Annotated in this window: 36 protein-coding genes; 24 read left to right on the top strand and 12 right to left on the bottom strand. The window is 58.3% G+C overall.

Going from position 1 to position 41,840, the window contains the following annotated elements:
- Window positions 1–366, top strand: a 366-nt coding sequence (locus Q675_RS30185) for a hypothetical protein (protein ID WP_023011410.1), incomplete at its 5' end; no start/stop codon positions are given.
- Window positions 367–448: 82 nt separating this feature from the next.
- The gene (locus Q675_RS30180) at window positions 449–823 is read left to right on the top strand and encodes a nuclear transport factor 2 family protein (RefSeq protein WP_022991387.1); all 375 of its coding nucleotides are present in this window, start codon (window positions 449–451) and stop codon (window positions 821–823) included.
- Window positions 824–863: 40 nt separating this feature from the next.
- On the opposite strand, the gene Q675_RS30175 is transcribed toward Q675_RS30180, so the two are convergent.
- Window positions 864–2,192 (bottom strand): GGDEF domain-containing protein, encoded by a 1,329-nt coding sequence (locus tag Q675_RS30175; RefSeq protein ID WP_227499558.1) that lies wholly within the window; start codon window positions 2,190–2,192, stop codon window positions 864–866.
- A gap of 48 nt (window positions 2,193–2,240) precedes the next feature.
- Here Q675_RS30175 and Q675_RS30170 point away from each other — a divergent pair, with 48 nt between their 5' ends.
- On the top strand, window positions 2,241–2,648 hold the full coding sequence (locus Q675_RS30170) for a GFA family protein (RefSeq protein WP_022991385.1): 408 nt from the start codon (window positions 2,241–2,243) through the stop codon (window positions 2,646–2,648).
- 211 nt (window positions 2,649–2,859) lie between these two features.
- Here the strand turns inward: Q675_RS30170 and Q675_RS30165 are convergent, their stop codons facing one another.
- Both Q675_RS30165 and Q675_RS30160 read right to left on the bottom strand, forming a co-directional pair.
- On the bottom strand, window positions 2,860–5,463 hold the full coding sequence (locus Q675_RS30165) for an EAL domain-containing protein (protein WP_036193383.1): 2,604 nt from the start codon (window positions 5,461–5,463) through the stop codon (window positions 2,860–2,862).
- A 154-nt stretch (window positions 5,464–5,617) separates the two neighbouring features.
- Window positions 5,618–6,424, bottom strand: a complete 807-nt coding sequence (locus Q675_RS30160; RefSeq protein ID WP_011787245.1) for an enoyl-CoA hydratase-related protein — start codon at window positions 6,422–6,424, stop codon at window positions 5,618–5,620.
- 196 nt (window positions 6,425–6,620) lie between these two features.
- Between Q675_RS30160 and betI the strand changes: the two genes are divergently transcribed.
- The 6 genes from betI to ahpF all read left to right on the top strand — a co-directional run bounded on the left by betI (window position 6,621) and on the right by ahpF (window position 14,435).
- Window positions 6,621–7,214 carry a transcriptional regulator BetI gene (gene betI / locus Q675_RS30155; RefSeq protein WP_011787244.1) on the top strand — a complete coding sequence of 198 codons (594 nt, stop codon included), beginning with the start codon at window positions 6,621–6,623 and terminating at the stop codon, window positions 7,212–7,214.
- Window positions 7,215–7,276: 62 nt separating this feature from the next.
- Complete coding sequence (gene betB / locus Q675_RS30150) at window positions 7,277–8,746, top strand: betaine-aldehyde dehydrogenase (protein WP_011787243.1); 1,470 nt, start codon at window positions 7,277–7,279, stop codon at window positions 8,744–8,746.
- A 27-nt stretch (window positions 8,747–8,773) separates the two neighbouring features.
- Window positions 8,774–10,459 (top strand): choline dehydrogenase, encoded by a 1,686-nt coding sequence (gene betA, locus Q675_RS30145; RefSeq protein ID WP_011787242.1) that lies wholly within the window; start codon window positions 8,774–8,776, stop codon window positions 10,457–10,459.
- A gap of 171 nt (window positions 10,460–10,630) precedes the next feature.
- Window positions 10,631–11,887 carry a BCCT family transporter gene (locus Q675_RS30140; RefSeq protein ID WP_227499557.1) on the top strand — a complete coding sequence of 419 codons (1,257 nt, stop codon included), beginning with the start codon at window positions 10,631–10,633 and terminating at the stop codon, window positions 11,885–11,887.
- 196 nt (window positions 11,888–12,083) lie between these two features.
- Window positions 12,084–12,647, top strand: a complete 564-nt coding sequence (gene ahpC / locus Q675_RS30135) for an alkyl hydroperoxide reductase subunit C (RefSeq protein WP_011787240.1) — start codon at window positions 12,084–12,086, stop codon at window positions 12,645–12,647.
- Between the two features lie 222 nt (window positions 12,648–12,869).
- Complete coding sequence (gene ahpF / locus Q675_RS30130; RefSeq protein ID WP_023008744.1) at window positions 12,870–14,435, top strand: alkyl hydroperoxide reductase subunit F; 1,566 nt, start codon at window positions 12,870–12,872, stop codon at window positions 14,433–14,435.
- An 80-nt stretch (window positions 14,436–14,515) separates the two neighbouring features.
- Here ahpF and Q675_RS30125 read toward each other — a convergent pair whose 3' ends face one another.
- Entirely contained in the window at window positions 14,516–15,187 is a 672-nt protein-coding gene (locus tag Q675_RS30125) for a transglutaminase-like domain-containing protein (RefSeq protein WP_023011407.1), read from the bottom strand.
- A gap of 189 nt (window positions 15,188–15,376) precedes the next feature.
- Between Q675_RS30125 and Q675_RS30120 the strand changes: the two genes are divergently transcribed.
- Window positions 15,377–16,516 (top strand): ABC transporter substrate-binding protein, encoded by a 1,140-nt coding sequence (locus tag Q675_RS30120; RefSeq protein ID WP_023011406.1) that lies wholly within the window; start codon window positions 15,377–15,379, stop codon window positions 16,514–16,516.
- A 40-nt stretch (window positions 16,517–16,556) separates the two neighbouring features.
- On the opposite strand, the gene Q675_RS30115 is transcribed toward Q675_RS30120, so the two are convergent.
- A complete protein-coding gene (locus tag Q675_RS30115; protein WP_023011405.1) occupies window positions 16,557–17,588 on the bottom strand; it encodes a histone deacetylase family protein in 1,032 nt (343 codons plus the stop codon).
- A gap of 114 nt (window positions 17,589–17,702) precedes the next feature.
- On the opposite strand from Q675_RS30115, the gene Q675_RS30110 reads away from it, so the two are divergent.
- Window positions 17,703–18,275, top strand: a complete 573-nt coding sequence (locus tag Q675_RS30110; RefSeq protein WP_022991375.1) for a YgjV family protein — start codon at window positions 17,703–17,705, stop codon at window positions 18,273–18,275.
- Window positions 18,276–18,353: 78 nt separating this feature from the next.
- Window positions 18,354–18,644 carry an encapsulin-associated ferritin-like protein gene (locus tag Q675_RS30105; protein ID WP_023011404.1) on the top strand — a complete coding sequence of 97 codons (291 nt, stop codon included), beginning with the start codon at window positions 18,354–18,356 and terminating at the stop codon, window positions 18,642–18,644.
- A gap of 76 nt (window positions 18,645–18,720) precedes the next feature.
- Here the strand turns inward: Q675_RS30105 and Q675_RS30100 are convergent, their stop codons facing one another.
- Window positions 18,721–21,474, bottom strand: coding sequence for a peroxidase family protein (locus Q675_RS30100; protein ID WP_023011403.1), 2,754 nt, complete (start codon window positions 21,472–21,474; stop codon window positions 18,721–18,723).
- A 155-nt stretch (window positions 21,475–21,629) separates the two neighbouring features.
- Entirely contained in the window at window positions 21,630–24,209 is a 2,580-nt protein-coding gene (locus Q675_RS30095; RefSeq protein ID WP_023011402.1) for a LuxR C-terminal-related transcriptional regulator, read from the bottom strand.
- A gap of 280 nt (window positions 24,210–24,489) precedes the next feature.
- Between Q675_RS30095 and Q675_RS30090 the strand changes: the two genes are divergently transcribed.
- A complete protein-coding gene (locus Q675_RS30090) occupies window positions 24,490–26,016 on the top strand; it encodes a flavin-containing monooxygenase (protein ID WP_023011401.1) in 1,527 nt (508 codons plus the stop codon).
- Between the two features lies 1 nt (window position 26,017).
- Here the strand turns inward: Q675_RS30090 and Q675_RS30085 are convergent, their stop codons facing one another.
- Window positions 26,018–27,088: an SDR family oxidoreductase gene (locus Q675_RS30085; RefSeq protein WP_023011400.1), complete on the bottom strand. Its 1,071-nt coding sequence runs from the start codon at window positions 27,086–27,088 to the stop codon at window positions 26,018–26,020.
- Window positions 27,089–27,167: 79 nt separating this feature from the next.
- On the opposite strand from Q675_RS30085, the gene Q675_RS30080 reads away from it, so the two are divergent.
- Window positions 27,168–27,536 carry a MerR family transcriptional regulator gene (locus tag Q675_RS30080; RefSeq protein ID WP_014423070.1) on the top strand — a complete coding sequence of 123 codons (369 nt, stop codon included), beginning with the start codon at window positions 27,168–27,170 and terminating at the stop codon, window positions 27,534–27,536.
- Window positions 27,537–27,630: 94 nt separating this feature from the next.
- A complete protein-coding gene (locus Q675_RS30075) occupies window positions 27,631–28,935 on the top strand; it encodes a hypothetical protein (RefSeq protein WP_023011399.1) in 1,305 nt (434 codons plus the stop codon).
- Here the strand turns inward: Q675_RS30075 and Q675_RS30070 are convergent.
- Entirely contained in the window at window positions 28,910–29,749 is an 840-nt protein-coding gene (locus Q675_RS30070; RefSeq protein ID WP_023011398.1) for a TlpA disulfide reductase family protein, read from the bottom strand. The two genes, Q675_RS30075 and Q675_RS30070, sit on opposite strands and share 26 nt — an antisense overlap.
- 345 nt (window positions 29,750–30,094) lie before the next feature.
- Between Q675_RS30070 and Q675_RS30065 the strand changes: the two genes are divergently transcribed.
- A complete protein-coding gene (locus tag Q675_RS30065) occupies window positions 30,095–31,432 on the top strand; it encodes a DEAD/DEAH box helicase (RefSeq protein WP_023011397.1) in 1,338 nt (445 codons plus the stop codon).
- Between the two features lie 101 nt (window positions 31,433–31,533).
- Here Q675_RS30065 and Q675_RS30060 read toward each other — a convergent pair whose 3' ends face one another.
- Window positions 31,534–32,298 (bottom strand): OmpW/AlkL family protein, encoded by a 765-nt coding sequence (locus tag Q675_RS30060; RefSeq protein ID WP_022991369.1) that lies wholly within the window; start codon window positions 32,296–32,298, stop codon window positions 31,534–31,536.
- A gap of 157 nt (window positions 32,299–32,455) precedes the next feature.
- Complete coding sequence (locus Q675_RS30055; RefSeq protein ID WP_023011396.1) at window positions 32,456–32,926, bottom strand: winged helix-turn-helix transcriptional regulator; 471 nt, start codon at window positions 32,924–32,926, stop codon at window positions 32,456–32,458.
- Between the two features lie 89 nt (window positions 32,927–33,015).
- Between Q675_RS30055 and Q675_RS30050 the strand changes: the two genes are divergently transcribed.
- Window positions 33,016–34,128, top strand: a complete 1,113-nt coding sequence (locus Q675_RS30050; protein WP_011787225.1) for an NADH:flavin oxidoreductase — start codon at window positions 33,016–33,018, stop codon at window positions 34,126–34,128.
- A gap of 150 nt (window positions 34,129–34,278) precedes the next feature.
- Complete coding sequence (gene bamE, locus Q675_RS30045; protein ID WP_011787224.1) at window positions 34,279–34,590, top strand: outer membrane protein assembly factor BamE; 312 nt, start codon at window positions 34,279–34,281, stop codon at window positions 34,588–34,590.
- A gap of 24 nt (window positions 34,591–34,614) precedes the next feature.
- On the opposite strand, the gene Q675_RS30040 is transcribed toward bamE, so the two are convergent.
- Window positions 34,615–35,253: a TetR family transcriptional regulator gene (locus tag Q675_RS30040; RefSeq protein ID WP_011787223.1), complete on the bottom strand. Its 639-nt coding sequence runs from the start codon at window positions 35,251–35,253 to the stop codon at window positions 34,615–34,617.
- Between the two features lie 169 nt (window positions 35,254–35,422).
- Here Q675_RS30040 and Q675_RS30035 point away from each other — a divergent pair, with 169 nt between their 5' ends.
- The 6 genes from Q675_RS30035 (at window position 35,423) to Q675_RS30010 (ending at window position 41,693) form a co-directional block, all read left to right on the top strand.
- Entirely contained in the window at window positions 35,423–37,006 is a 1,584-nt protein-coding gene (locus Q675_RS30035) for a flavin-containing monooxygenase (protein WP_011787222.1), read from the top strand.
- 204 nt (window positions 37,007–37,210) lie between these two features.
- Window positions 37,211–38,353, top strand: a complete 1,143-nt coding sequence (locus tag Q675_RS30030) for a sterol desaturase family protein (RefSeq protein ID WP_023011394.1) — start codon at window positions 37,211–37,213, stop codon at window positions 38,351–38,353.
- Between the two features lie 95 nt (window positions 38,354–38,448).
- Complete coding sequence (rluF, locus tag Q675_RS30025) at window positions 38,449–39,447, top strand: 23S rRNA pseudouridine(2604) synthase RluF (RefSeq protein WP_023011393.1); 999 nt, start codon at window positions 38,449–38,451, stop codon at window positions 39,445–39,447.
- 85 nt (window positions 39,448–39,532) lie between these two features.
- Complete coding sequence (locus Q675_RS30020; RefSeq protein WP_023011392.1) at window positions 39,533–40,165, top strand: MarC family protein; 633 nt, start codon at window positions 39,533–39,535, stop codon at window positions 40,163–40,165.
- A 35-nt stretch (window positions 40,166–40,200) separates the two neighbouring features.
- Window positions 40,201–40,776, top strand: coding sequence for a gamma-glutamylcyclotransferase (locus Q675_RS30015; protein ID WP_023011391.1), 576 nt, complete (start codon window positions 40,201–40,203; stop codon window positions 40,774–40,776).
- Between the two features lie 521 nt (window positions 40,777–41,297).
- Entirely contained in the window at window positions 41,298–41,693 is a 396-nt protein-coding gene (locus tag Q675_RS30010) for a DUF4357 domain-containing protein (protein WP_023011389.1), read from the top strand.
- The last annotated feature ends 147 nt before the right edge of the window (window positions 41,694–41,840 follow it).

Raw genomic sequence — 41,840 nt, 5'->3', positions numbered from 1 at the left:
CATGATGGGCCGGAATATGCAAGGGAAACTCGCATGATCAATAAGGCAGTTCTAATTCTTTTATTTCTACTATCAGGATCAGCTCTCGCTGAAGGAAAACCACCTGAGCTTTGGTCATGGTTTAAAGATCTGAACAAATCCAAAGAGGCTTGTGAGATACAAAGCTCGTATGCCCTGCAAGTCCTGGGTCTGGAGAATCAGGTTGAGAATGAATATGGAATATACGGGAACGTAAAGTCGAACCGTGTTGTGGTTAAATGTATAGAAATATCGCCTAATCAAAGCAAGCTCATGGTTGCGGTTGCCGGCTACAACAGGGATTCGGTTGAGCTTGTGAGAAATAAAATTATTGATTCAATTCAGTAGGGTATAGCCTTTTCAGGGCTAGACATCGCGACGCCTGTGGCATTGAGGCTTCGCCTTCAGTTCTAAAGACAGGGATCAGTCCATGAACCAGGAAGCTTTGATAAAAGTACGAGAAAACTGGTACTCAGCGTTTTTCTCGGGTGACGTTGAGCACCTTGCTCGGGTCCAGGCAGACGGTTTCACCGTCACTACCGAGCGAGGTGTCCAGTCCAAGAAATCCCAGATCGACGCGATCTCCTCAGCCAAGCGCAATGGAAACTGGTTTCCCCAAGGCGGACAAAAACACGATACGGAGTTAACCATCCAGGACTCTGATGGCGGCGCCATAGTCACTGGTCAGGGGTACACAACTTCTGGTCAATCCCAAGGGCCGGTAGTCGCGTTCTCCGAGACCTGGGAGTGGGATGGTGCTGCTTGGCGGGTTGTCAGTCTGAGCTACAGCGCAGCCAGGAACTAAAATCAACAAGGCAGGCCGCAGCGGCCCTTACTCTTCGGGCCTATGGCTGCGCACTCAGCATCGGCCCCGATTGAACGTTCTGGCCTTCCGTTGCCAGATCGACAACGCGGTTACGTCCCTGTTTTTTGGCGGCGTACAGCGCGTTGTCCGCACGGTGCAGCACGGCACTCCACTCGCGGTCACTGGAATCGTAGTGAGCCACTCCGAAACTGGCCGAGAGCGTTAAACAGACATCATCACCAATCGTGATCTGGGTGTCTGCCGTTTTGGCTCTGAGTTTCTCCGCCACCTCTAACCCCTGCTCGGTGTCTTTACCAGGCAACAACAGAACAAATTCTTCGCCCCCGAAACGCGCCACCACGTCATGCTTTCGTATGTGCTCTTTGAGCGTATTGGCAAAGCGCCTCAATACCTCATCGCCTACATGATGGCCGTACTGATCATTCACTCTCTTAAAGTGATCCAGGTCGCACATGATAATGGCGAAAGGTGCACCTGAACGCTGCGCTCGGCTGAACTCAATGTCACAACATTCGTCGAATGCCCGCCTGTTGTAGAGCCCCGTTAAAGGATCAATTCTGGCGATTTCGGAGAGTTCATCCTGCAATTCACCGGAAGCCATCCATATCGTGCAGAAGGACGATAAAATAACCAAAAACTCTCCCGCAACAATCGCCAATGCACTAAGCCACCCGGCGTTCATGAAATCTTCAGGCGGTACGTCGTAAAACGACCGAAAAAACCGGAAAATAAAGAATGCGCTCACCAGCAAAAACATGGCGATGAGCATTTTGCCGGCCATACGGTTATGGCTTTCGCGATGTCGTAAAAATCCGGTGGCACCAATCAGGCAGGCAGCTGCAAAAACAATAGAGAAGGCCTGAATGCGCAGGTTCACATCTGGAATATGAAAGGTATAAACGTACATTAAAGCCGCCAGCACCAGCACCAGTGCGGTGCTCAGCCAGCGTTCATGGCGCAGAGAGATACCGCGAAAACGAAACAGCCCTCTGTATATCAACACTACTCCTATAATGATTGCGGTATTGGCAAGCACTATGGAAGCAAAATCGTAAATAAAATGGCGCAGGCCAAGCAGCACACAGCCGCCGCCGATCAGAAAATATCCTGCGCCCATGGTTCGGATTCCGGAGAACTTGGTATGTTCTCTGGAATAAGCAAACATACCAAGACCGAACACCAGGCTGAACAGCATTAATGTCAGGCTCAGGGTGCGAAAATCAAGCTGAATAGCCATGGGCTTTCCTGTAAAAAATGGCAGCGGCGCCTGCGCTCCACTGAGGCCCATTGTAGCGGTTAAGCCTGCGCCATGCAGCCAGTTGGTGGTGCCTTTGCCGAAGCTTTGCATGCACGCGAACACCGGTTGTTACCTCGAATACTGAAGGGAGGGAATGCGATGACGGATTATGTTGGCTCTTGCCTGTGTGGCGCCGTGAAGTTCGAGGTGCACGGAGACTTCGACAGCTTTTACCTGTGTCATTGCCGGTATTGCCAGAAGGACACCGGGTCTGCCCATGCGGCAAACCTGTTCTCCCAGTCGGCCCGGCTGGTCTGGCTGGCGGGTGAGGAGGCGGTGGCCTCCTATACGCTCCCGGGCACCCGGCACCAGAAGTGCTTTTGCCGAACCTGTGGTTCGGCTGTGCCCAACACCCATATTCCAGGTTTTCTGGTAGTGCCCGCCGGGTGTCTGGACTCGGAGCTCTCCCGGGTGCCTACCGCGCATCTTTTCACGTCGAGCCGGGCAGCCTGGGATCACGCGCTGGGCGATGTGCCGGAGTTCTCCGGTTTGCCGAAGGCGACTTGACGCAGGCTATAGTGCTGAAGGACGGCGGATGATGATCACGGTTTTGCTGAAGGGGCTGGTGGTCTGGGGCGGTATTCTGGTGCTGGCCTGGCTGGTGCTCATTTCATCGAAGATCCGGACCAGTTCAGGATAAGCCGGAATACGTGCAGTCCAATTTCGTGCGCGGCTATACCCGTACGAATGTCCGGCTGGGCAAGCGGGATGCGGCTGGTTAATCCGACCAGCTCGCGTTGCGACTTTCTTCAGGCTGCCGTTGTTTTTCCAGCCAGTCGACGGTGTCTGTCAGCGATTGCGGGCGGCACAGGCAGAAGCCTTGCAACAGGTCCGCGCCCATGGCTTTCAGGCGGGCGGCGTCCTGGCCGCTCTCCACGCCTTCGGCCACTACCTGATAGCCCAGGGTGTGGCCCATGGTGATGGCGGTCTCGACAATCACCCGGGCGCTGTCGCTGGCCTGGATGTCGTGTACCAGTGTGCGGTCGAGCTTGAGTTCCGAGGCGGGGATCTGCTTCAGGTACGACAATGACGAATAGCCGGCCCCGAAATCGTCGATGGAGATACGCAGGCCCAGGGCAGACAGTCTGCCCAGTGCCTCCAGCCCCTTCTCAGGGTCGTCCATGGCGGCCGTCTCGGTGAGTTCCACGGTGACATGGCCGGCCTCCAGTTGATGCCGCGCCAGGCTCTGGGCGAATTGTTCTTCCAGCCCCGCCGAGAGCAGATCCCGCGCCGAGACATTGATGGCCATCCCCAGGCCTGGCTGTATCTTCTGCAGGGTACGGAGATCGCTCAGGGCCTGGTCGATGACCCAGTGAGTGAGCTGCGTGATCACCCCGGTTTTCTCTGCCAGCGGAATGAAATCAATCGGAGGTACCCAGCCACGCTCCGGGTGCTGCCAGCGGATAAGGGCTTCAAAGCCGATAATCTGTCCGCTGCGGAGATCCATTTTGGGTTGATAGTGGAGTTCGGTGGTGCCGTTGGTCAGGGCTTCCTTGAGGTCCGACATCAGGGTAAGCCGGCGCTCATCGTAGATATCGTTGCTGCGTGAGTAAAAGCCGGTTTCAAAGGGGCCGTGGGGCGCCATTTCCATACCGACATGGGCGTTGCGGATCAGTTCACTGGCTTTGCGGCCGTGCTCGGGATAACTGGCGGCCCCAAATCGTGGGTGCGGTTCAATGGCCAGGTGGTCCAGCAGTACCGGCTCGGCCAGTTGTTTGAGGGCCTGGTCCAGGGGCAGGAAATTGTCGCCAGCCCGTTCCACGTCGACCAACAGGCCAAAGCTGTCGCCGGAGAGCTGGTATACCCGTTCCACACGGCCCTGTTGGTCGACACTGGTGTGTAGCATGGGGAGCTGTTTGGCCAGTGCGGACATATGCTCGGCGATGGACCGTAACAGCCGCTCACTGCGCTCCAGGCCCAGGGTGCGGTTGATGTCTTTCAGGCGGGTAATACGGGCGACGCCGACCATGTAGCGGCGCTCCGGGTGGGCCCGAAGCTCTTCATCGATCATCCATTCAAACCGGTTCCGGTTGGGCAGGCCGGTAACCGGGTCGTGGCTCATGACGTCGTTCAGGCGGTCCTGGGCTTCGCTGTGGGCTTTTTCCTGTCGCAGGCTGTCGGCCTGGGCCCGGATTTTCTGTTCCCGCTCCCGGTACAGTCGGTCGGCCAGGGCCAGCGTGAGAATGAACGCTTCCAGCCCGGAGCCAATCTGCATGGCGTATTCGGTAAAGAACGTTTCCGGAAACAGCCCCAGTGCGCGCCCGGAGGTGGCGAGCACGCCAATGGTTAATGGGGTCCAGGCAAGGGTAAAGAATATGCCGGCGCGTACGCCGGCGGCCCAGGCAATCGGGCCGGCGACCAGCAGCAGGGAAAAGAACACCAGCGCAGACACCGAAGCGAGCTGGATCCCGGTGTTGTAACTCATGAAAGGAACCGACACAAAATAGCTGATTTCAAACACCAGCATGGCAATGAGCGCCTTCCGTAACCGGGGGCTGTGCTGTCGCACCTTCAGGAATTCCATGCAGAACAGAATGGAAAACATGGCCAGGAATGGCATGGACAACATCAGTACATGGGCATGCAGGTCGGGCGCGTTGGGATAAAGGTGCTGGAATGAAAACCCGCGGATGGACGCAAAAAACGCCAGGTAGCCGAAAATGGCGAGCGCATAGAACAGGTAGAGTTTTTCCCGGAGCGTCAGGAAGACCGCCAGGTTGATCAGAATGATGACGGACAGGCAGCCGTAGTAGAAAAAATGCAGCTTCTGTTCATCAGCGACCGACTCGAAAAACTCGTGTTCGCGCCAGATGGTCAGGGGCAGCACCATGGTCCCCTGGGTGGCCACCCGAATCATCAGCGTGGCGGTCCCACCAGGCTCCAGCGCAAAGCGCAACAGGTTGTTGGGGTGGTTTACATCCCTGGGGTAAAAGGGCCGGGTATCGCCGGTTTCCAGTGTCCGTGTGACGGTGCGGCCATCCAGCAGATAAAACCGGACATCGTCCAGCTGGGAGTAGCCGAGTTCTGCCACCAGGTTGAGCCGGGTGTCGGCCGCATTTTCGACAGGGATTCGGAGCCAGTATGCGGAGGAGGTAATGCCCAGGGTGGCTTTGCCATCCGGCTGGCGGCTCCAGCGGGCGTCTGGCAGTGCCAGCACGTCCTGGAGGGAGGCGGACGCATCAGGATCTTCCCAGTACTGGAACTGGCTGTCAATGGGTTGTTCGGCGCTGATGACAACGGTTGGCGAATTGGCATAGGCGGCTTGGCTGCACAGAACGAGCAGTGTAACCAGGACCGTGCGACATGCGTGTTGCAGGTTCACCAAAAGCCGACCTCGCTAGCCAACTCTGACATTGTTTATTGTTATGTCTACCCCGTCAGTCTAGCAATGCTGGGCCGCGAGGGAAGCCCACGTGCGGTTTTAATGTAGCAAAATGTGTCATATTGCTAAGTAATTGATGCGTCTTGCGGTTTTACTACTTCTTCCGGCTAAGCGCCTCCAGCATGCGGTTCACGGCTTCCAGGTGCTCCGGCTCATTGTGGCTCATGCCCTGGAAGCAGGCGCAGATATCCAGGAAATCCCGCAGTTCCGTGCGTTGGGCCATTTTCATCAGGCGCTTGGTCAGCCGGGTGGCCTTGGCGGGCTGCTGGGCGATACTGCGGGCAAGTGTCATGGCCGCGTCCATTAGCTGATCGGCAGGCACCACGTCCATCACGATACCAAGCTGTTTGGCTTCGTTGGCGTCGATCACGCGGCCGGTAAGCGTCAGCTCAAACGCTTTCTGGTAGCCGATCAGGCGTTGAAGGAACCAGGCCCCGCCGTCACCGGGAATGATGCCCAGGTTCAGGAAGGTTTCGCCAAACTTCGCGTTGTCTGCGGCCAGGCGAAGATCCGCCATGTTGGCCAGATCAAATCCTGCGCCGATGGCCGGGCCGTTCACCGCCGCAATCACCGGCACTTCCACGGCGTCCAGTGCCAGGGGGATGCGCTGGATGCCCTTTCGGTAGCGCTCGGCGCATTCCGCCGGGTCGCCTGCGAAGTCCCCGCCCCGTTCCGCCATATCGCGAATATTACCCCCGGCACTGAAGGCCGAGCCTGCACCGGTGATCACCAGCACGGATACCTCCTCGCAGCTGTTCACCCACTCGGCGGTGGCAACAATATCGTCGATCAGATGGGAGCCGGTGAGCGCGTTGCGCAGGTCGTGGCGGTTCATGGTGAGCGTGGCCACTCGGTTTTCCAGAGTCAGCAGGGCATCGGTGAGTTGGGGCAGGGTACTCATAGTGGCTCCTTGTTGTTCGCGGTTGTCCCGATTGTGTCCTGACTGGCCGGCGGTTACCAGCAACCTTTGGTGGAAGACGCATCCAGTGTAATGAGGTGATGTGGTGGTTTTCTGATCAAATTTGAAATCCCTGTCACGTTTCTGTAGCCTTTAATTTAATTGAACGTTCAATTAATAAAGATTGGATGGAAAGCCCATGCCGAAAGTCGGAATGAAAGACACCCGCCGCCAGCAACTGATCGACGCCACCATGGAGTCCATCGCTGAACTGGGGATGCAGAACACCACGATCGTGAGCATCAGCAAGCGGGCGGGAATGTCGTCCGGCATCATCAGCCACTATTTCGGGGGCAAGCAGGGGCTGATTGAGGCCGCCTTGCGCTACCTGCTGGACCAGTTAGGCAAGGAGCTGCGGGAGCGCATGGCGAAAACTGATCGCTCCCCGGCTCAGCGGCTGGACTGCATCATCGAGTCCAACTTTTCCGAGTTCCAGCGTTCGGCGCTGGCGGCGAAAACCTGGCTCAGCTTCTGGGCCCGCTCGATGCACGAGCCAGGGCTGAAGCGTTTGCAGCAGATCAACAACGCCCGGCTGTACAGCAACCTGCGTTATTCCTTCGCGCAGGTGCTGCCGCAGGCCGAGGCGACAGCCGCGGCCCGGCAAACGGCGGCGATGATCGACGGGTTCTGGTTGCGCAGCGCCCTGAGCCTGGACCCGGCCGAGAGCTTTGAAGCCGGCGAGCGGCTGTGCAAGCAGTTTGTCCACGAGACACTGGCCCGGGCTGGCGTCTGAGCCAATTTGAATTCCATGGCCCACAAGGCCTGAAGACACCGAACAGAGGTTACCAACGCGCTATGTCTGCATCTCTTCCTGTGGTTCAGAATTTTGTCCACGGCCGGTTTCTGGCCAACAGCACCGGCGAGACCTTCCCGGTGGTGAATCCGGCCACGGGCCAGGTGATCTATGAAGTGGAAGTGGCGGATGAGTCTGTGCAACAGGCCGCCATCGAGAGCGCCCGCGCCGGTTTTGCCCAGTGGGCCGCCACACCGGCCATTGAGCGCAGCCGTATTCTGCTGAAAGCGGTGGCCTTGCTCCGCGAGCGCAACGACGAGCTGGCGGCAGTGGAAGTGCGTGACACCGGTAAACCTTGGCAGGAAGCGGAAGCTGTGGATGTGGTGACCGGCGCCGATGCCATTGAGTTCTTTGCCGGCCTGGCGCCGTCCATCGAAGGTAACCAGCAGGATCTGGGTGGCGATTTCTACTACACCCGCCGGGAGCCGCTGGGCATCTGCGCCGGTATCGGCGCCTGGAACTATCCGATCCAGATCGCCTGCTGGAAGTCGGCCCCGGCCCTGGCCTGCGGCAACGCCATGATCTTCAAGCCATCCGAAGAAACCCCCATGGGCGCAGTGAAGCTGGCGGAAATCTTTATCGAAGCCGGTGTGCCGGCGGGCGTGTTCAACGTGGTGCAGGGCGCTGCCGAAGTGGGCCAGTGGCTGACCCATCACCCGGAGATTGCCAAGGTGTCGTTCACCGGCGAGGTGGGCACCGGCAAGAAGGTGATGGCCGCCGCCGCGTCGTCGCTGAAAGACGTGACCATGGAACTGGGTGGCAAGTCGCCGCTGATCATTTTCGACGACGCGGACCTGGAGAACGCCATCTCCGCCGCCATGGTGGGTAATTTCTACACCCAGGGCGAGATCTGCACCAACGGTACCCGGGTGTTTGTGCACGAGGACCTCTACCCGCGCTTTATCGAGCGCCTGCTGGAGCGCACACGCAAGAACATCAAGGCCGGTGACCCGATGAACCCGGACACCAACTTCGGCGCGCTGATCTCCAAAAAGCATCAGGAACTGGTGTTGGGTTACATCAGCAAAGGGCTGGCCGAAGGCGCCACGCTCAGCCACGGCGGACGGGCCTTTGAGCCGGAGGATTCTCAGGGCGGCTATTTCGTGGAACCGACCATTTTCACCGACTGCACCGACGACATGACCATCGTGAAGGAAGAGATCTTCGGGCCGGTGATGTCTGTGCTCACCTTCCGCGACGAAGACGAGGTGATTGCCCGTGCCAACAATACCGATACCGGACTTGCCGCGGGTGTGTTCACCAATGATATCCGCCGGGCACACCGGGTGATTCACCAGATCCAGGCCGGCATCTGCTGGATCAACAGCTACGGTGCCTCCCCGGCGGAAATGCCGGTGGGTGGCTACAAACTCTCCGGTATCGGTCGTGAGAACGGGCGCGAGACCATTGCGCACTACACCCGGATCAAGTCGGTGTATGTGGGCATGGAAGACATCGACGCCCCGTTTTAACCCTGCAGGCCACAGAGGAGAACGCGTATGAAAGAAAACCAATACGACTACATCATTGTGGGTGCGGGCTCAGCCGGTTGTGTGCTGGCTAACCGTCTGACCGAGGACAGTGAAAACCGGGTGCTGCTGCTGGAAACCGGTGGCAGTGACAAGAGCATCTTCATCCAGATGCCCACCGCGCTATCCATTCCCATGAACACCAAAAAGTACGCCTGGCAGTTCGAGACCGAGCCGGAGCCGTATCTGGACAATCGCCGCATGCATTGCCCCCGGGGCAAGGTGCTGGGTGGTTCGTCATCCATCAATGGCATGGTGTATGTCCGTGGCCATGCCCGGGATTTCGACGAGTGGCAGTCTGAAGGTGCCGACGGCTGGAACTACCGTAACGTGCTGCCCTATTTCAAGAAGGCGGAAACCTGGGCCTTCGGCGGCGATGCCTACCGGGGGAATTCCGGCCCCCTGGGTGTGAACAACGGCAATAACATGCGCAACCCGCTGTATACAGCGTTCATCCGGGCCGGCGTCGATGCCGGTTATCTGGAGACCGATGATTACAACGGTGCCCGCCAGGAAGGTTTTGGCGCCATGCACATGACCGTGAAGAACGGTCGCCGCTGGTCCACCGCCAACGCCTACCTTCGCCCGGCCATGGCGCGGCCGAATCTGACGGTGGTCACCCATGCCCTGGTGCATAAGGTCCTTCTGGAGGGCAAAACCGCCACCGGCGTGCGCTATGAGCAGGGCGGCCAGGTGCATGAGGCCAAAGCCGCCAAGGAAGTGATTCTGTCGGCCGGTTCTATTGGCTCGCCACATTTGTTGCAGCTTTCGGGTATTGGCAAGCGCGAAGTGCTGGAGCAGGCCGGTATTGAGGTGAAGCATGAGCTGCCGGGCGTGGGTGAGAACCTGCAGGATCACCTGGAGTTCTACTTCCAGTTCCGCTGCCAGAAGCCGGTCTCCCTGAATGGCAAACTGGACTGGTGGAACAAGCTCAAGATCGGGGTGCGCTGGATTCTGCGCAAGGATGGCCTGGGGGCCACCAACCATTTCGAGTCCTGTGGTTTTATCCGCTCCAAGGCCGGCGTTGAATGGCCGGACCTGCAATACCATTTCCTGCCGGCGGCCATGCGCTACGACGGCCGCGAAGCCTTTGATGGCGACGGTTTCCAGCTCCACATTGGTCATAACAAGCCGAAGAGCCGGGGTTTTGTGCATGTGCAGTCTGCCGACCCCAAACAGGCCCCGCGCATCCGTTTCAACTACCTGGAACACGAGGCCGACCGCGAAGGCTTCCGCGACTGCGTGCGCCTGACCCGGGAGATCATCAACCAGCCGGCCATGGACGAGTACCGCGGAGCAGAAATCCAGCCCGGTGTGGATGTGCAGAGCGATGAGCAGATCGATGCCTTCGTGCGCCAGGCGGTGGAGAGCGCTTATCACCCGTCCTGTTCCTGCAAGATGGGCACTGATGCGCTGGCGGTGGTAGACCCGGAAACCCGCGTGCGCGGTATCCAGAATCTGCGGGTGGTGGATTCGTCCATCTTCCCGACCATACCCAATGGCAACCTGAACGCGCCCACCATCATGGTGGCCGAGCGGGCAGCCGACCTTATCCGGGGCAGGGAGCCCCTGCAACCTTCGGACGCGCCGGTCTTCATGGATGACCAATGGCAGGCGCGCCAACGTCCGGGACAAGCGAAACGGTCGCTGGCCTAGCGACCGCAGTCCCGGCCCGGGTACGCAAGGTGCCCGGGTAGCAAGCCCTCAGGATTTCCCTATCAGCGCGACGGCATCCCGCCGTTTTCGGGCGACTGATAGGCAAGTCCTGGGTTTGTGTCCGATTCGAAAGAAGCAGCGCTTACAAAGTAGAGGAGGAACACCCATGCTGTGCACTACAATGACAAGGAACAACCGGAGGGAGATCGCATGACACTCTGGTTATCCACAGGCCTGATCTTTACCTTCGCCGCCATCGCCCTGATTCTGTATCGGTGGTGGAACATGCAGTGCATCGGCGTTACGCCGGTTCGCACGCTGACCTTCATTGCCATCCTGTTCACCTCCGGTCTGGATGTGGGGCTGATCATGTTCCCGCTTACCGAGTTCGGTGGTTACGGCAATGTCTCTGAAAACCCGGAATACGCCTTTGCCAACCCGCTGGCCATTGAGTTCGGGTTCTGGGCCTTCCTGATCTGGGGCTTCTATTTCCTGACCTGCTTCTACTTTGCCATCATTGAGCCGCGGGTGAAGTTCTTCGAGATTCCGATGGTGAAGCTGGTCAACAACGTGGTGATTATCGGCACCTGCGCGTTCACCGCTTACCTGCTGCTGGTGAATCTGCCCTGGTATCTGCCGCAACTGGGCGATGGTGAATCGGTGGTGCCGGCGTTCTACCTCATCGTGTTCCTGTCCATTGCGCTGGCTGTGTATTCCAGCTCCAAGGTCAAATACATCCGTATTCTGAGTGTTGGTTCCAGTGTGCTGTTCATTACCCTGATTGCGGGTATGTGGTTCCGGGCATTTGTTATGGGTAAAGGCTCGCCGGCAGATTTCTTTGGCACCGCCGGCATGCTCGGTGAGTACTTTGCCAACATCCATCACTTTGTCCTGCCCATCAACGACTACCACGAGTTTTATCTGTTCTGGTGGTTTGCCTGGAGCATCATGATTGGTCAGTTCACCGCGCGTTTCGTGAGTGGTATCAAAACCTGGCAGCTGCTGATTGCCATGCTGGTTGTGCCGTCCGTTGCCATTGGCGTGTGGTTCAGCGTGCTCTATTACTATCACGCGGAGGGGCTGAAGATTGCCGCCTTCACCAACATCGCCATGATCTCGGTGGGCGTGTTGATGGTCATCAACTCCCTGGATTCCCTGATCCGGCTCTACACCGATAACCTGAACCTCACGGCGCAACGCCTGGGGCGGGTGAATTATGTGCTCTTCAACCTGGTGGCCATGGTCGGGCTGACCATGTTGTTCAAGCTGGATTTCCTGCGGATTCAGTGGGTGGGTGCGCTGGTGATTGCACTCTACTTTGGTTGCTTTGGTTATATACTGCTCAGGAAACGTTCAGAGGTGGCTGCCATCCAAACGTCACCAAAAGAAAATATTCTGGACTTCCGCAAGATTGAACTTGCAGGTTAAGGCCCCATATCAATGGCAGGTGGCTGAAGGCCCGGAAGGCTTTTGGCCGCCATGTTTAGCCGAAGTTGATGGCTGTATATAGGCTATGCCTATGCTGAGATTGGAAATAATCAATTTTCACTCAGATGGTCAAACCCGTATCTTGTGCATCGTTTCCAAACCATCAGTTAAATGAACCGACAGGAGTTATTCTGAGATGGGTATCGTTAACAGCGAAATCAAACCGTTCAACGCCACCGCATTCAAGCAGGGCGAGTTCGTAGAAATTTCTGAAGCCGACGTTAAAGGCAAGTGGGCCATCTTCTTCTTCTACCCGGCCGACTTCACCTTCGTGTGTCCGACCGAGCTGGGCGACGTGGCTGACAAGTACGAAGAGCTGCAGAAGCTGGGCGTAGAAGTGTTCTCTGTATCTACTGATACTCACTTCACCCACAAAGCATGGCACGACACTTCCGAGACCATCGGCAAGATCAACTACTACATGGTTGGCGACCAGACTGGCACCATCACCAACAACTTCGGTGTTATGCGTGAAGGCCAGGGCCTGGCAGACCGCGCCACCTTCCTGATCGATCCGGACGGTATCATCCAGGCTGTTGAAATCACTGCCGAAGGCATCGGCCGTGACGCAGACGACCTGCTGCGCAAGGTTAAAGCTGCCCAGTACGTTCGCAACCATCCTGGCGAAGTTTGCCCGGCCAAGTGGAAAGAAGGCGAAGAAACTCTGGCTCCGTCTCTGGACCTGGTTGGCAAGATCTAAGTTTCCCCGATTCGGTGAAACTTACAGAAAGGCCCGCACTGCGGGCCTTTTTTGTATCTATCAATCGTTACGACTGAATTTTATAGGTATGGCCTATCAGAAGGTTTGGGTCAATCAATTTGAGCAACGAACCGTCTGGCCGTATCTTAATCATAACTTCAGATAACGATTCATTATTGAATTCAGAAACTTAGTTTCACGACATAAAGGGGAATACCAAACATGTTGGATGCCAATATCAAAGGACAGTTGAAGGCCTATATGGAAAAGCTGCAGCAGCCGATTGAGCTGGTGGCAGCCTATGACGACAGCAAGAAGTCCGAGGAGCTCAAGCAGCTGCTGGAAGAAATCGAGCCGATGTCCGAGAAGATCAGCCTGCGGACCGAGGAATCGACTGAGGTGCGTCGTCCGTCCTTCGCCATCAATCGTGTAGGCACCGACATTGGCGTTCGCTTTGCCGGTATTCCCATGGGCCACGAATTTACTTCGCTGGTGCTGGCCCTGCTGCAGGTGGGTGGCCATCCATCCAAGGCGTCTCAGGAAGTGATCCAGCAGGTTCAGGAGCTGGAAGGTGAGTTCGAGTTTGAAACCTACTTCTCGCTGTCCTGCCAGAACTGCCCGGACGTGGTTCAGGCGCTGAACCTGATGAGCGTGCTGAACCCGAACATCAAGCACACCTCCATTGACGGTGCCCTGTTCCAAGACGAAGTTGAGCAGCGTGAAGTGATGGCGGTACCCAGTGTTTACCTGAATGGCCAGCCCTGGGGCCAGGGCCGGATGACGCTCGAAGAGATTGCGGCCAGGCTGGACACCAACTCGGCGGAAAAAGAAGCTCGTAAGATCAACCAGAAAGATGCGTTTGACGTTCTGGTGATCGGTGGTGGCCCGGCAGGTTCTGCTGCTGCTATCTATGCCGCACGAAAGGGCATTTCGACCGGTATCGCGGCTGAGCGTTTTGGTGGCCAGGTGGCCGACACCATGGGCATCGAAAACCTGATTTCCGTGCCTTATACCGAAGGCCCGAAACTGGTGGCGGCCATGGAGCAGCACGTCAACGAATACGACGTCGACATCATGAACATGCAGCGTGCCGAGAAGCTGATTCCGGCCGAGCAGACCGGTGGCCTGCACGAAGTGCGCCTGGCAAACGGCGGCTCTCTGAAAGCTCGCACGGTGATTCTGTCCACCGGCGCCCGCTGGCGCCAGATGGGTGTGCCGGGTGAGGAAGAGTATCGCAACAAGGGCGTGGCCTACTGCCCGCACTGCGACGGCCCGCTGTTCAAAGGCAAGCGCGTGGCGGTGATTGGCGGTGGTAACTCCGGCGTGGAAGCGGCCATCGACCTGGCAGGTATTGTCGGCCACGTGACGCTGATCGAGTTTGGCGAGCAGATGCGTGCCGATGAAGTGCTGCAGAAGAAACTGCGCAGCCTGAACAACGTGAAGATTATTACCTCTGGCCAGACCACGGAAGTGGTAGGTACCGATGGGAAGGTCAGCGGCCTGAACTACACCGACCGTACCACCGGTGAGTCGCATCACGTTGAGCTGGAAGGCGTGTTTGTTCAGATCGGCCTGGTGCCGAACACCGAGTGGCTGAAAGGCGACATCGAACTGAGCCAGCACGGCGAGATCATCGTAAATGACCGTAACGAGACCTCGATCCCGGGTGTGTTCGCGGCGGGTGATGCCACCACCGTGCCCTACAAGCAGATCGTGATCTCTATGGGTGAGGGTTCCAAGGCTGCCCTGAGCGCCTTCGATTTCCTGATCCGTAACTCTGCTGAGTAAGTTGTTCACACAAGCTTGAATTCAGGCTGACCCCTGAAACCGGCGCCCACGGGAAGTGGGCTGCCGGTTTTTTTATGGCTTCAGGAACGGTCCGAGATGTCCTGTTCCAGGCTGCCCGTCATGGTTTGGGGCTGGCCATCCGCTTCAAACAGGTGGCCATAGGCCCGGCGAACGCCGTCAACGATGAAATCGAAGGGCACATCGTCGAATACGCCGTGATCGTTGATGTATTCCATATGCGCCTGGCCGTCTTCCGTGAATTCCTGGAAGACCGAGTCGTTCACCCCATCAAACGGCAGGGGCTCCACCTTCATCAGCTCGCATAACTGTCGGTTGAAGGCCGGTGTGGCCTTCACCCAGCGACCATTGAGATACAGCTCGATAAAGCCGTGCATGCGGAAAATGTCGGAACGCAGCCACTCAATCAGCTTCGGGCTGGACAGATGGTTACGTACATCCGCCAGGCCCAGCCGGCTGGGAATGCCGATGGTGCGGGCAGCAGCACCCAGGAGCACGGCTTTGGGGATGCAGTAGGTTTCGCCCGATTCCAGCGCGTAACTGGCTGAGAGCGTGCGTGGCTCGGTTCTGAACACGTAGGGGTTGTACTGGATGCTGTCGCGCACCGCCAGATACAGCGCCTTGATCTGTTCCACAGGATTTTCCGGTATGCCAGTGAGTTGCTGCCGGACCCAGGCGTCGACGGCGGGATGGTCGTAGTCGAAGAAGGGGGTGGCTCTCAGGTAGTTTTCCATTCCGGGCATCCAGGGTTTGCGCATGGTCGGCTGATGATCTCCCGATTAGCAAGCTACGGGCAATGGCATTTTCCGCCATTCGTGATGATCATATGCACCGGATTTGGTTACCGGATGGGGCGATTCACTTCGTATGCCGGATTGTTCGTTATACTGATCGAATAGATGTGCCGACGGTTAAGGAAATGCATGGTCTTGCGCGTAGTACTGCTGGTCAGTCTGTTGTTCTGTTCTGTTTGTCGGGTCGCCGCTGCCGACACCTCCCCGAATGTGGTTTTTCTGTCGCCGGATAATTCCCGTTTCTGGCAGATGGTCGCCGGGTTTATGACGCAGGTTGCTGAGGATCTGGAGGTTGAATTCGATGTTCAGTTCGATGAGGAGCGGCATCGACTCAGCTATCTGAGGCTGGTTCAACAGGTCCTAGACCGTGAGGATAAACCCGATTACCTGATTATCATGTGGAAGGATCAGGTAACCACTCAGATACTGGAGTACGCGCGCCAGCACAAGGTTAAGGTGTTCTCGTTCAACACCGCGGTCCCAGAGGCGGCGCGCGAGAAAGTGGGCGCCGCGCCCAGGGAAAAACTGGAGAACTGGATTGGTCATCTGGGGGTAGATAATGTCTCCGGTGGTCAAAAACTGGCCAGGCTGCTCGAACAACGGGCACTGGAACGCAGTCTGATTCAGCCCGGGCAGCCGGTGCCCATCGTTGCGCTGACAGGAACCCTGGATTCCTCTGCGGCTCGTGATCGCATTCGTGGCCTGCTCGAGGTGACGGATGGTGAAAGCGCTCAGCTGTTGCAGTCCGTTCGTGCCGACTGGAGTGAGGTGCAGGCGAGAGACAAGACGTCGGTATTGTTGAAGCGGTACCCGAACATGGCTGTGGTCTGGAGCGCCAGCGATGGCATGGCTCTTGGCGCCATTGACGCTGCCAAGCGTGCGGGCCGACATCCGGGCAAAGACCTGGTAGTGGGTGGCGTTGACTGGGAGCCGGAAGCGCTTGCGGCGATTCGCACCGGCGAGCTGCATGTCAGTCTTGGCCGGCATTTCATGGGCGGAGGCCTGGCGTTGTTGCTGGTGCACGACTACCACCGGGGATACGACTTTGCCGACAGCGGGCAATCGGCCTCACTGCATTATCAGTTTCAGGCAGCGACCGCCGACAACGTTGATGAAATCGCCCACATGCTGGCGCCGGAAAACTGGAAAGCTGTCGATTTCCGGGCATTCAGTCGTGTGTTCAATTCGCAGCTCCGAGAGGTGCCTGTGAGTGCCGACGGGTTAATGGACGGCTTTTCGGCGGCGCTGGTGAAGCAGCCCATCAGGTAGCGCACCGGAGGAAGGGGCTCCCTCCGGTCGCCAGTATTGCTCAGGATTTTCCCTCAAAGCCCTGCATGACATTGACCGCATTCACGCCAATGGCGTCCACATCGTAGCCGCCTTCCATGGTAAACACGGTGGGCAAACCCAGCTGCGCCAGGCGCTGCCCCAGGCTGAGGTAGTCGCCCGAGGCCAGCTTGAAGAACGAGATGGGGTCGTGCTCGAAGGTGTCCACGCCCAGCGCCACCACCAGGGCATCGGGCTTGAACACTTCAATGCGTTCGCAAGCGGTTTCCAGGCCCTGGCTCCAGGTGCTGTAGGGTGTGCCCGGCGGATAGACGATGTTCAGGTTGTAGCCTTCGCCGGTACCTTCTCCGAGCTCGTCTTCAAACCCGAGAAAGTGCGGGAACACCAGATCCGGGTCGCCGTGCAGGCTGATGGTGAGGACATCGGCCCGGTTATAAAAAATGGCCTGGGTGCCATTGCCGTGATGGAAATCCACGTCCAGGATAGCAACCTTGCCGTAGCCCTGGTCCCGGAACGCCTGCGCCACGATAGCTGCGTTGTTGAAGAAGCAGTAGCCGCCGAACAGGTCGGCGTGGGCGTGGTGCCCGGGTGGTCGGCACAGGGCAAAGGCAGCGCGCTCACCATCGGCCACCAGTTTCTGGGCGGTCAGGGCCACGTTGGCGGAAGCGCGGGCGGCTTCCCAGGTGCCCTCCGAGATCGAGGTTTCGGCGGCAAAGCTGTAATAGCCCAGGCGGCCATCAATGTCCTTGGGAATCCGGTGGCGCATGCCCCGGCCTGCCCAAACCGCGGGAATGGCTTCGCCGGGCTTGCCCGCAGCCAGCCAGTCCTGCCAGCAGGTCTCCAGAAAGGCCACGTAATCCGGTGTGTGCACGCGCTGGATCGGCGCCAGCCCGAATTCTTCCGGCTCCAGAATCTTGCCCAGGGCCTGGTCTTTCACCCGGGCCAGGATGGTCTCGGCCCTTGAAGGTTTTTCATGGGGTTCGATCAGCAGGCCGCCATCCAGTTCGGTGCGCACATGGCGCCGGCTGTGCAACGGGGAGAAGACGGTTTTCATAGGGCGCGAATCCTTGATATCAACGTGGGAGCACTCTGGCACAGGTTTGTGCATGGCTCAAACCCGGTAAGTGTGGCAGGCTGGGGTGCAGCATCGGGAGAGGGGATTACCGCTATGACAGAACTGGTTGCCGGGCTTACGCTCAGCCAGGGGCTGGGGCAGCTGTGTGGGTTGGTGGCCCTGGGGTTCTGTATTGCCGGTTTTGCCAACAAGAACGACGACCGCCTGCTGGTCCTGCTGATTTCGGCCAATGTGGCCTTCGCCCTGATGTTCGCGTTCTTTCAGAGCTGGACGGCGGCGGCCCTGACGGTACTGGTGATCCTGCGCATCGCCCTGGCACGCCGGTACCAGGGCAACGGGTTGATCATGGCGGCTATGCTGGTGGTCAATCTGCTGGTGGCCTGGGCAACCTGGACGTCTGCTACCGATGTGTTTCCCCTCACCGCCGCCGTTCTCGGCACTGTGGGCATGTTCATGCTCCGGGGTATTCCCCTGCGTATTGTTCTGGGGCTGGCGGCGCTGGCCTGGATGCTCAATAACCTGGTGATCGGATCCGTCGGCGGTACCCTGGCTGAGGGTATGGTGCTGGTTACCAACATCATTACCATCATCCGCCTGTACCGGCTGCAGAAACAATATCCCGGGCTTGATCTGCAGGCGCCAAGGTCGGGAGAAGAGCGCGGGTAAGTTTGTCGTCGTCGCTGGCTTTGGCTATGGTCTAAGGGTGCCAACGGGCACCTCGTAACCGCCAATCAGGAGTGATGCATGGCAAACGACAGTTATCATGAGCCGGTAGGTGAACTGACAGACGACACCCGTGATATGCACCGGGCCGTCAGTTCGCTGATGGAAGAGTTTGAAGCCGTTGACTGGTACAACCAGCGGGTGGATGCCTGCAAGGATCCGGAACTCAAAGCGATTCTTGAACACAATCGCGACGAGGAGAAAGAACACGCGGCCATGGTGCTTGAGTGGATTCGGCGGAAGGATCCGACCATGGACAAGTATCTGAGGGAGTTTTTGTTTAAGGACGGTCCTATTGGCCATCATGATTGATCGATGAAAAAGCCCCGGCTGAAGCCGGGGCAAAGTACCTCATCAATAAAGAGTGCTCTATACAGGACAGCGGGGTTTATCGGTCTTCGTAACGTTCGTGCTTGAAGAACACCCCATTGTCGCCAAACTGAGAGGCAATCATATCCGAGGTTAGCACCAGCTCACCCACCTTCCGCGCGCTGTTGCGGCGTTCCTCAGCCAGCCTGCGGTTGCGAGACGGGAAGATTGAGGTGCGGATGTCGCGGTCGGTTGCGTACACGTCGTACAGCTTGGTGCCTTCGGTCAGGGTCATCAGGCTTTCCCGGAAGTCGTGTGGTTCACTGGGGAAATGCGTTGTCAGCTCCGGATTTGGCACAAAGTACACCTGGCTGGGTGCCTTGGGATCGCTGACTGCCTCACCACGTTGGGTCACTTCGGAGAAGTCGTTCACCATCAAACGGGTAGGCTTGGTGGTAACCAGCGAGAACAGGATGGTGCTGCCCAGGGAGTCGTTCAGCTCCGGCGACACATAGTTTGATAGTTCGTTCGCGAAGAAGTTGTGGTTATCGCCTTGGCCCGACAGGGTGTACAACGCCGAGACGTTGCGTGAGGGCTGGCCATCCACGAACAGTTTCAGGGCCATGCCCGGAGCAAAGCCGCGCTCCTGCGGATCGCCGGTGACGGACAGCCGCAGCAGGCCGTGGTCAGCGCCTTCAAACAGCCCGGTGAAGCCGTGGCCGGAGGTGGCGTTGAACTGTACCCGGCCCATCACGGCCTGCGGGTGGATCGGCTTTTCATAGCCGGCCGGAGCCACGTCCGATTCCACTTTTACCTTGTCCCACAGCACCTTGCTGATCAGGCCGCCAACGTCTACGTCCTGCTGTGCCGGCAGTTCGCCTTCGTTGTACTCGGTGCGCACGGCGCCGTTTACCCACAGGTGCATCTGCTTCTGCTCGGCACTCCAGCTCTCGTATTCAGCCGGCATATTCAGGCCCCAGGGCTTGAAGGCGTTATCCATGCCAGCCAGGGCGCTGCTCAGGGCCGGGTGATGACGCTTGAGTACATCCACCATGGTGTTGTTCTCGACCCACGCCATACCTTCCGGGGTGTATACCTCAGGCGTGTAATCGGTGGTGAAGAAGCGGTCGGTCATCAGCCGGCGGGAGGCGTTCAGGATGAAGATCTGGAACGAGGTTTCACCAAAGCCGAAGCCGTCGGGGCGGGTTTCTTCCGCCAGTGAGCCTACCAGGGTATCGATTAGCTCGATGTCGTTGTTGTACAACCGCTTGAGGTTGGCCAGCAGTTCCGGATCGGAGGTCAGGTCTTCAAATTTGGTGATTTCCTTGAGGCCAATGGCCCGGCGGAACTCGTTGTAACGAGGTACACCGCGCTCGCGGTCACGCAGTACGTCGATGGCGGCCATGTCGATGTCGCCGATCAGCGGCATGGACAGGTTACGCAGGAATTCCGGGTAGTTTTCCAGGACCAGCGCACCCGGGTGGGTAATGCCGAAGGAATACCACAGGCGGTCTGCGCCCACATCGTCCAGTACCTCTTCGGCGTTGCCGTCCCGGGTATCCGGAATGGCAATACGCTCGCTCACCACGCTGGTGCCGACATCGTACACTTCGATGTCATCCCGCATTAGGGGGTGCATGCGGTACACCGACACGAATTCTTCGGTCAGGGTGTAGGGTACATCGTAGTTGTTGGGGGCACGGGAGCCCACCAGGCCGCCCAGTGCGTGGTCAATCACGCCCGGTTCCATGTTGGCGATGTCGCTGTCAATACCCAGCAGCCTGAACAGGTTGGCAATGCCAGACACGTTATTGGTCAGTTCATCCAGTGCATCCTGGAAGAATTCCCGGTTCTCGATGTCACCGCCTACGCCCCACCAGTTGGCGTACATGGCGCGCTTGAGGACCGGGTTGTCGAGGATGGCCGGGGTCCATTCCACGGTGTGGATCTTGGCCATCAGGGCCGAGTTCACCAGCCGGGCCTTGTCGTACAGCCACTGGTCGGTGGCGTTCGGGTACCGTTGCTTCAGGCGTTCGGCAATGGCGTTGTGTTCCTGGGTGAACAGGCGGTGCAGCATGCTCAGGCCGACCCACCAGTTTTCACTGAAACCGGTCACTGGCTTGCCGCTCATGAATTCGGTCGGCAGTGAGTTGTCGGAATCGACTTTCAGCTTGCCGTCGACAAAGGCTCGTACTTTGTCGCTGGTTTCCTTATCGCTGCCATACAGTTGGGAGCCGTCCCACCAGTGGGTGTTGGTGTTCTGGTAGGTGGCCGGGCGGCCGGCTTCCGCTGCCGTGCGGCTCGGGTCCGGCTGGGTGCGTTGCACGCTCATGGTACCCGAGCCCAGGGGGTCACCCGGCGGGAGCTGGAACACTATGTCGTCGCCTTCCATTCGCGGTCCGTGGTCAAACCAGTCATGCACCATGAACTGGATCCACGCTGCGGCAGCGAAGTTAACGATGGTGGCCGGCTTCATTTCCTCGCCGCGAGCCATCAGCACGTTACTGATTTCCCGGGGGTTCGGGGTCAGCAGGATGTCGTTCTCGGTCTCGGCGTAGGTAAGCGAAGGGTCTACGTTACGGCCGAAACGGGCGAAGGCGGAACCTTCCGCCGGGTTTTCCAGGATGTTACAGGTGCCGTCTTCGGTACGGGCGGTCTTGCTGCGCTCGTCACAGGTAATATCTGTGTTCAGGCGGTCCCAGTTTTCCACATCGAACATGTTGTTGTTGAGCAGTTCGGTGCGTTCTATGCCGAGAGTCAGCAGGCCACCGACGATGCCGATCGTGCCGAACTTGGTGAGTGCGGGCCAGGTGACCCACGGAGTGATACTCATGATCCCTCTCCTTGCTTCAGTTTATTGTGTTTGTTGGAGCAGGATTCAGGGTCGCGGCCCGGGCGAAAAATTGCCCCCTACCGGGGGAGGGGGTGGCGGGTTATATTCAGGCTCGATTGCGGAAGTGTGAACTGTTGGGCGCTTTCATTGTCGCTTCAAGCGTCATGCTTGCGCCGGTCCTTTGCGGGGGCCAGCAGCACGGCTTCGGTGCGGTTGGAGACCCCTAGCTTGGCGTAGATGTTTTTCAGGTGCCATTTGATGGTGGAGAGGGTGTTACCGGTCTGTTCGCTGATCTGCCGGTTGTTCAGGCCTTCGAGCAGTAATCCGTAGATGGTCTGTTCCCGGGCGGTGAGCTGGGTTGCGGGTGCGGGGTTGGCTGCCGTGCGTTCAGCCAGCAGCGTGCCGTACAGGGCAAGGTAGTTCTCGGGCAGCTCCAGCCCCTGGCCGGTGGCGGCTGACAGCAGGCTGCCAAAGCCGGGCGCCTCGTCGAACAGGTTGCGGGTCAGGTTGTGCAAGCCATAGTCGTGGATCAGGTTGTTGACGGTTTGCCGGCTGTCTTGGTCGTTGGCGTGTTCGCAAAGATGTCGATTGGTGTCGATCACCAATGCCCGGCTGACCAGTCCGGTCTCCCTGAGTTCCATCGCCAGCACCCTTAGTATGCGAGCGGCAGTCGAGGGCCGGCCAGCGGCCCGCAGCCAGTAAACCGTCGCTAGGCCCTGCCGTTCCCTCTGTTCGGTATAGCCTTGGGGCTGATCCCATTCGCCGGTTTGCAGCTTTCTGGCCAGACCGGACCTTTGCGCCAGGATTTCTGCCCGTTCACGGCCTTTTCCCAGCCAGGTCTGGCGCAGGCGCTCGGCCAGCAGGTGGCTGAGAAAGCGCTGGTTGCGCGCCGGTTCCAGTATGTGCTCCAGCTTGGCCAGGAAGTGGGTGGCTTTATCTGTCTGGCCACTGGCAAACAGGCAGCGTGCGTGGGTCAGGTAAACCGTGGCGATGACTTCAATGGCGGAGGTTTTGTTCAGCTTGGGCAGCAAGTCGTTACACAGGCTGGCGGCCTCGGCCAGGCGGTTCTGGTCATACAGGGCAACCACCATGGCGGTGCTGCGCAGAATGCGGTTGGCGCCGTGGGGTGCCATAGTGCTGTAGGCCTGTTCCACAACCCTGGTGGCCTGCCCGGGACGGCCCAGGCTGCGGTGGCACAGGGCGATGATTAGCCCGGCGTAGTCGGCCATAAAGTGATGGCCGGTCTGTTTCAGGGCTTCCTGCCCCTGTCGGGCATAGTCCAGGGCCCGTGCCGGTCGGGCGTGCTGCAAATGGTGATAGGCGGCCATGCACAGGCACAGTGGATAGATGTCATAGTGCCGGCTGTGCTGCACCAGGTCGTCGTAGTCGTCCCGGCTGATAAACCGGGTGTCGTTCTGGAAAAGCTCAAGGTACAGCGCCAGAAAGCGAACCAGCACCCGGTGGTGGTCGGCAGAAACCTCGCCAGAGTTTCGGCGACGAAAGATCTCCAGCATGGTGGCAGCCTGATCGAACCGGCCAGACAGAATCAGTGAGCAGATCAACGGTACAGCAATGGCTGTGCGCAGCAGTATTGGGTTGCCCTGCAGGCGATACTCCCAGAACAGGATGCCTGAGAAATGGCCTTCCCGGGCCCAGGCGGTAAAGGCGGCTTCCAACACATTGGCCAACAGAAGCTGTTGCCCGTTAGCTTGCGCATGCTTGAGTGCCTGATGAAGATCGCCCATTTTCAGGAAAGAGTCTGCTGCGCGACTGTGAAGCTCTGGTAATAGCTCCGGGGCTTCTCGTTCCAGTCGAGTTTGAAGAAAGCTTCTTAGCAACGGGTGAAAGCGATACCAGCCCGCTTCGTGCTCCATCGGCATTAAAAAGAGCTGCTGCCGCGCCAGCTCCTCGAGTACCACGGCACTGCCTGAATGTCGCAAGACCTGATCGCAGAGAGGGCCGTTGATCCGGTCAAACAGAGCACTTTGCAGGCACAGGCCGCGTAGGGAATCCGGAAGGCCTCGTAGAACGATATCGCCAAAATAGGCCATGACATCTGGTTGGTGGCCGGCGAAGTTCTCCAGGGCTTCTTTGCCGTTACGGCGCGCTGCCAGAAGTGCCAGTCTTAACCCGGTCACCCAGCCTTCGGTGAGCCGCAACAAGGAATCCAACGTGTTCTGAGACACTTCCGGTTGATCTAGCGCACTGCACAGCTTACGGGTTTCCGTGGCATTAAAGCGCAGATCTTCCATGGTGAGTTCGGTTAATTGCTGTTGCAGACGGAGCTGGCTCATACGTAGGTCTGGCTCGGTCCGGCTGGCCAAGAGCAGGTGCAAGTTCGCCGGTGGACTGTCGAGCAGATGGTTGAAGGTTTCGAGAATGAGCGGGTTCGCATCCAGGTATTGGAAATCATCAATGACCAGAACCACGGGTTGCTCCACGCCCGCCAGGCTGCAACTCAGAGCTTCGGCAATATCCACCGGCGCTGCATTGTTACCGGTGTCGAACGGCGTGAACGCGGAGGCATCGAACCGGGGCACAGAGGTCCGAAGGGCTTCACCCAGACGCCCGAAGAAACGGGCCTGGTCGCCATCCCGATCGGTCAATGCCAGCAGAGCAATGGCCGCCACCGGATTGGTGGCCAGCCATTGTCGGATCAGTGTGGTTTTGCCATAGCCGGCCGGGGCAGTGATCAGGGTGAGCCGACCGGACAGGCCGCCTTGCAGTTTCTGCAAGAGCGGTGATCGCTCAAGAGTTGACGGCAGACTGTTGGCCGTAAGGGGTTCTATCAACATTGGGTTGTTTTTGTTGTTGCATCGGCCTGTGGCCGGTCAGGGTCGAAGCTAAAGCATAGTATGAAGTTGGGTTGTCGACCTTTGATCAATTCACATTGTCGGATATCAATTATGACCCTATGTACCGTTTAGCGGAGCTTGTGAGGCCAATTGCATTGTTAGATTGCGGGCGTAACGTGAGAGTTATTCAATAATAAAGACGAACCGGAGAGGTCTCCGCATGAGCCAGCAACACTACGATGTATTGATCATTGGCGCCGGAGTATCCGGCATTGGCATGGCCTGTCACCTGAAACGGGAATGCCCCGGCAAGCGTTTCGCCATACTGGAGCGCCGCCAGTCCCTTGGTGGCACCTGGGATCTGTTCCGTTACCCGGGTATCCGCTCGGATTCCGACATGTTCACCTTTGGTTATAACTTCCGGCCCTGGACCGGCGGCAAGGTGCTGGCCGATGGCGCGTCGATCAAAAACTACGTGGCGGAAACCGCGAAAGAGAACGATGTCGAGCGCCACATTCGTTACGGCGTGGCCGTGAAGACTGCGGACTGGTCCAGCACCGACAAATGCTGGACTCTGACCGCTGAGAACGAGCAGACCGGCGATCAGGAAACCTACACCGCCAGCTTTTTGGTGGGCTGCACCGGTTACTACAATTATGACCAGGGCTACAAACCGGATTTCCCGGGCGAAGCGGACTTCAAGGGGCAGATCGTCCATCCCCAGCACTGGCCGGAGAATCTGGATTACTCGGGCAAGAAGGTGGTGGTGATTGGCAGCGGTGCCACGGCAATTACCCTGGTGCCCACTATGGCAGAGAAGGCCGCACACGTTACCATGCTGCAGCGTTCGCCTACCTATCTGATGCCGTTGCCGTCAACCGATAAAGTCACCCTGGCGCTGCAGAAAGTGCTGCCGGAAAAGACGGCCTACCGGTTAACCCGTGCCCGCAACATTTCGATTTCCCGGCTGCTCTATGAGCGTTCGCGCAAGAGCCCGAAAGCCATGCGCCGGCTCTTTCTGTCGGTGATCAAACGGCAGCTCAAAGGCAAGGCCGACATGCGTCACTTCAGCCCGGACTACAACCCCTGGGACCAGCGCCTGTGCGTGGTGAAAGATGGCGACCTGTTTGAGGCCATTAAAGCCGGCACCGCCTCCATCAAGACCGATCATATCGAACGCTTCACCAAAACCGGCATTCGCCTGAAGTCCGGTGAAGAGCTGGAAGCCGACATCATCATTCCGGCTACCGGCCTGGACATCCAGATGCTGGGCGGCATCACGCCCCGGGTGGATGGCCAGGAGGTGGCGCTCAAGGACAAGGTGATCTACAAGAATGTGATGGTGGAAGGCGTACCCAACGCGGGCATGATCTTTGGCTACACCAACATTTCCTGGACCCTGAAAGCCGATATTGCCAGTGAGTACCTGTGCCGGCTGATCAATCACATGGATCGTAACGGCCATCAGGTGGCCGTGGCACGAGATACCGAGAACAGTAAAGGAGACGATACCATTCTCGGTTCCCTCGACGCGGGTTACATCAAGCGGGCAGAAGACCGGTTGCCGCGTCAGGGCACCCACGGCCCGTGGAAAGCCTCCCAGAACTATCTGCAGGATGTGAAGATCCTGCGTTTCGATCCCATTGAAGACGGCTATCTTGAATTTGATGGCCAACCCAGTCGCGCGAGCGAAGGCCGTTCATCCGGTTTCCTTCGCCCGCTTCGCTCGGCGCTGTTCGGGGCCTGAGTCAGGCCCCGATCGTTACTGCTCCTCCGCCGACACCGAGACGTTGGCAGTAGTGTCGGCAGCTTGCCTCCAGGTACTCAGCGAATGGCGGTAATTGCACGTTCTGCTTCGCCAGAAACTGCTCTGTGCGGGAGGTGTCGAAACGGCAGGTCTGAATAAATGCCAGGGACTCCGGGGCCACCTTCAGCAGCCCGGGCAAGCCAGGTATGGCCAGCAGAGCTTTCATCACGCCGATAGGAAGATGCCTGCGCGGACCAGGCTTGCCCAGGAGTTGCGCCGCAGCCTGTAACAGCCCCGCCAGGTTGGGCGTGTTCTGGTCCAGCGCCAACAGCGTATCGGGTACGTGAGTGGCCGTGCAGGCCGCTGCAATTAGTTGCGCCAGGCTATCCACCGGAATCAATGGCAACCAGTGCTCTGGCGACCCCGGAATCATGGCCAGTCGCCCGTGGTAGAGGTTGTCGAGCAAGCTGTACAGCGGTTGGGCCGGGTCCAGGTCCCCCGTTGATCCGTGGCCCGCCACCGTCGCTGGCTGTACTTCGACCGCATTCAGCCCGTGCCTTGCCACGAATTCCCGCAAGCGGAATGCGGATTCCAGTTTGCTCGCCTCATAGCCACCGGCCCGCCGGTACACCTGGGTCCAGTCGGTCTGCTCCGGGTGACTCAGTTGAATGCCCTGGCGTGACAGGTGTGCCTCGTTGGCGAGCATGAACCCCGTAATAAACACCAGCCGGCAGTTCAGGTGGCGGGCCAGTTCCGCCACCCGAAGACTGCCGGTAACGTTGGTGTGACGGGCCTCGTGCTCGGGCAGGTTCCAGGCGAACCGGGCGGCCAGATGCACGATGCATTCGATGCCGTTCGGTAAGGTGACCAGCCCCAGATCCGGCTTTTCCAGATCGCCTTCCAGGGTGGAAAACCGCTCCATGGCGACGCCCTGCTGTTCGAGAAAGTCGGTGAGCTGGGTCAGGCTGGACTTGGAGCGGGTCAGTGCCTTCACGTCATGCCCCTGCTGCAACAGGGTGAGGCAAAGATATTTACCAATAAAACCGGTGGCGCCGGTGATCAGGATGGTCATGGTGCGTTCCTTGTTCATTGAGTCGAACGCAGCCTAAAGTATGGAGTATGCTCGAAGGTCAACAGGGAGAGTGCTTGGCATGAGGATATCGGAACTGGAACGGCGCACCGGGATAACCCGGGATACCCTGCGCTACTACGAAAAACAGGGGCTGATCCGGGAGGTGGGCCGCAGCGGAAACAACTATCGGGACTACCCGGAGCAGGCCGTCGCGCGTGTTGCGATGGTGCGGCAACTCAAGAGCCTGGGTTTTTCGCTGAACGAAATCCGTGAGTTGCTGGATGCGGTTCGCTCGGACCGGATTGATTGCCTGCAGGGTGCGGCGGTGATGGCCCGTAAGAGGACCCTGGTGGATGCCCGGATTCGTGAGCTGAAGGCCGTCAGTAAGTTGTTGAAGCAGGAGCAGGCCCGCCTGGAAGCCAGTGCCAGGGAGCACGGGCTGGTTTGATGGCCATCCTCATAATTGCTGATGGCGCGGTAAAAGTAGCTTCCTTAACATAGACGATCTATTCGGGTTCCTTTGATCTGTCCGGGAAACGGTCTTGCTGCCACTTCGCTCCGCGTTAGCCTACGTTGCCTTACTCTCTGCCATTCTGGCGAGCCTGCCGGGTATGACCTATCTGGGGGCTGCCGCCGCGGGTGCGACCGTCTTGCTGGGCTGGCAGGACATGCGCAATGTGCCCCGGGCGGTGTTTGTCGTGGCGCTGGTCATGCTGGTTTTCGCCCTGGGCTATGACCCGGAGCTGATTGAGACCGCTTCCGGTAACATGACCCGGCTGGCTGGCCTGATGCTGGCGGTGATGCTGCTGTCGAATGTGCTGGCCCGCACTGAGGACCTGCAGAAGATTTCCGTCAGTCTGTTTGGTGGTAAGCCGCTGGCCCGATACCTCAGCCTCGCGTTCGGCACCTCGCTGGTGTCTGTTCCCCTGAACTTTGGTTCGGTGGCGGTGGTGGGCAGCCTGGTGGGCGAGCGCATCCGTCGCAACGGCGATTCCGAATCTACCCGCAATGCCACCCGGGCTGTTTTGCGAGGGTTTGGCGTCGCCCCCATGTTTTCGCCTCTGTCCATTTCGGTGGTGCTGACCCTGACGCTGTTGCCGCAGGTGAGTCTGCTTTCGCTGTTGTTGCTGGCGGTACCGTTTTCCGTGGTGATGGTGCTGGCGGGGCTCCACTGGCGAGAACCGGAACCGTTGCAAAGCACAGAGCGGAGCGTTAACCGTGCTGGCGCGGGTAGCTGGTTGCGTTTTGGTGGGCTGATTCTGGCGATCTGCATGGGTGTACTCTGGCTCAGCCACCGGTTCGGATTGAGTTATGCCCATGCGGTGGCCTTGAGCTGTCTGGCAGCGGTGCTCTTGTACCGGATTCTGGGTTGGTTAAAGCGGGAGAATCCGCCTCTGGCCAGCATGGCCAATGTCAGCAATGAGCTGGCCATTGTTGGTGGTTCGGCGTTTATCGGGGCGGTGCTCAGTGGCGTGGTACTGGGCCAGATCAGCGGTCAGCCGGAATTACCGGTGTGGCTCTGGGCGCTGCTGGCGGCCGGTGTACCCTGGGTGTTTTTTGCTGCCGGACTGGCGGGTATGAACCCGATTATTATTGCTACCCTCATTGGCGGTATTCTGGGTTCGCTGTGGCCAGGCGCAGCTCAGCTTGGTCTGGCCATCGCCATGGTTACTGGCTGGGGGATTACCGCCTTCGGCACGCCCTTTGCGGCCAATGCGTTAATTATGGAACGGCTGACCGGATACCGGACAAGGGATGCCTCGTTTCGCTGGAGCCTGGCATTGTCGCTGTCGGGTCTTTGCGCCGCCAGTCTTCTGGGCTTCAGTCTGACTCTGTGGCTGGCCTGAGGTAAGCCGGGTTGAAGCGCTCGAGGCTTCGGGCCAGGCTGGCGCGGGACAGTTCGCCCATATGGGTATCCACGAGTTGGCCCTCGGCGTTGTAGAACAGGGTGGTGGGCAAGCCGTGGCTGCCGACTACCCGGCCAAACCGGTTCTGTCTGTCGCTCAGTACGTGGCTCAGGTTCAGATTCTGTGCCATCAGGAACTTGCGGATGGTTGCCGGATGTTCGCCCTGATTGGCGAACACAAAGTTCACGTTCGGGTAGCGTTGCTGGGCCTCTTCCAGCACAGGCATCTCGCGGATACATGGCGGGCACCAGGTGGCCCAGAGATTGACCACCGTGGGCTTGTCACCGGCCAGGCTGGCCAGGTCTACCGGGCGTTCGTTCAGATCGGTCAGGGCCACTTCCGGCAGGCCCCGGGTTTGCTGGTTGATCAGCGCAATAATGCCAGACATACCCCCCCAGATGATGAAGCCAGCCGCGACCGCCGAGCCCAGCGCCCGGCGTATGGCCGCCCGTTTCCACATCAGGTAACCGGTGAAGGCCAACGCAGCAAACAGGCCGGTCACCAGGTCGAACCCGCCGTCGCGGATGTCGATCATGCCCAGCCAGTCGCCCTGGTACTCGCTGAAGTAGCGCACCACAAAACCGATGCGGGCACTGACCATGGCCACCAGAAAGATATCGGCCAGGATACCGGCCACCGGCGTTTTCTCTTTCCGGCCGATCAGGCCGCCAACCACCAGGGCAACCACGAAGGCCAGAACGAGAAGCAGGTGTCCGATGGACAGGCTGAGGGGGCCGATGCCTACGCTGAGCATGGAATCTCCGGAAAGCGTGAGTTTTTAGTAGCATACGGCGGCTAATGACCGCCGGGCCCTGTCAGAGTTCCATTTATCACCCTGAAAATGAAAGCCGGCCAATAACACCACCTATAGCTATTTGCCGGGTGCTCTGTTACCGTGCCTGCATCCTGCCTCTAGGGATTCCGCAGTTTCCGGCTTAAAGCCGCCTTGCGAACCATTTCATACGACCTGTCAGAGGACGTCACCCCGAACCCGGCGAGTGACCGTAGTCGTCTTTTATTCCATGACTTTCATGGCATCTGCCCGCATTCGCCGACGACGGTGTTCGTGGAGGCAGAATCAATCAAGAGTACATCGTATATGAGTTTTTCTTCTCTCGGTTTGTCCGAGCAGCTGGTCCGTGCCACCGCCGATCAGGGTTATGAAACCCCGTCTCCCATCCAGCAGCAGGCGATTCCTGCGGTGCTGTCTGGCAAAGATGTAATGGCCGCGGCCCAGACCGGCACCGGTAAAACCGCTGGTTTTACCCTGCCTTTGTTGCAGCGCCTGGCGGAAAATCCCCGCACTGGCAAAGGCCCCCGCGCCCTGATTCTCACACCCACCCGTGAGCTGGCCGCCCAGGTACACGATAGCGTGAACCTTTACAGCAAATACGTACCCACCAAGGCCGCTGTGGTTTTTGGTGGTGTAAAGATCAACCCGCAGATGATGAAGCTGCGCAAGGGCCTGGACGTACTGGTGGCCACACCGGGCCGTTTGATGGACCTGTACCAGCAGAACGCGGTGCGCTTCAACGAAGTGGAAATCCTGGTGCTGGACGAAGCCGACCGCATGCTCGACATGGGCTTTATCCGCGATATTCGCAAGATCCTGGCGTTGCTGCCGGCCAAGCGCCAGAACCTGCTGTTCTCCGCCACCTTCTCCAACGAAATCCGTACCCTGGCCCAGGGCCTGCTGGATAACCCGGTGCAGGTGGAAGTGGCGGCCCGTAACACCACCGCCGAGAAAGTGAAGCAGTCCGTTTACCCGGTTGACCAGAGCCAGAAGACAGCCTTGCTGAGCAAGCTGGTGCGTGACAACGACTGGGATCAGGTACTGGTTTTCACCCGTACCAAGCACGGCGCCAACCGCCTGACCCAGAAGCTGGAGAAAGACGGTATCACGGCTGCCGCCATTCACGGCAACAAGTCCCAGGGTGCCCGTACCCGTGCCCTGGCGGATTTCAAAGCCGGTGAAGTGCGCGTACTGGTCGCCACCGACATTGCTGCCCGTGGTCTGGATATCAAACAGCTGCCGCAAGTGGTGAACTTTGAACTGCCGAACGTGCCGGAAGATTACGTGCACCGCATTGGTCGTACCGGCCGAGCCGGTGAAAGTGGCCATGCCCTGTCACTGGTCAGTGCTGACGAAGGCAAGCTGCTGGCGGGTATCGAGAAGCTGATCAAGAAGCAGCTGCCGCGCAAGGAAGTGGAAGGCTTTGAGCCGAAAAACAACCTGCCGCTGAAGCCCAAGGCCAAAGCAGACCCGAGTAAGGCGCGGAATCGTCGCCCTCAGGGTGGCAATGGTAAGAACTTTGGCCCGAAGCCGGCTGGTCGTAGCGGCGGTCGTGGCCGTGGTGGTCAGGGCGAAGGACAAGGCCGTGGCCGTGGCCAGGGGCAGGGTAGAAGTGGTCGCCCGGCTCAACGCCAGAGCGCCTGAAAACCGTTTCTCCTGACATAAAAAAGGCGGGGCCGAAGCCCCGCGCAGGAGAACGCACCATCCGGTAGCCGACAGACCGTGGGAGCTACCGGGAGTGCGGATCAGAACTTGTAGGTGAAACCTACCATGTAGACCATGGGGTCGATTTCGACTTCAGTTTCTACTTCAGCTGCTTTCACATCACCAGCGTAGGCGGTAATGGTTGCGTCGGTGTTGATGTCAGCCCACCAGATAGCAGCGTTCAGACCGAAATTTTCACTCAGCATATAGTCCATGCCCAGCTCCACAGCGACGCCAACACTGTCGTCGAGTTCGAGCTCAGAGCTTGACACCGCGCCCGCCAGAGCACCGCCAGACAGACTGCCCGCCACGGAGTTCAGAACCGTGTCCAGAGTGTCGTTGGTTTTTTCTTCGAAGAAAGTGGTGTAGTTCACACCCACGCCCGCGTACGGCTGGAACTTGGAGCTGCTGTGCATTGGGAAGTACTGCAGTGTCAGTGTTGGCGGCAGGTGCTTGGTTTCACCCAGCTTGCCGAAGCCAGACAGATCGCCTTTACCTTCAATGTTGTGCTTGAACGGGGTGGCACCCAGAACGCCAATACCCAGGTTGCTGGTGACCATGTAGGTCGCCCTAATGCCCAGCTGGGAGTTACCATCAACACCTACTTCTGTGCCATCCAGAGTGACGTTGGCACCGTCGATCGGGCCGACAAAACCAGTTACGTTCAGGGCATCGCTGGAGTCATCCGGCGCGACATGAACCGCACCCGCACGCAGAACAAAATCACCCGCTTCAAAAGCCTGAGCTGCAGGAGCCACTGCCATTACGGCCGCAGCCAGAACACTGAGTTTAAAACCACGAGACATAGCCATCTCCTTATCCATGAAAGATCGATGGCTTAAATGTAATGACATCCGGACAGGCAATCTTGATTTAGCGCAAGAAATGGCGGAAGGCAGCGCAGCTGGCCAATAAGTCTTGATTCAACTCAAGAAAACGTGGAAATGCGGCTATTGCGGATGGTCAGGCCTGGGCTTCGTCGAGGGGCTTGTCTTCATCGCTGGGCACAAACACGTCCCGAATGGACAGGGGCTGACCCTGGGTATTCTGCACGGTGACCGGCTGTATTGGCTGGCCGCTATCGCGGTCCCGGAGGTCCAGGGGCTGGCCGTCCGGAGACGGGTTCCACTTGTCGCCCCACTGGCGCAGAGCCACCACCACCGGAAACAGGTCGCGGCCTTTCTCCGTGAGCCGGTACTCAAAGCGTGAGCCGTGCTCGCCAACATCCACTTTGCGCAAGACCTCGTTGTCGACCAGTTTGGCCAGTCGGTCGCACAGAATGTTCTTGGCAATCCCCAGTTGCTGCTGAAAATCCACAAATCGGCGGGTGCCGTACATGGCGTGCAGCACAATCAGCAGTGACCACCAGTCCCCCACTTCATTCAGGGCGCGGGCGACGGAGCAGTTGGAGTCATCAAAACGTTTTCTGGCCATGTGGGGGAGTGTACCGAATAGGGTTGCATTTTGAAACCGGATTTAATAGGGTTGCTTTACGAAACCAAATTGATGAGGTTGCACATCACATGAGTATGAATCTTGGTCCTTTGTTCGAGCCGTTTGAACTTCATAACCTCAAGCTGCGCAACCGCGTAGCCATGGCGCCGATGACCCGCAATTTCTCGCCTAAGGGTGTACCCGGTCAGGATGTGGTGGACTACTATCGCCGCCGCGCCGAGGCCGGTGTTGGCCTGATCATTACCGAAGGCACTGTCGTGAACCACGCGGCTGCCAACGGTTACCCGAACGTACCGGCCTTCTATGGCGACGAAGCCCTGGCGGGCTGGAAGAAAGTGGTGGATGCCGTGCACGAAGCCGGCGGCGCCATTTTCCCGCAACTGTGGCACGTGGGCGCGGTACGCAAGGAAGGTATCGAGCCGGATCCCTCTGTTCCCGGTTACAGCCCTTCAGGCCTGTTTGCCCCGGGCAAGCCCAACGGCAAGGCCATGACCAAGGAAGATATCCAGGACGTTATCAAGGCCTTCGGCGATGCCGCCCAGGACGCCAAGGCCCTGGGCTTTGACGGTGTGGAAATCCACGGTGCACACGGCTACCTGCTGGATCAATTCCTGTGGGAAGGCACCAACCAGCGCGACGATGAATACGGCGGCAGCCTGGAAAACCGCCTGCGCTTTGTGGTGGAAATCGTCGAGGAAGTGCGCCACCGCGTGGGCCCGGATTACCCGATCATGCTGCGTTTCTCTCAGTGGAAGCAGCAGGACTACGAAGCGAAACTGGTGAACAGCCCCGAAGAACTTGAGCGCTTCCTGAAGCCTCTGGTGGAGGCTGGTGTAGACATCTTTCATGCTTCCACCCGCCGTTTCTGGGAACCGGAATTCGAAGGCTCCAACCTGAACCTGGCCGGCTGGACCCAGAAAATCACCGGCAAGCCGACCATGTCGGTTGGCAGCGTGGGCCTGACGGAAGATTTCATCAGCGGCACCTTCGCCAGCAAGAAAGAGGCGGTGGAGCAGTCTGGCATTGACGAGCTGGTTGAGCGCATGAACAACGGTGAATTCGATCTGATCGCCGTTGGCCGCGCCCTGCTTCAGGACCCTGAATGGCTGGTGAAAGTGAAAGAAGGCCGCCTGAACGAAGTGGAAGCCTTCGCCAAGAAGTCCCTGGCAAAACTCTACTGATCGAACCTACCCCTTCGATCGTGCCTGCCGCGCGCCTTCGGGCCCGCGGCTTTTTTATGTCTGAAATCTGTCCGGTTCGTAATCGCAGCAATCGGCAGAAACGCTATGCTGTAGGCAGATTGTTGCTATTCATCAGACAAGGAGTTGGATATGGCTTTGATGCGTCATCTCAAACTGGCTGGGCTGGCTGCGGTATTGATCACCCTGGTGGGTTGCGCCACTGTCGGCCGGGATTTTGCCACTCACAATGTCGACCAGATAACGATCGGTGAGACGACCCGCGCCGAGATACAGGAGATGTTCGGTGAGCCCTGGCGCACCGGTATTGAAGACGGCAAGCGCACCTGGACTTACGGCAAGTATCGCTGGTCCGCCTTTGGTGATGATGAAACCACGGATCTGGTGGTCCGTTTCAATAACGACGGCACGGTATCCTCTTACGTATACAACACCACCGAATAAAAGCTCCCGGGCGCCGGCCTGACCTCAGTCAGCGGCCGGCGCCTGTTTCAGCGCCAGAATCTGCCCGGAATCCAGTTCCTCGATTAATGCCCCCCGGAACTGCCGGTTGATGAACCGCTCCGTTTCCAGCTGAATCCGCTCCCGCTGCTCCGGCTTCTCGATATAGTCCATGGCCCGGAACAGAATGTAGCGGATGGTCATGTTGGAAATCTCTTGTACCACCACCTCGTCGACACCGGGCACCAGCCCGCGCTCCAGAATATCCTCGGCCATCTCCCGTGCGCTGGCGTCCAGTTGTGCCTCCAGCGCCCGGCGTAACACGGGCGACGGGCCGTGCAGTTCCCTGACCGCCACCGTGGTTGCCGCCGGGTTGGCCAGGAAGTAGTGGTACACAAAGGTGACGGTGTCGTGGGAGGCCTGTTCCGAGGAATCCGCCATCTGCCGCAGCTGCCGTACACCGGCTTTCATGTCCTCGGCGATATACCCCAGTACCTGCAAACCGAATTCGTCCAGATTGCGGAAGTGCCGGTAAAAGGTATTCGGGTTCAACCCCGCCTCCCGGGCCAGTTCCCGTAGGCCCAGTGAGGTCAGGCTGCGGCTTTGGGTAATCAGCCTCAGTGCGGCCTGAACCAGTTTCAGTTTTCCGCCGGCAAGTCGTTGCATCGAGTCGTGTTTCCTTTGGGCATTGGGCCAACAACCTGTCACTCAGGGCCATTCCTGTGCGCGCGGGTATACAGGTGTCTACTTTGACCGGTATACATGTGTCTACCGGTCATGATGACCACACCGACAACAACAGGCAAGGCCCTTCAGGCCACACAGGAGTGCAGCAATGAAACAAACCGCCAAGATCGCCATTATCGGCACCGGTTTTTCCGGCCTGGGCATGGCCATCAAGTTGAAAGAGGCCGGTTTTGACGACTTTGTGATTCTGGAGCAGAGCGACAACGTCGGCGGCACCTGGCACGACAACCACTACCCGGGCTGCGCCTGCGATGTTCAATCTGCCCTGTATTCCTTCTCCTTTGAGCAGAATCCGAACTGGACCCGCATGTTTGCTCCCCAGCCGGAGATTCAGGCGTACCTGCGGCATTGCGCCGAGAAATACGGTTTGATGGAACACATTCGTTTTAACACCCACGTGGCTGGTGCCCGTTGGGATGAGGCCAACTCGGGCTGGGTGGTGGAAACCTGCAACAGTGCAAAGCTCTGGGACTACATGGAAAAGAAAGGTCTGAAGCCCGGGGATGAGCTGGACCGCAGCGACAAGGCCCTGCCGCCAATCCGCAAGCTGCGAAGCGAGATCCTGGTGTCCGGCATGGGCGGCCTGAGCACCCCCGCGTATCCGGAGATCAAGGGCATAGACACGTTCACAGGGGCCAGTTTCCATTCCCAGAACTGGGACCATGACTACGATTTTCGTGGCAAGCGGGTGGCGGTTATCGGCACTGGTGCTTCGGCCATCCAGTTCGTGCCGGAAATCGCCAAAGAGGCCGCCCATCTGGACCTTTACCAGCGTACGCCGCCCTGGATCATGCCCAAGCCTGACCGGGAAATCCGGCCATTGGAACGGGCCATGTTCCGTCGGTTCCCGCAAACCCTGAATGCGTTCCGCCAGAGCATTTACTGGATGCTGGAAGCCCGGGTGCTTGGCTTCGTGGGTAACCCGCGCATTCTGAAAGTCGGTGAGTTACAGGCCCGTCGACACATCCGCAACCAGATCAAGGACAAGGAACTGCGCAAGAAAGTGACGCCGGATTTCCATTTCGGCTGCAAGCGGGTGCTGATCTCCAACAACTACTACCCGGCCCTGGACCAGGAGCACGTGGACGTACTGACGGAGGGCGTTCGCGAAGTGAAAGGTAACACCATCATCGACAACAATGGCACCGAGCGCCCGGTGGATTGTATTGTCTATGGCACCGGCTTCAAGGCCCAGGAACCCATTCCCCGGGGCATGATCTTCGGCCGTGGGGGCCAGGATCTGCTCGACGCCTGGCGTGAGGGCGCGGAAGCCTACAAAGGCACCACCGTGGCCGGCTTTCCAAACTTCTTCATGCTGATGGGTCCCAACACCGGCCTGGGCCACAGCTCCATGGTGTACATGATCGAGTCCCAGGTGCAGTACGTGCTGGATGCCATCAAGAAGATGGACCACAGAGGCTGGAAGAGCGTGGAAGTGAAAGAGGATGCCTACAGCCAGTACAACGCCTCTATACACGCCAAACTGGGCGACTCCGTATGGCAGACCGGTTGCAAGAGCTGGTATGTGAACGAGAACGGCAAGAACACCACCTTGTGGCCGGGCTTCACCTGGCAGTTCCGACAGCAGACCCGGCGGTTTGATGCCGAGCAGTATGTGTGTGAATCGGCGGAGGTTATGGAGCCGGGTGCGGAGCCGGCGTTGGCTGGTTAAAACGGTAGATAATTATAGCGCCCGAGTCAGGATGCTTCGGGCGCTATGAGGTTGATGTAAGCCACACCGCCCCAACGAGTGGTTGGTAGTTTTCGCGTTCCTGAAATACCATATGCACCCCGATCCACTGGAACACGGATCATGAACTGGCGCCCTTGGTTATTCGGCGCTTGTTGCTAAGCCTGAAATTTCAGCAGGGAACGCATGAATACGGAACAGGATACCGATTACCAGTACCGCGAGCGGGTGGTAGTGCCCCGCCCGGAAAAAGAACTTCGCTTTCGGAATGGACGAATCCCCGGGTATTTTTCGATATTTCTCGGTGGCTTGAGCCTGGCGGCGGTGCTCGCCTACCTGTTCCCTTCCTATCTGACCACCACTGATCTTCGTGCCGCGTATGATGCCGAGGCGCTTCAGGATGTCCTGAAGTACGGTATGTGGTTCTCCCTGTTTTTCGGCATTACCACCTTCATTCTTGATCGGCGCAAACGGCTTGGCGCTGCAGGTATTGCCATGACGCTGATCGCGTTTGGCCTGGGTGGCTACAACGTCCCGGTCGGGCCGGTGGAGCCGAAACCGCTGTCGCTCGGCGTGGACTGGCTGATTCTGGCCTTTCTGGGTTCCACCATTGTCTTTACCAGCCTGGAGAAGCTCTTTCCGAAGTATCGGGAGCAGGTCATTTTACGGGATCAGTGGGGGCTGGATTTCTTTTACTTCTGCCTGAATCACCTGCTGATCTCAGCGGTTCTGTTGTTTGGCAACTTCCTGGTAACGCACTTTGAATGGGTGGCCAGCGACAGTCTTCAGGCGGCTATCCAGAGCATGCCGCTATGGCTGCAGGTGGTTCTGCTGATTCTGGTGGCCGACTTCGTGCTGTATTGGGAGCATCGGGTATTCCATGAAGTCCGGCGGCTGTGGCTGTTTCATGCGGTTCACCATTCGGTGGAAACCATGGACTGGCTGGCGGGCTCCCGCGCGCATGTGGTTCAGATTTTTATTGAGCGGGGGTTGGTCATGCTGGCGTTGTATCTGCTCGGAGCCAGCAAGGAAGCGCTGGATATCTACGTCACGTTTGCCGCGCTGCAGGCCATCATTATCCACAGCAATCTCAATGTGCCCTGGGGGCCGCTCAAATATCTGTTGGTAACGCCTCAATTCCACCACTGGCACCATAGTTCAGAGAAGCCGGCCATCGATACCAATTACTCGGCACACACGGTGCTCTTTGACCGGCTGTTCGGCACCTATCATTTCCCGAAAGCGCACTGGCCAGCGGAGTATGGCACGACCCAGAAACTGCCGGGTTCCTATCTGGGGCAGCTGTTCTACCCGTTCCGCAGGCGGTGACCGGCAGTTGCCGTCACGGTGATGCAATGGGATGATGCGCGGGTTGCGTGCTGCCCGGCACGCATTCAACCATCATCTGAAACCGGCAGGATGTCATGGCCAACCGAACCTCAACCCGACTGAACAAATACATCAGCGAGAGCGGCATGTGCTCCCGTCGGGATGCCGACCGGTACATTGAGCAGGGCAACGTGCACATCAACGGCCGCCGGGCCCAGGTGGGCGATCAGGTATTGCCCGGAGATGTGGTTAAGGTCAACGGTCAGGTGGTGGAGCCGAGAGACGAAGAAGATCTGGTGTTCATCGCCCTGAACAAACCGGTGGGTATTGTCAGCACCACCGACAGCGCGGAGAAAGACAACATCCAGCGTTTTGTCGGCCACAGTGAACGGATTTTCCCCATTGGCCGGCTCGACAAGGATTCCCAGGGGCTGATTTTCCTGACCAGCAATGGCGATCTGGTGAACAAGATCCTGCGCGCCGGCAATAATCACGAGAAGGAATACCTGGTCACGGTCGACAAGCCCGTCACCCGGGAATTCGTAGAGGGAATGAGTAGCGGTGTGCCGATTCTGGGGACCATGACCAAGCGCTGCAAGGTCGAAAAGGTGTCCCGGTTTGTGTTCCGCATTACTCTGGTTCAGGGCCTGAATCGCCAGATTCGCCGTATGGCGGAGTACTTTGGCTACGAGGTGACCAGGCTGGAGCGAGTGCGCATCATGAACGTCAGTCTGCAGGGGTTGCCGGTGGGCGCCTGGCGGGATCTGACGGAGAAGGAACTGGCGGTACTGTTCGATGCCATCCGGGATTCCTCGTCCGAGGCCACGGAACCTGCTGGCAGCAAGCCCCGGAAGAAGCCGGCGGGTGCGAGGGGCGCTCGCCCGGGGCCCGGTGGCAAGCCTGCGCGGGGTGGTGCAAAAGCTGGCGGGAAGCCACCAGCTGGTAAAGGGCGAAAAGGCACCGGTTCCGGGCCCGGAAAACGGCCATCTGGTAAACCCGGCGGCGGCCCGAAGCCGGGTGGTCGTGGTCCGGGATCCAAAGGTAAGCCATCGAAACCGGGCAAGCCCCGCAAGCCGTCCATCAAGAAGCGTTGAGTACCCATAGGTTCTCTTCCTTACGGCAAAAAAGCCTTTCGGACGCTATGCTTACCGGCTTTAACCCTGTGCCGGATTTGCCCGAATGTTTGAAATGTTTTTCTCTACCTATCTCAGCAGCACCATCCGATTCCTGTTCCTGCTGGCGCCGTTTTTCGTGGTCACCATGTTTCTGGCCCTCACCCGGGGGCTCCCGATAGCGGAGAAAACCTCCATCATTCGTCGGGCCTGTGTCTCGGCCTTTATTCTGGGTGTGATTCTGTTTTTCGCCGGCCCGCTGCTGTTCAACGCCATTGGCATCACCTTGAATTCCTTCCGCATCGGTGCCGGCAGCCTGCTGTTCCTCACCGCCATCAGTCTGGTGAACAGTGGCACCCGTAACCACGCCACCGGGTTGCCTGAAGAGGATCGGGATGACATTGCGGTCGTGCCGCTGGCCATTCCGGTCATGATTGGTCCGGCGACCATTGGTGCCATCATGGTTTACGGTGCCGAGCTCAAAGCGGTGCCGGAAGTGGCCGGTGGTCTGCTGGGCCTGGTATCGGGTTTGCTGATTCTGGCGGGATTGCTGCGCTTGTCCGGTTATCTTGAGAAAGCGTTGGGCAAGACCGGCCTGAACATTATGTCGAAGATCAGCGGCCTGATTCTTTCCGCGATGGCGGCAGAAATCGTGCTGACCGGTATTGCCGGCTTCATTGCCAGTACCTCGGGCGCCTGAGACAATCCGGTCGTTATTTCTGGATGGGATGAGTCATGCCCGCGAACACCATTGAGCATAATCGCAGCCGGTTCAATTTTGATGGCATCGAGGCCATCTGGCTCTTCGGCTATGGCTCGCTGATCTACAAAGTGGATTTCCCCTTCCTGGAGCAGCGCCCGGCAGCCATTCGCGGTTGGGCTCGTCGGTTCTGGCAGGGTTCTCATGATCACCGTGGCACCCCCGAAGCGCCCGGGCGGGTGGTCACGCTGATTGAGCAGCCCGATGCCGTATGCAAGGGCGTAGCCTATCGGGTGTCACCCAACGTCTTCGAGTATCTGGATGTGCGGGAAAAGAACGGCTATCTGCGCTTCAGTACCACCATGACCTTTGACGATGGCAGTCATGCCGAGGGGTTGGTGTACATCGCTACGGAAGACAATGAGGCCTTTCTAGGCGAGGCACCGGAAGCAGATATTGCGCGGCAGATTGCCCTCGCCACGGGGCCTAGCGGCCCCAATTCGGAGTATTTGCTCAGGCTGGCGGATTCGCTGCGTCAGCTGGGTGATGATTGTTCACACACCTTTGCCATCGAGGCCTGTCTGCGGGCTGACGAATTGCCAACCCCTTGAGTTGTTGCCTGCTCGGCCGGGTTGAATCCCCGGGCGAGTGACCGCTTCCGGTGCCGCAGGCCAATCAGTACCAGCGGTACGTTAACCGCTTTTGATAATGTCTTTTCCGCACTGAAAGCATGGCATGTTCACAAAAGGATCGGCCGCGAATCCTCGGTTGCCCCTTCGCCCATATAAGTACATTGACCGTCACGAGATCACGAACGCGCTGAGTCTTGCAATTCAGGGCCTCGGTGACCTGTTCGACTCTCAGTTCGCTTTTGGCGTTTTGGAAAAGCCGAGCAGTTAGCCATTTTCCGAACTTGTGCCGTTGGATAAATACGCTTTTGATCCCGTTGGCTTTCGAGAATCCCGGATTTTTTTGACAATGAGCGGCCCTGAAAAGGGGGCGGGGTCACGTATGCGCGCACGGTCGTGGCGTCATAAATAAAAAGATCCTCCCATAAACTCAAAACTTGCTTGCTATAAACGCTATAAGAGCTACTATTTAATCTATAGTCGCTTAATAGAGAGGCTGAGTCATGGCAACTATCGAAGTTGATTTTGAAGTCTTCAAAGAGCTAACGGTTCGCCGAGAGTCTGAATCGATGACCGAAAATGACGTAATTCGGCTGCTCCTTGGGCTTGACGATCAAGCATCGAAGCCTACAGCAGGTAACGAAATGACAGGCGGAAACCCATGGGTATGTAAGGGTGTTGCCTTTCCTCATGGGACCGAATTTCGCGCAACTTATAAGGGTCAGATGTATACCGGGCTTGTAGCCAAGGGTGCTCTTGTAGTTCAGGGCAAGCGGTTTACTTCACCATCGTCTGCTGCCGTTTCAATCACGGGCAATCCTGTGAATGGCTGGAGGTTTTGGGAGTGTTTGCTTCCAGGGGAGAAGCACTGGAAGGTTATTGCAGAGCTGCGGAACTAAACATGCCTAGCCAAGCGCGTGATCAGGATGGAGCAAAGGGCCATCCATTTACTCAGCGTTTTACGGTGCGAAAGATTGGAGCAAGTCATGAAATCTGATGGTGTATCGGCTGCATTCTCTTTAATACTAGGGAAGGTCTGAATAACT

Origin of the sequence: Marinobacter sp. EN3 (assembly GCF_000475315.1) — a bacterium.
In the GTDB taxonomy this organism is placed as follows: domain Bacteria; phylum Pseudomonadota; class Gammaproteobacteria; order Pseudomonadales; family Oleiphilaceae; genus Marinobacter; species Marinobacter nauticus.
This window is presented reverse-complemented; position numbering and strand designations above follow the sequence as displayed.

Excerpts from the sequence above, each read along its gene's own strand:
- Q675_RS30065 (WP_023011397.1), top strand. The coding sequence starts at position 30,095 with ATGAGTTTTTCTTCTCTCGGTTTGTCCGAGCAGCTGGTCCGTGCCACC.
- Q675_RS30105 (WP_023011404.1), top strand. The coding sequence starts at position 18,354 with ATGGCAAACGACAGTTATCATGAGCCGGTAGGTGAACTGACAGACGAC.
- Q675_RS30080 (WP_014423070.1), top strand. The coding sequence starts at position 27,168 with ATGAGGATATCGGAACTGGAACGGCGCACCGGGATAACCCGGGATACC.
- Q675_RS30100 (WP_023011403.1), bottom strand. The coding sequence starts at position 21,474 with ATGAGTATCACTCCGTGGGTCACCTGGCCCGCACTCACCAAGTTCGGC.
- Q675_RS30020 (WP_023011392.1), top strand. The coding sequence starts at position 39,533 with ATGTTTGAAATGTTTTTCTCTACCTATCTCAGCAGCACCATCCGATTC.
- Q675_RS30060 (WP_022991369.1), bottom strand. The coding sequence starts at position 32,298 with ATGTCTCGTGGTTTTAAACTCAGTGTTCTGGCTGCGGCCGTAATGGCA.
- Q675_RS30120 (WP_023011406.1), top strand. The coding sequence starts at position 15,377 with ATGGTCTTGCGCGTAGTACTGCTGGTCAGTCTGTTGTTCTGTTCTGTT.
- Q675_RS30085 (WP_023011400.1), bottom strand. The coding sequence starts at position 27,088 with ATGACCATCCTGATCACCGGCGCCACCGGTTTTATTGGTAAATATCTT.
- betB (WP_011787243.1), top strand. The coding sequence starts at position 7,277 with ATGTCTGCATCTCTTCCTGTGGTTCAGAATTTTGTCCACGGCCGGTTT.
- ahpF (WP_023008744.1), top strand. The coding sequence starts at position 12,870 with ATGTTGGATGCCAATATCAAAGGACAGTTGAAGGCCTATATGGAAAAG.
- Q675_RS30055 (WP_023011396.1), bottom strand. The coding sequence starts at position 32,926 with ATGGCCAGAAAACGTTTTGATGACTCCAACTGCTCCGTCGCCCGCGCC.
- Q675_RS30050 (WP_011787225.1), top strand. The coding sequence starts at position 33,016 with ATGAGTATGAATCTTGGTCCTTTGTTCGAGCCGTTTGAACTTCATAAC.
- Q675_RS30180 (WP_022991387.1), top strand. The coding sequence starts at position 449 with ATGAACCAGGAAGCTTTGATAAAAGTACGAGAAAACTGGTACTCAGCG.
- Q675_RS30010 (WP_023011389.1), top strand. The coding sequence starts at position 41,298 with ATGGCAACTATCGAAGTTGATTTTGAAGTCTTCAAAGAGCTAACGGTT.
- Q675_RS30040 (WP_011787223.1), bottom strand. The coding sequence starts at position 35,253 with ATGCAACGACTTGCCGGCGGAAAACTGAAACTGGTTCAGGCCGCACTG.
- bamE (WP_011787224.1), top strand. The coding sequence starts at position 34,279 with ATGGCTTTGATGCGTCATCTCAAACTGGCTGGGCTGGCTGCGGTATTG.
- Q675_RS30035 (WP_011787222.1), top strand. The coding sequence starts at position 35,423 with ATGAAACAAACCGCCAAGATCGCCATTATCGGCACCGGTTTTTCCGGC.
- betI (WP_011787244.1), top strand. The coding sequence starts at position 6,621 with ATGCCGAAAGTCGGAATGAAAGACACCCGCCGCCAGCAACTGATCGAC.
- betA (WP_011787242.1), top strand. The coding sequence starts at position 8,774 with ATGAAAGAAAACCAATACGACTACATCATTGTGGGTGCGGGCTCAGCC.
- Q675_RS30115 (WP_023011405.1), bottom strand. The coding sequence starts at position 17,588 with ATGAAAACCGTCTTCTCCCCGTTGCACAGCCGGCGCCATGTGCGCACC.
- Q675_RS30070 (WP_023011398.1), bottom strand. The coding sequence starts at position 29,749 with ATGCTCAGCGTAGGCATCGGCCCCCTCAGCCTGTCCATCGGACACCTG.
- Q675_RS30175 (WP_227499558.1), bottom strand. The coding sequence starts at position 2,192 with ATGCAAAGCTTCGGCAAAGGCACCACCAACTGGCTGCATGGCGCAGGC.
- ahpC (WP_011787240.1), top strand. The coding sequence starts at position 12,084 with ATGGGTATCGTTAACAGCGAAATCAAACCGTTCAACGCCACCGCATTC.
- Q675_RS30160 (WP_011787245.1), bottom strand. The coding sequence starts at position 6,424 with ATGAGTACCCTGCCCCAACTCACCGATGCCCTGCTGACTCTGGAAAAC.
- Q675_RS30125 (WP_023011407.1), bottom strand. The coding sequence starts at position 15,187 with ATGGAAAACTACCTGAGAGCCACCCCCTTCTTCGACTACGACCATCCC.
- rluF (WP_023011393.1), top strand. The coding sequence starts at position 38,449 with ATGGCCAACCGAACCTCAACCCGACTGAACAAATACATCAGCGAGAGC.
- Q675_RS30090 (WP_023011401.1), top strand. The coding sequence starts at position 24,490 with ATGAGCCAGCAACACTACGATGTATTGATCATTGGCGCCGGAGTATCC.
- Q675_RS30015 (WP_023011391.1), top strand. The coding sequence starts at position 40,201 with ATGCCCGCGAACACCATTGAGCATAATCGCAGCCGGTTCAATTTTGAT.
- Q675_RS30170 (WP_022991385.1), top strand. The coding sequence starts at position 2,241 with ATGACGGATTATGTTGGCTCTTGCCTGTGTGGCGCCGTGAAGTTCGAG.
- Q675_RS30030 (WP_023011394.1), top strand. The coding sequence starts at position 37,211 with ATGAATACGGAACAGGATACCGATTACCAGTACCGCGAGCGGGTGGTA.
- Q675_RS30110 (WP_022991375.1), top strand. The coding sequence starts at position 17,703 with ATGACAGAACTGGTTGCCGGGCTTACGCTCAGCCAGGGGCTGGGGCAG.